General features: G+C 57.7%; 49 protein-coding genes and 1 riboswitch (2 of these 50 only partly in view). Of the genes, 38 read left to right on the top strand and 11 right to left on the bottom strand.

The genetic code is table 11. From position 1 onward, the window contains the following. Window positions 1-10: the 5' portion of a DUF5050 domain-containing protein gene (locus CDO73_RS21390; protein WP_088490557.1), read on the bottom strand. Its footprint begins 995 nt before the window's first position; only the first 10 of its 1005 coding nucleotides appear in the window; its start codon is at window positions 8-10; the stop codon falls past the left edge of the window. A gap of 228 nt (window positions 11-238) precedes the next feature. Between CDO73_RS21390 and CDO73_RS21385 the strand changes: the two genes are divergently transcribed. After that, window positions 239-1927, top strand: coding sequence for a glycoside hydrolase family 13 protein (locus tag CDO73_RS21385; protein WP_088490556.1), 1689 nt, complete (start codon window positions 239-241; stop codon window positions 1925-1927). Window positions 1928-2267: 340 nt separating this feature from the next. Here CDO73_RS21385 and CDO73_RS21380 read toward each other — a convergent pair whose 3' ends face one another. Beyond that, complete coding sequence (locus CDO73_RS21380; protein WP_088490555.1) at window positions 2268-3470, bottom strand: MGDG synthase family glycosyltransferase; 1203 nt, start codon at window positions 3468-3470, stop codon at window positions 2268-2270. Window positions 3471-4010: 540 nt separating this feature from the next. On the opposite strand from CDO73_RS21380, the gene CDO73_RS21375 reads away from it, so the two are divergent. From CDO73_RS21375 to CDO73_RS21310, 13 genes are all read left to right on the top strand, one after another. Beyond that, window positions 4011-4199, top strand: a complete 189-nt coding sequence (locus CDO73_RS21375) for a hypothetical protein (RefSeq protein WP_087798774.1) — start codon at window positions 4011-4013, stop codon at window positions 4197-4199. 289 nt (window positions 4200-4488) lie between these two features. Then, window positions 4489-5208, top strand: coding sequence for a hypothetical protein (locus CDO73_RS21370; RefSeq protein WP_088490554.1), 720 nt, complete (start codon window positions 4489-4491; stop codon window positions 5206-5208). A 33-nt stretch (window positions 5209-5241) separates the two neighbouring features. Beyond that, on the top strand, window positions 5242-5631 hold the full coding sequence (locus CDO73_RS21365; protein ID WP_088490553.1) for a GntR family transcriptional regulator: 390 nt from the start codon (window positions 5242-5244) through the stop codon (window positions 5629-5631). A 109-nt stretch (window positions 5632-5740) separates the two neighbouring features. Continuing rightward, window positions 5741-6634: an ATP-binding cassette domain-containing protein gene (locus CDO73_RS21360; protein WP_088490552.1), complete on the top strand. Its 894-nt coding sequence runs from the start codon at window positions 5741-5743 to the stop codon at window positions 6632-6634. Window positions 6635-6710: 76 nt separating this feature from the next. Beyond that, entirely contained in the window at window positions 6711-7616 is a 906-nt protein-coding gene (locus tag CDO73_RS21355; RefSeq protein ID WP_088490551.1) for an ABC transporter ATP-binding protein, read from the top strand. Then, window positions 7609-8913 (top strand): ABC transporter permease, encoded by a 1305-nt coding sequence (locus CDO73_RS21350; RefSeq protein ID WP_088490550.1) that lies wholly within the window; start codon window positions 7609-7611, stop codon window positions 8911-8913. Before CDO73_RS21355 ends, CDO73_RS21350 begins: the two co-directional genes overlap by 8 nt. 304 nt (window positions 8914-9217) lie before the next feature. After that, window positions 9218-13303 carry a glycosyl hydrolase gene (locus tag CDO73_RS21345; RefSeq protein ID WP_179218779.1) on the top strand — a complete coding sequence of 1362 codons (4086 nt, stop codon included), beginning with the start codon at window positions 9218-9220 and terminating at the stop codon, window positions 13301-13303. Next, window positions 13300-14688 (top strand): glycosyl hydrolase, encoded by a 1389-nt coding sequence (locus CDO73_RS21340; RefSeq protein WP_218821637.1) that lies wholly within the window; start codon window positions 13300-13302, stop codon window positions 14686-14688. Before CDO73_RS21345 ends, CDO73_RS21340 begins: the two co-directional genes overlap by 4 nt. Window positions 14689-14888: 200 nt before the next feature. Next, on the top strand, window positions 14889-15506 hold the full coding sequence (locus CDO73_RS21335) for an NAD(P)-dependent oxidoreductase (RefSeq protein WP_088490548.1): 618 nt from the start codon (window positions 14889-14891) through the stop codon (window positions 15504-15506). 593 nt (window positions 15507-16099) lie between these two features. Continuing rightward, entirely contained in the window at window positions 16100-16366 is a 267-nt protein-coding gene (locus CDO73_RS21325; RefSeq protein ID WP_088490546.1) for a hypothetical protein, read from the top strand. Window positions 16367-16405: 39 nt separating this feature from the next. Further along, a complete protein-coding gene (locus tag CDO73_RS21320) occupies window positions 16406-16729 on the top strand; it encodes a hypothetical protein (RefSeq protein ID WP_088490545.1) in 324 nt (107 codons plus the stop codon). Between the two features lie 190 nt (window positions 16730-16919). Beyond that, entirely contained in the window at window positions 16920-17324 is a 405-nt protein-coding gene (locus CDO73_RS21315; RefSeq protein ID WP_179218778.1) for a GNAT family N-acetyltransferase, read from the top strand. A gap of 268 nt (window positions 17325-17592) precedes the next feature. Continuing rightward, the gene (locus CDO73_RS21310; RefSeq protein WP_256972799.1) at window positions 17593-18555 is read left to right on the top strand and encodes a YitT family protein; all 963 of its coding nucleotides are present in this window, start codon (window positions 17593-17595) and stop codon (window positions 18553-18555) included. A gap of 104 nt (window positions 18556-18659) precedes the next feature. Here the strand turns inward: CDO73_RS21310 and CDO73_RS21305 are convergent, their stop codons facing one another. Further along, the gene (locus tag CDO73_RS21305; RefSeq protein WP_373446997.1) at window positions 18660-19787 is read right to left on the bottom strand and encodes a type II asparaginase; all 1128 of its coding nucleotides are present in this window, start codon (window positions 19785-19787) and stop codon (window positions 18660-18662) included. A gap of 318 nt (window positions 19788-20105) precedes the next feature. Further along, window positions 20106-21878, bottom strand: coding sequence for an adenine deaminase (gene ade, locus CDO73_RS21300; protein ID WP_088490543.1), 1773 nt, complete (start codon window positions 21876-21878; stop codon window positions 20106-20108). 112 nt (window positions 21879-21990) lie between these two features. Beyond that, a riboswitch (purine riboswitch) is annotated at window positions 21991-22090 on the bottom strand. 150 nt (window positions 22091-22240) lie between these two features. Between ade and CDO73_RS21295 the strand changes: the two genes are divergently transcribed. From CDO73_RS21295 to CDO73_RS27370, 4 genes are all read left to right on the top strand, one after another. Further along, window positions 22241-23467: a TraB/GumN family protein gene (locus tag CDO73_RS21295; RefSeq protein ID WP_088490542.1), complete on the top strand. Its 1227-nt coding sequence runs from the start codon at window positions 22241-22243 to the stop codon at window positions 23465-23467. A 237-nt stretch (window positions 23468-23704) separates the two neighbouring features. Continuing rightward, window positions 23705-24295: a M15 family metallopeptidase gene (locus tag CDO73_RS21290; RefSeq protein WP_088490541.1), complete on the top strand. Its 591-nt coding sequence runs from the start codon at window positions 23705-23707 to the stop codon at window positions 24293-24295. Between the two features lie 193 nt (window positions 24296-24488). Beyond that, window positions 24489-26549: an acyltransferase family protein gene (locus tag CDO73_RS21285; RefSeq protein ID WP_088490540.1), complete on the top strand. Its 2061-nt coding sequence runs from the start codon at window positions 24489-24491 to the stop codon at window positions 26547-26549. A 226-nt stretch (window positions 26550-26775) separates the two neighbouring features. Then, complete coding sequence (locus tag CDO73_RS27370; protein ID WP_088490539.1) at window positions 26776-27933, top strand: helix-turn-helix domain-containing protein; 1158 nt, start codon at window positions 26776-26778, stop codon at window positions 27931-27933. A 653-nt stretch (window positions 27934-28586) separates the two neighbouring features. On the opposite strand, the gene CDO73_RS21275 is transcribed toward CDO73_RS27370, so the two are convergent. Further along, window positions 28587-29981, bottom strand: coding sequence for an aminotransferase-like domain-containing protein (locus tag CDO73_RS21275; protein WP_088490538.1), 1395 nt, complete (start codon window positions 29979-29981; stop codon window positions 28587-28589). A gap of 107 nt (window positions 29982-30088) precedes the next feature. On the opposite strand from CDO73_RS21275, the gene azlC reads away from it, so the two are divergent. After that, window positions 30089-30817: an azaleucine resistance protein AzlC gene (gene azlC, locus CDO73_RS21270; protein ID WP_088490537.1), complete on the top strand. Its 729-nt coding sequence runs from the start codon at window positions 30089-30091 to the stop codon at window positions 30815-30817. 1 nt (window position 30818) lies between these two features. Next, window positions 30819-31139: a branched-chain amino acid transporter permease gene (locus CDO73_RS21265; protein ID WP_088490536.1), complete on the top strand. Its 321-nt coding sequence runs from the start codon at window positions 30819-30821 to the stop codon at window positions 31137-31139. Between the two features lie 98 nt (window positions 31140-31237). Here the strand turns inward: CDO73_RS21265 and CDO73_RS21260 are convergent, their stop codons facing one another. Continuing rightward, window positions 31238-31681 (bottom strand): GNAT family N-acetyltransferase, encoded by a 444-nt coding sequence (locus CDO73_RS21260; protein WP_088490535.1) that lies wholly within the window; start codon window positions 31679-31681, stop codon window positions 31238-31240. A 289-nt stretch (window positions 31682-31970) separates the two neighbouring features. Between CDO73_RS21260 and CDO73_RS21255 the strand changes: the two genes are divergently transcribed. The 4 genes from CDO73_RS21255 (at window position 31971) to CDO73_RS21240 (ending at window position 36311) form a co-directional block, all read left to right on the top strand. Next, the gene (locus CDO73_RS21255) at window positions 31971-32489 is read left to right on the top strand and encodes a DUF402 domain-containing protein (protein WP_088490534.1); all 519 of its coding nucleotides are present in this window, start codon (window positions 31971-31973) and stop codon (window positions 32487-32489) included. Window positions 32490-32667: 178 nt separating this feature from the next. Then, window positions 32668-33999 carry an Nramp family divalent metal transporter gene (locus tag CDO73_RS21250; protein WP_088490533.1) on the top strand — a complete coding sequence of 444 codons (1332 nt, stop codon included), beginning with the start codon at window positions 32668-32670 and terminating at the stop codon, window positions 33997-33999. A gap of 198 nt (window positions 34000-34197) precedes the next feature. Beyond that, on the top strand, window positions 34198-34923 hold the full coding sequence (locus CDO73_RS21245; RefSeq protein ID WP_256972798.1) for a phosphatase PAP2 family protein: 726 nt from the start codon (window positions 34198-34200) through the stop codon (window positions 34921-34923). 239 nt (window positions 34924-35162) lie between these two features. Further along, a complete protein-coding gene (locus CDO73_RS21240; protein ID WP_088490532.1) occupies window positions 35163-36311 on the top strand; it encodes a glycosyltransferase family 2 protein in 1149 nt (382 codons plus the stop codon). Window positions 36312-36412: 101 nt separating this feature from the next. Here CDO73_RS21240 and CDO73_RS21235 read toward each other — a convergent pair whose 3' ends face one another. Next, the gene (locus tag CDO73_RS21235; RefSeq protein WP_088490592.1) at window positions 36413-36892 is read right to left on the bottom strand and encodes a GAF domain-containing protein; all 480 of its coding nucleotides are present in this window, start codon (window positions 36890-36892) and stop codon (window positions 36413-36415) included. Window positions 36893-37155: 263 nt separating this feature from the next. On the opposite strand from CDO73_RS21235, the gene CDO73_RS21230 reads away from it, so the two are divergent. After that, window positions 37156-37458 carry a hypothetical protein gene (locus tag CDO73_RS21230; RefSeq protein WP_088490531.1) on the top strand — a complete coding sequence of 101 codons (303 nt, stop codon included), beginning with the start codon at window positions 37156-37158 and terminating at the stop codon, window positions 37456-37458. A 304-nt stretch (window positions 37459-37762) separates the two neighbouring features. Then, entirely contained in the window at window positions 37763-39190 is a 1428-nt protein-coding gene (locus CDO73_RS21225; protein ID WP_088490591.1) for an MDR family MFS transporter, read from the top strand. A gap of 201 nt (window positions 39191-39391) precedes the next feature. On the opposite strand, the gene CDO73_RS21220 is transcribed toward CDO73_RS21225, so the two are convergent. Further along, window positions 39392-39859, bottom strand: a complete 468-nt coding sequence (locus CDO73_RS21220; RefSeq protein WP_088490530.1) for a MarR family winged helix-turn-helix transcriptional regulator — start codon at window positions 39857-39859, stop codon at window positions 39392-39394. Between the two features lie 293 nt (window positions 39860-40152). On the opposite strand from CDO73_RS21220, the gene CDO73_RS21215 reads away from it, so the two are divergent. Continuing rightward, window positions 40153-40887 (top strand): ABC transporter ATP-binding protein, encoded by a 735-nt coding sequence (locus CDO73_RS21215; protein ID WP_256972797.1) that lies wholly within the window; start codon window positions 40153-40155, stop codon window positions 40885-40887. Beyond that, the gene (locus tag CDO73_RS21210; RefSeq protein WP_088490528.1) at window positions 40884-42203 is read left to right on the top strand and encodes an ABC transporter permease; all 1320 of its coding nucleotides are present in this window, start codon (window positions 40884-40886) and stop codon (window positions 42201-42203) included. The genes CDO73_RS21215 and CDO73_RS21210 overlap by 4 nt, the downstream gene beginning before the upstream one ends. Window positions 42204-42510: 307 nt before the next feature. On the opposite strand, the gene CDO73_RS21205 is transcribed toward CDO73_RS21210, so the two are convergent. Further along, on the bottom strand, window positions 42511-43785 hold the full coding sequence (locus CDO73_RS21205) for a BaiN/RdsA family NAD(P)/FAD-dependent oxidoreductase (RefSeq protein WP_088490527.1): 1275 nt from the start codon (window positions 43783-43785) through the stop codon (window positions 42511-42513). A 353-nt stretch (window positions 43786-44138) separates the two neighbouring features. Here CDO73_RS21205 and CDO73_RS21200 point away from each other — a divergent pair, with 353 nt between their 5' ends. The 3 genes from CDO73_RS21200 to nadE all read left to right on the top strand — a co-directional run bounded on the left by CDO73_RS21200 (window position 44139) and on the right by nadE (window position 47580). Next, entirely contained in the window at window positions 44139-45887 is a 1749-nt protein-coding gene (locus tag CDO73_RS21200) for an ATP-binding protein (RefSeq protein WP_088490526.1), read from the top strand. Between the two features lie 175 nt (window positions 45888-46062). Further along, a complete protein-coding gene (locus CDO73_RS21195) occupies window positions 46063-46497 on the top strand; it encodes a BrxA/BrxB family bacilliredoxin (RefSeq protein ID WP_088490525.1) in 435 nt (144 codons plus the stop codon). A 267-nt stretch (window positions 46498-46764) separates the two neighbouring features. Beyond that, window positions 46765-47580, top strand: coding sequence for an ammonia-dependent NAD(+) synthetase (gene nadE / locus CDO73_RS21190; protein ID WP_088490524.1), 816 nt, complete (start codon window positions 46765-46767; stop codon window positions 47578-47580). Window positions 47581-47730: 150 nt separating this feature from the next. On the opposite strand, the gene CDO73_RS21185 is transcribed toward nadE, so the two are convergent. Next, the gene (locus tag CDO73_RS21185) at window positions 47731-48348 is read right to left on the bottom strand and encodes a PH domain-containing protein (protein ID WP_143536162.1); all 618 of its coding nucleotides are present in this window, start codon (window positions 48346-48348) and stop codon (window positions 47731-47733) included. Window positions 48349-48557: 209 nt separating this feature from the next. Between CDO73_RS21185 and acpS the strand changes: the two genes are divergently transcribed. Both acpS and mutY read left to right on the top strand, forming a co-directional pair. Next, on the top strand, window positions 48558-48962 hold the full coding sequence (acpS, locus tag CDO73_RS21180) for a holo-ACP synthase (protein WP_088490522.1): 405 nt from the start codon (window positions 48558-48560) through the stop codon (window positions 48960-48962). Further along, entirely contained in the window at window positions 48959-50215 is a 1257-nt protein-coding gene (gene mutY, locus CDO73_RS21175) for an A/G-specific adenine glycosylase (RefSeq protein ID WP_088490521.1), read from the top strand. Before acpS ends, mutY begins: the two co-directional genes overlap by 4 nt. Window positions 50216-50364: 149 nt before the next feature. On the opposite strand, the gene CDO73_RS21170 is transcribed toward mutY, so the two are convergent. After that, window positions 50365-50976: a superoxide dismutase gene (locus CDO73_RS21170; protein WP_087798716.1), complete on the bottom strand. Its 612-nt coding sequence runs from the start codon at window positions 50974-50976 to the stop codon at window positions 50365-50367. Between the two features lie 734 nt (window positions 50977-51710). Between CDO73_RS21170 and CDO73_RS21165 the strand changes: the two genes are divergently transcribed. From CDO73_RS21165 to CDO73_RS21140, 5 genes are all read left to right on the top strand, one after another. Further along, window positions 51711-52136: a GNAT family N-acetyltransferase gene (locus tag CDO73_RS21165; protein ID WP_088490520.1), complete on the top strand. Its 426-nt coding sequence runs from the start codon at window positions 51711-51713 to the stop codon at window positions 52134-52136. Window positions 52137-53338: 1202 nt separating this feature from the next. Continuing rightward, complete coding sequence (gene queG / locus CDO73_RS21160; RefSeq protein ID WP_088490519.1) at window positions 53339-55405, top strand: tRNA epoxyqueuosine(34) reductase QueG; 2067 nt, start codon at window positions 53339-53341, stop codon at window positions 55403-55405. Between the two features lie 636 nt (window positions 55406-56041). Then, the gene (locus CDO73_RS21150) at window positions 56042-56320 is read left to right on the top strand and encodes a YneF family protein (protein WP_088490517.1); all 279 of its coding nucleotides are present in this window, start codon (window positions 56042-56044) and stop codon (window positions 56318-56320) included. A 94-nt stretch (window positions 56321-56414) separates the two neighbouring features. Beyond that, on the top strand, window positions 56415-57008 hold the full coding sequence (gene folE, locus CDO73_RS21145; RefSeq protein ID WP_088490516.1) for a GTP cyclohydrolase I FolE: 594 nt from the start codon (window positions 56415-56417) through the stop codon (window positions 57006-57008). A gap of 280 nt (window positions 57009-57288) precedes the next feature. Continuing rightward, window positions 57289-57671, top strand: partial view of a hypothetical protein gene (locus CDO73_RS21140; protein ID WP_088490515.1) — the 5' portion only. The gene runs 145 nt beyond the window's last position; only the first 383 of its 528 coding nucleotides appear in the window; the start codon lies at window positions 57289-57291; the stop codon falls past the right edge of the window.

The following is a 57671-nucleotide window of genomic DNA, read 5'->3' as shown; positions in this document are numbered from 1 at the left end:
GTTTTTCCATCGAAAGTTCTCCTTTCTTCGCTCCGATCCTCGCCGCCGCTGCCTCTTGCCTGTTGAACGCGCATGCGTTTCTCGAAGTTGGGCGAACTTGGAAATTCGCTTTTCTTTTTCTTTATCGCTGCCGCTCTCTGAATTTTTGAAAGATACTACCTCTCAAGTGGTTACTATTAAGGTAGAGAAGCAGAAAGAGCAGCACGGACAACACGACTATTCGATCCGGGGTGACTTCATGAAGAAAAAGTGGTGGAAAGAAAGCGTCATTTATCAGATCTATCCGATCAGTTTCAAAGATACGACGGGCGACGGCAAAGGCGATCTGCGCGGCATCATCGAAAAGCTCGACTATTTGCAGGAGCTGGGCGTGGACGCCGTCTGGATCTGTCCGATCTATACGTCGCCGGACTACGATAACGGATACGATATCAGCGACTATTACGGCATCGATCCCAAATACGGCACGATGGAAGACTTCGACGAACTGCTCCAGAAAGCGCACGCCCGCAATATCCGCATCATCATGGACTTGGTGCTGAATCACAGTTCGCACCTGCACGAATGGTTTATCGAAGCGTCGGCGTCCAAAGACAATCCCAAGCGGGATTATTACATCTGGCGCGAACCCAAAGAAAACGGCGGTTACCCGAACAACTGGGAATCCTATTTCAGCGGATCGGTCTGGGAGTTCGACGAACGGACGCAGGAATACTACATGCACTTGTATGCCAAAGAACAGCCGGATCTCAACTGGGAGAATCCTCAGGTCGTTCAAGAACTGCACGACATGGTGAAATGGTGGCTGGAAAAAGGCGTGGACGGGTTCCGTTTCGACGCGATCTCGCATATCGTCAAAGCGGAAGGTCTGCCCGACGCGGACAATCCGCAGAACCTTCCGGTGGTGCAGGCGTACCACTTTTTCTCCAACTTGGACAAAGTACACTATTTCCTGCGGACGCTGAACGAAGACGTGCTGGACTTCTACGACATCATGAACGTGGGCGAAGTCTCGGGTCTCGGGCCGGAGCAGGCGCTCGATTACGTCGGGGAAGGGCGCAACGAGCTGGACATGATCTTCCAGTTCGAGCATATGTTCCTCGACGCCAAGTCCGGCGGCACGGGCAAATGGGACATCAAGCCGTGGACGCTGATCGATCTCAAGAAGATCATGAGCCGCTGGCAGACCGTGCTGCACAAAAAAGGCTGGAACGCCAACTACATGTCCAACCACGACCAGCCGCGTCAAGTGTCGCGTTTCGGCAACGACGGCGATTACCGCGTGCGTTCGGCCAAGATGCTGGCGACGTTCCTGCACACGCTTCAAGGCACGCCGTACATCTATCAGGGCGAAGAGATCGGCATGACCAACGTGAGCTTCCCGTCGATCGACCAATACCGCGACGTGGAGACGCTGAACTATTACAAACAATGCATGAAGCAGGGCATGGACGAGCAAGAAGTCATGCGGCGCATCTGGAAAAAAAGCCGCGACAACGCCCGGACGCCGATGCAGTGGAGTTTCGAGGAACATGCGGGCTTCACCGACGGCCAGCCGTGGATGAACGTGAATCCGAACTATACGAAGATCAACGTGGAAGCGGCGCGCCGCGATCCCGATTCGATCTTCCATCATTACCGCAAGCTGATCGAGCTGCGCAAAAAGCACGAGGTCATCGTCTACGGCGATTACCGGTTGGTCATGCCGCTGCACGAAGAGATCTACGCGTTCGTGCGCACGTGGGAAAGCGAGAAGCTGCTGGTGATCTTGAACTTCTTCAGCGGCACGCCGACGTTCGAATGGCCGGAGGAACTGCTGGAGATGAAAACGGAGCTGCTGCTGGCGAACTACGAGCCGTTGGAAGACGAGGAGCTGGAGCATCTGACGCTGCGGCCTTACGAGAGTCGGGTGTATAAGTTGAGTTGAGCGGAAAAAGAGCCTTCCCGGGGGCGGGGAGGCTCTTTGGCTGTTTTGGAGGAAAGATCCTATTCGTTGGGAAAGCTCGGGGGCTGCGCGGAAAATTCGCTCAAACCGCTGTCTCGCCGGAAAGCCGGATTGTATCGGGCAGGGAAGCTTTCCGGACTCAAAGGCGTTTTTCACTGAATTTTCCGCTCCGCCTTTCGCTTTGCTCACCCAGAATCGAACTTTCCTCAGCGCGCCGAGCCTTCCCTAGAAAGGGGAGGCTCTTTGGGTTGGGGAGAAAGAGAGAAGAGAGAAAGATCAAAAAGCAAAACCAAGAAAAAAAGCGCAACGTCTAATTCATCGATCAGCCGGGGATTCCGGTCGAATCGGGCTGGCCGGACATATATCGGGAGATCAGGTCATCGGCGATCTCGTCGGCGGCATTAGGGCGGCCGAGGGCGGCGGCGCGGCTGCGGGCTTCCGCCAGCTTGGCGGGATCGCCGAGCAGGGACGCGATCTGCGCGGACAGTTCGTCGGCGCTGCGCGAGATGAACGCGACGCCTTGTTCTTCGAGATAGACGGCGTTATTGCGTTCCTGTCCCGGCACGGGGCGGAACAAGAAGATCGGGAGCCGGCATGCGAGCGATTCGGCGAGCGTGATGCCGCCGGGCTTGGTCACGATGCAGTCGCTCATGCGCATGAGCGAGGCGACGCGGTCGGTGAAGCCGAGCACTTGGATGCGCGGGGCTTCGGCGTACTGCTGCGCGAGCGCCGCGCGCATCTCTTCGTTGCGGCCGCAGACGACCACCACTTGGACGTCTTCCTGCGCGAGCAGCAGGTCGCAGACTCGGCGAAGGCCGAGCATGACGCCGTAGGCTCCGGCCATGAGCAGCACGGTCTTGCGCGCGGGATCGAGCGCGACGCCCGGCACGGGCGGTTCTCCGGCGCGCTGCGCCCGGGCGGCGGCATATTCGGCCGCGCCGCCGGAAGGCGCTTCGGCTTCCGCCGGGCCGAAGCCGCTTTTGATCGGAATGCCGCTGACGGTGATGCGCTGCGGATCGATGCCGATATCGGCGGCTTCGCGGCGCATCTCTTCGGTCGCCACGTAGAAGCGGTCCACGGCCGGGTGCAGCCAGCGTCCGTGCAGATCGAAATCCGTCACGACGTTGACGATCGGAATATCGAGTCCGATCTTGCGGCGCAGCTTCGGCATGACCATCTGCGGGAAGGTGTGAATGACCACGCTCGGCCGCTCGGTCTTCAGGTATTCTTCCAGTCTACGCGTGCCGAAAGCATGGAGAATATGGGCAAACGGTTTGTCCGACTTCATGTCTTTGGTCATGTTATAGACAAGCCCGTACAGGCCGGGAATGGTGCGGTAGCTCTGCATGTATACGAAACGGGTCAGATCGTTCAATTTGGGATGCGCTTCGGCCATGAGATCGAGCAATTTGATCTGACGGATGCCGCGTTCGCGCAAGCTTTTTTCCAGAGCTTTGGTCGCCTGATAATGTCCGTCGCCGTAGCTGGCATACAGGATCAGGACGTTGGGTTCGTGCGGTTGCATGGGTTCCTCCCTGGGAGCTGCAAGATAATCTCTATCATAGCATATCGGACGATCCGGATACGAAACAAACGAAGAGGAAAAAGCGTTCTTTCCTCCGCCAATCCCGCACAGCAACTTTTGCCGAAGTGCGAACGTCTAATCGTATAAGTTCGTTACGAACTTAAGCGGAGCTTCGAGTAGCATTGTTCGGGGATTTTGCGTTCTAGGCTCGCGATTCGTATCCCATTTCGTCGAAAAATGTTATACTCGTAAGTAAGCATCTTCTTGAAATCTGTTCATCAGCTTCGTTTTTCGTTTGGTAAGGAGAGTCGCATCCGGCCAAAGAGAGAGAAGAAAGGGCAAACCGGAAGTGATTCAGTAAGCATTTCGTCGGGTATGTAAGAAATCAGGTGGATGTTTGGCTTCGCGGCTGTGCGGCATGTTGTCGGGAACCAAGGCAACGGAGCGCGGCGGGCAGTGCGATAACCTTTAGGGGCGTCTGTCGGCAGCAGATTTTTTTGACATTCTCGATAACGAAATACGTTCCGGGAGGGAATTATGATGGCGACCAAAGGTCATAACGAAGTCAAGGAAAGTCTGCGGGAAATGACTCGTATTTTCCGTCCGAGCGATCCGAAAAAGTTTGTGAAGGAATACGTTCGGAAGTATCACATCATGGGCGGATACGAGGAAGAATTGACGCTGGTCGTGGAACACGAGATGGGCAAACTCAACTCGTCCGCGTCCTAGCACATGCTTGAGGCGGCTGCGGCCGTAACCGAATCGATCGTGAAGATGCCTTTGCCGTTCGGAGACTCTGAACCGGCAACCGAATGATCGGAATCGTATGCGAAACGTGAAACAATTCGACCGTCCTTTTCGGCTGACGCCGGGAGGACGGTTTTTTTGATGAAAAATGGCCGCAATTGATCGTTTTCTCTCTTGACGGGCAGGGGCGATTACGGTAAATTGTGCTTAAGAATATATACAGAAGCACAGAGAGCGGGGAAGCTCCGCGAAGCGGGAACGGAGGAAGAGAATGGGCGGAACTTGGCGTCAAGCTTGGTCGATCGTCGGTCGGGAACTCAAGATCGATCGTTATTACGTGATGGCATCGCTGCTTTTTATCGCCTACATGGGCTTTTTTACGGGAATGTTTATCGGCGAGATGCCGGAAAGAGGCAGTTTGCTGCTGATGCTCGATCTGCTGTTCTGGGCGATCGCTTCGATGGCGGGCTATTATTTTTCGAGGCGGATTACCAAATACATTACGGAAGATTCGTACACGAGCATGCTCGGTTATTACCGCACGCTGCCGATCTCGGCTTCGGTCTTGGCCGCGGCGAGAATGCTGCAGCTGCTGCTGTCGACGCTGTGCAACGGGACCATTTTGTTCGTTGTGATGTATCTCGTTCATGACGGAGTGCGTACTCAGATGAATCTCGGGGCTTACCTCGTATTCGCTTTGACGTGGACGGCGTTCGGTCTGGCGTTTAACAGCCTCTATATCTTGCTGGAACTGCTGATGCGCGGCCGGGCATACTTCTGGTACAGCTGCGTGCTGCTGGTCGTCATGGAGCTTATTGTGCTGATCGCCCATTATTCGGGTTGGTCGTTCGTAGGGTCGAGCATTCGGATCAGCGCGGAACGGGGAGCGGCTTCGCCCGCTTTATGGATTCTGTTGATACTGGCGGCATCGGCGATCGTCGTGTCGTACCGCATCATCGTGCAGCGTCTGCCGCGGCGCGATCTGGCTTAAGCCCCATCAACGGGATGATAAAGGAGGGAAGTCATGCGAATCCCGGTTCAAATTAACGAAAGCAGCGCCGAGCCGCTGTACCATCAGATCGAGACACAGCTTCGTTCGCTCATCGTCACCGGACAGATCGCCGAAGGGACGCTGCTGCCGTCGATCCGCGAGTTCTCCGCCGATCTGAAATGCAGCGTAATTACGATCAGGCGCGTCTATCAGGACTTGGAGAACGAAGGCCTGCTGCGTACGCGTCAAGGAACGGGCACGTTCGTCACGAAGGTGGATACGGACGATCGGGAAGCATATAAGAAGCAGATCGTGCAGGATGCGGTACGCGAATTGATCGATACGGCAAGATCGGTCGGTTATACGCCGGACGAACTTCGCCTGCTGCTGGATGAAACGCTGAGGGAAGAAGAGCGTAGATAGACGGGAGTACTGCCAAAAAGCCCCCTTATAAGGCGGATTTGGATAGGCGGGCTTCCGGACTGCCGAGCTCGAAGATCAGGATGTTCAAGAGCGGAAAGGAAGTGGGAAGATGGAGAAGGCAGCGCTGGAATGGCGAAACGTCGTCAAAAAGCGGGACCGGATGGAGCTCGGCCCGGTGGATCTCAAACTGTACGAAAACTATGTCACGGCGCTGATCGGGCGCAACGGCTCGGGCAAGTCGACGCTGATGAAGCTGGCCGTTCAACTGATCCATCCCGACAAAGGCGAAGTCGTCTGGTTCGGGGAACGGTATCCGAACGGACTGCCGGCCGAAGTCCGGGCGAAGATCGCTTACGTGCCGGAGAATTACATCGCGGAAGAGAACGGGCTCAAGATGGACGACGCGGCGAAGTTTCGCGCTTTCTGGTATCCCGGCTGGGATTGGCAGCGCTACGAAGAACTGCTTCATCGTTTCGAAGTGCCGGGGGACAAGAAGCTGAACAAGCTGTCCAAAGGCCAGCGGCGCAAGTTCGAGATCGCGGCCGCGCTGGCGGCCAAGCCGAAGCTGCTGCTGCTCGACGAACCGTCGTCCGGCCTGGATCCTTTTGCATGGAAAACGATGATGAACGAGATTCGCCGCTGCGTGGACGAAGACGGCGCGACGGTACTGCTCTCGACGCATATCGTGGAAGAAGTGCGGCGGATGGCGGACTATCTGATTCTGGTTGACAAAGGACGTTCGCTCGGCATGGCGGAGAAAGATTCGCTGCTCGAACGCTGCCGGGAGATCTGGATCTCGCGAGACGACGAACTGCTAGACGAACTGCCCGGCGTGATCGAATCGGCGATCGAATCGAGCGGCATGGTGCGTTTCGTGACGCTGGATTACGCGGGCGCGGCGGCGCTGCTCGACGAAGCCGGCGTTAAGCCGATTCGGGTGCGGGCGCTGGAGCTGGACGAAGTGATGGAGCATTGGATGAACGGAAGCATTCCCACGGCTTGACGGACGAACGTCCGGAGCGGCTCGCGAAGACTCGGACGAAGTCGGGAAGCGGGCATAACCGAAAGGGAGGATGAAGATGGCGGAAAGACTGGTATTGCGAGACGTAGTCAAACGTTACGGCGACAAAACGGCGGTGGACCGGATCTCGCTCGGCGTGCAGGAAGGCGAGATTTACGGTCTGCTCGGCGCGAACGGAGCGGGCAAGACCACGACGATGCGCATGGTGTTGGGCCTGATCTATCCCGACGACGGCACGATTACATACGGCGGCAAAGCATACGGAGGCGACGTGCAGCGGATCGTCGGTTATCTGCCGGAAGAACGCGGATTGTACCCGAAGGTCAAAGTCAGCGAACAGATCGTCTATCTGGCGAAACTGCGCGGCATGAACGGCAGCGAAGCGGAACAGAGCCTCAAATATTGGATGAACAAGTTCGAAGCGGAAGAGTATTACGACAAGCGCATCGAAGAACTGTCCAAAGGCAACCAGCAGAAAATGGGCTTTATCGCCGCCGTCGTGCATCGTCCGCAGATTCTGATCCTCGACGAAGCGTTCAGCGGACTCGATCCGGTCAACGTGGAACTGCTGAAGCTGGCGGTCAAAGAACTGCGCGATCAGGGCGCGAGCATTCTGTTCTCGACGCACCGGATGGAGCATGTCGAAGAGTTGTGCCGCAACATCACTATTTTGGACCGTTCCAAGACGGTGCTGCAGGGCGATATCCGCGAGATCAAGAACCGCTTCCCGCGCGAACAGATCCTGCTCAAGACGAATTCGGCGGTGACGGGGCTGGAGAGCATTCCCGGCGTGATCGGCGTGGAAGGCGATCCGGAGAGCTATCTGATCCGCATCGACGACGAAGCGGCCGCCGTGCCCGTGCTGACGGAAGCGATGCGCCAGAGCGAAGTTCGCCATTTCGAAGTCAAAGAACCGACGCTGAACCAAATCTTCATTCGATCGGTAGGTGAGCGCAATGAATAGATTGGGAACCGTAATCGGATTCACGTTCAAAAATAAAGTCCGGACCAAGTCCTTCATGATCACGACGCTGCTGTTGGCGCTGCTGATGACGATCGGGATTCATATCCCGTTCTTCATTCAGCTTTTCACGGGCGGGGATTCGGACAGCGCCAACAAGATCGGCATCGCGGCCGAAGACCATCCGGAGATCGCGCAGCAGATCGAAGATTACGTGTCGGCGCTGCCGGATAATGAGCTTCAATTCGTGCCTTTGCAAGGCGATACCGCCGCATTGAACAAGCAGGCGCAGGATCAGGATCTGGCAGGATATCTGGAGATCGCGCCGGCAGGCCCTCAAGGAACGGAGAACGACTTCCCGTCCGTGCAGTACGTCTCCAAAAGCGGTTCGATCCCGGCCGATCTGCAAGCTTCGCTTCAGCCGGCGATCGAGAACGCGAAGACCCGCTTCATCGCGGAAGGCGCGCTGAGCGACGAACAGATCAAGCAGTTGACGACGCCCGCGCAGCTCACGGCGATCAGCTACGAGAAACTGTCGGGCACCGGCACCGAAGGAACGGACGAAGGCCAAGGCGACAAGTTCAATCCGATGAACTTTATCACCGTCTACGTGCTGATGACGCTGTTCTTCTTCTCGGCCATGCTGACCGGCAACATGATCGCCTCGGAAGTCACGGCGGAGAAAAGCTCGCGCGTCATGGAGATTCTGATCACCAGCGTATCGCCGCTGACGCAGATGTTCGGCAAGGTGATCGGGGTCTTCCTCGTCGGCTTGGTGCAGATCGGCATCTTCGGCGTCACGATCGCGATCAACCTGATGCTGCCGTACAACCGCGACGTGCTGGCGGGCTTCGATCTCGACTTCTCGCAGATGCCGCTCGACGTGCTCGCGTACGGCCTGATTTTCTACATTCTGGGCTACTTCCTGTACGCGCTGCTGTACGCCGCCGTCGGTTCGATCGTGAGCCGGACGGAAGACCTCGGCCAAGCGGTCACGCCGCTGACCATGCTGTCGCTGGCCGCGTTCTATATCGGCATCTTCAGCTTGAACAACACGAACTCGCTGCTGATGAAGATCTCGTCGTTCGTGCCGTTCACGTCGCCGACGACCATGATCGCGCGAATCGGCCTCGGAGAGATCGCGTTCTGGGAGATCGCGGTATCGCTGGTGCTGCTGATCGCGGCGATTTTCTTCTTCGGCTGGCTGTCCGCGAAGATCTATCGCACGGGCGTGTTGATGTACGGCAAGCGGCCGTCGTTCAAAGAACTTCGTAAGGCGATGAAGGCATATAAGATTTAGTGAATAAGGCAAGCCAGGCTGTTCTCGACAAAAGGACCGGTCATCTGCGGATGATCGGTCCTTTTTTGGTTGAGCATCGTTAAAACGATCTGCGGGAAAGTTTCTTAAAAAGTTTCTTAAACTGTATAAGAAACTATGGATTAAAATATTTCAGAATGCTATATTAAAACCTGTAAATCGTATCCATCCTTTCGAGAGCGGGTTTAAAGTCGTTTTTGATAGCGCTTACCGAGCGAAAAGGATAGGAGTTGACGATTTTTTCGATAAACGCATGAATTCAGATCGATACGGAGGAGGGTACGGCATGAAGGAGAAAAAGATTCGACGAAGTCTTTCGGCAGGTCTGGCATTCGTTCTTGCGTTCAGTTTGCTCTTGTCGTCGGGCAGCTTGAATCGCGTTTCGGCGGCGGAGGCAGGCAATCTTGTAGCGAACGCCGGTTTCGAGAACGGGCTGGAAGGGTGGCAGGCGGGAGACAGCGGCAAGTTCGCGCGCAGTACGGAGCAGTTCCGGACGGGGGAGGCTTCGCTGAAGATCACCAGTACTTCGCAGGACTGGAACAGTTTCGCGTCCGACGCGATCCCCGTTCTTCCCGATACCGACTACACGTTGACCTTCTACGGAAAAGGCGGCGGGAATGCCGTCTATAAGGTATTGAGCGGAGATTGGTCCGAATCGCTGGCGGAAGGGACCACGAACAATACGGAGTCCGATTGGACGAAGATGACGAAGTCTTTCAATACGGGCAGCCGTTCGGCTATCGTCATCTACTTATCCGATTCGGCATCCGACGCGTTTTTCGACGACTTTTCGCTGACGAAAACGCCTGCGGTTCCGAGCAACGGGGATTTCGAATCGGGCGATCTGACGAATTGGAACGCCGGCACGAGCACCAAGTTTGCCGTTACGCGAGCGGACAAGCATTCCGGGGAATACGCGTTGAAAGTGACGAGCGCTTCGCAGGATTGGAACAGCTTGACGACCGCGCTTCCGGTTCAGGCCGACACGAACTACACCCTTAGTTTTTACGGAAAAGGATCGGGAAACGCTTGGATGAAAGTCCTGACTTCCGATTGGTCGCAGACGCTGGCGGAGAAAGGGACGGAGAATGCGCCCGCCGAGTGGACGAAACAAGAAATGAAATTCAACAGCGGCGCCAACACGAATCTCGTCTTTTATATGTCCGATACGCCTTCGGATGCTTATTACGACGATTTCGCGTTGACGAAAACCCAGACGGCGCCGAGCGCGGAGGTCGAACCGCTTAACGGCCGGCCCGCGATCGGCACGGACGGGTTCGATCTGAATCCTGTCGATCTGGTGGACGGCGGCGCGACGGCGGAGACGCGGTCGCTGTACGCTTACTTAAAAAATACGGCAGGCCGTTACATGATGTTCGGTCATCAGAACGATATCACCGAGTCGGTCGTGAAGAACGCTCCCGGCGGTTCCGATACGTACGGAGCCGTAGGCGCGTATCCTGCCGTGATCGGCCTCGGCATGTCGACCGATACCGCCCGATTGATCGAGGCGGCCCAGTCGATTCATGCGAAGAACGGCATCGTCACGATCGAAGATCATATGCCGAACTTTACGTCCGGCGGCTCGTTCGGCGATATGACGCCGACCGTCGAGCATATCCTGCCGGGCGGCAAGGACAACGCCAAGTTCCTGAAGCGTCTGGACGCGCTGGCGGAAGTGGCTAAAGGAGCGGTAGATGCGGACGGCAAACCGATTCCGATCATCTATCGTCCGTTCCACGAAAATTCCGGCATGTGGTTCTGGTGGGGAGCCTCCAACACGACCAAAAGCGAATTCGTTCATCTATGGCGGTATACCGTGGAATATCTGAGAGACGTCAAAGGCGTCGACAATCTGCTGTACGCGTATTCGCCCAACGGGCATTTTACGGACGAGACCGATTACTTGAGCCGTTATCCGGGCGACGATTACGTCGATATTCTGGGCTTCGACATGTACAACGATAACCCGCAGTACGGCAGCGGTTGGATGGAAGCGACGCTGCAAGACGCGCGAATCGCTGCCGGCCTGGCCGAAGCCCGCGGCAAAGTCGCGGCTTTCACGGAAGCCGGCCTTCGCTGGGACGGTGCGAACGGACTGAAACTCAGCGGCAATACGATGCCGGATTGGTACATGGTGCTGCATGATACCTTAACGAAAGATCCGGTCGCCAAGAAAATCGCTTATATGATGACTTGGCGAAACGAATATCCGGGCGACGGCAATGCGCCGACGCATTTCTGGGTGCCGTTCCGCGACCACCCGGTGTACGGCAATCACGAGATGCTGTTCGATTTCGTCAAATTTTACAATCTGGACGACGTGCTGTTCGCCGATCGATTGGCCGGACAATACGGGCTGCGCGTCGAAGGAACGCAGAAAAAGCCTTCGGGTTATCTGATGGCTCCCGGCACGAAAGAAACGGTAAAAGGAATCTACGGCTTGAAGACCAAAGTTCATAACTACGGGGTCGACGTGGCGAGCGTCCGATTCGAACCGGGGCAGAGCAAGAATCCGCTGACCGGAACGCTGACGCCCGACGGGTATTACACCGCGTCATGGGACACGACCAAGCAGGCGGACGGACCGGCCGCGGTCAAGACGGTCATCACGTTGGCGGACGGAACGACGATTTCCGATCAAGCGAACGTCGTCGTTCGGAATACGGATGCGACGGCCGGAGATTCGGCGCTCGTCGACGATTTCGAGAGCTACGCCGGCGACAGCGCCCTGCTTCGGGAAGCTTGGCTTCGAAACGGGAACGGCGACATGAATACCTTGACCTTAGACCCTTCGCCGTTCGGCTCCGCTCAAGGTTCCGCGATGAAGTTCGTCTACAACTTGGGAGCATCCGGCTATACGGGCGCGGCCAAGACGCTTAACGCGGATTGGAGCGGAGGTAAGGGCGTGGAACTGTGGTTCAAAGGAGACGGCTTGAAGCAGGATGTTCTATTCCAGCTCTCTTCCGGCAGCGGTTCGTTCGAAGCGCACTTGAACGATTTCGCGCCGTTCGACCGGAATTCGACCGAGCCGCAGAAACTGACTATTCCTTTCGATCGGTTCAAACCGAAAAACGGCGGAGTGCTGAATCCTGCCGATATCAAAGCGTTCGCGATCTACGTCAATGCGGTGAACGGGGCCAAAGTCTCGAACAGCGCGCTGTATCTGGACGATATTCGCAAATATGCCGATCCTGCGGTTCCGGGGAACGGAAACGGGACCGGAAGCGAAAACGGAAGCGGTAACGGAAGTGCGGCCGGGGGAACGAACGGAAATTCCGCTGCTCCGACCGAAGGGGTTAACGGTGCAGGTTCAGGGCCTGCCGTCACGCCGACGAAGCTCGAGAACGGCATGGTGATCGCCGAGCAGGGCAGCGCGCAGCAGTCCGTTGTCGTCGACCTTGCGCAGATCGAGGGCCGTCCGCTTCAAATCCGGGCGCAGCAGGTATCCGTCACGGTGCGTCCGTCGGTTATTCAGAGCCTGATCCGAGCGGCCGGCGGCGCGAAGGATGCCGTGATCATCGTGGAGACCGGTCCGGAAGCAGCCGTGCCGACATTGAGCGGCGAGCAGAAACTCGCCGGTCCTCTGCTCGATGTTACGGTGACGCTCCGGACGAAAAACGGTTCCCGGTATGCCGCCGAACAAGTAAACGGAGGCGTCGAACTCGCGATGTCTTATGAACAGTCAGCGGATCCGGAACTTCTCGGCATCTACGGCTACGATCGAAAATCCGGAGAGTGGGAATATATCGGAGGTACGGCAGACGCGGCGTCCCGTACGATCTCGGCTGCGCTTAACCATCTGAGTCCGTACGCCGTACTGCAATACGATAAAACTTTCCGCGACGTACCGGAAAATCACTGGTCGTCCCGCGCGCTGAAAGTGCTGGCCGCGAAGCATGCGATTTCCGGGATCGACGAAGACCGGTTCGTGCCGTCGGAAGCGATCACGCGGGCGGAATTCGTGGCGATGCTGGCGAGAACGTTCAAGCTGCCGGCGGTCGAAGCGGCAGAAGTTTCGTACGAGGACTTCGATCCCGATGCTTGGTACGCCGAAGTCATGACGGCCGCGGCCGGAGCCGGTTGGATCGTCGGCGATCCCGGCAAGCGATTGCAGCCGAACAAAGTCATCACGCGCGCGGAAATGGCGGTCATTCTGGGCCGAGCGTTGAAGCTCGGGGCAGAGAGAGAAGGAACCTCGGCAGCCTTTACGGATGCGGCGAAAATCCCTCGGTGGGCGATTCCGTCTGCTGCTGCCGCGCAAGCCGCAGGATTGATGCAGGGAACGGGCGAAGGCCGGTTTGCGCCGGAACGTTCTGCCACAAGATCGGAGGCGGCGATGGTGGTATACCATGCGCTGACGCGCCGATGAGAAAAACCATACTCTGCGCATTAGTGTTGTTCCTCGCCGTTTCCTGTACTTCGATGTCCGAAACGGGCTATGCGGCATCGCCCGTTAACGGCAGCCTGTCCGCTCAAGCCAGACAAGTGCTCGATTACGTCGACAGGATCTCGGGAACGTCCACGCTGACCGGTCAGCACGACAAGCCCGGCGCGCCGACCGCAAGCTTCAACCAAGCGAAAACCATTACCGGGCAGTATCCGGCGCTGTGGGGGAGCGACCTCGGCTTCGCTTCATCCGGATTGGACACGATGTACAACCGGCAGGGCATCGTGAACGAAGCGAAAAACAAGTGGGCGGCGAAGTCGCTCGTCACGCTCACTTGGCATATGTGCCGACCGGATCGGGCGGCGCCGTGCAGTTGGGACGGGAATGTCTACAACGCGCCGCTGAGCAGCCAACAATGGAACGACATCGTGACGCCCGGGACGGCCTTGTACAATCAGTTCATCGCGAGAATCGACGAAGCCGTGCCTTATCTCCAGCAGCTTCGGGACGCGAACGTTCCTGTGTTATGGCGGCCTTTTCACGAGATGAACGGCAGTTGGTTCTGGTGGGGAGGCAATGCCGCCAATTCCAAAAAGCTGTACCGGATCATGTACGACCGTTATGTCTACACGCACGGACTGTCGAACCTCATCTGGGTATGGAACGTGGATCGTCCGGGCAACGGCGCGCCCGCGGACTATTATCCGGGCAGCGGTTACGTCGACATCTTGTCGATGGATATCTACAACGGCGATTTCAACGCGTCCTATTACAATACGATGCTGAATCTGGCGGCCGGAAAACCGATCGCTCTAGGCGAAGTCGGCGATCTGCCGACGCCGGCGCAGCTTAATTCGCAGCCGAAATGGGCGTATTTCATGGCATGGACGGAACATCTGACCGGCTCGAATACGAATGCCGAGATCCAGGCGACATACTGGGACCCTCGGATGATCACCCAGAACGAGGTGAACTTGAGCCGCGAGAATATCGCGTACAACAAGCCGGCTTACGCAAGCTCGTCCGAGAGCGCTTCTTATCCCGCCTCCGCGGCGTTCGACGCGAACGGAGGCACGCGCTGGGCGTCGGCTTGGAATCCGCAGGAATGGATCTACGTCGACCTCGGATCGGTCCGTTCCGTATCCGGCGTAAGACTCGCGTGGGAATCCGCATACGCCAAAAAATATCAGATCCAGGTATCCGGCGATCAGGTCAATTGGACGACCGTCTATACCGACGAAACGGGTACGGGAGGCGAGAAAGCGATCACGTTCCCGACCGCGACGGCCCGGTACGTCAAAATGTTCGCTTACGAACGGGCCACGACGTACGGGTACTCGTTATGGGAGTTCGAAGTATACCCGTAGCGGCGAATATCATCGGCAGCCTTGTCACTTGCAAACGGTTGACTTACAATGCGATGAAACGGGTATCGGTTTGGCCCCGGCGATGACGATCGGCGCGTATGCCGCTTGGTATCGGCTCGGCGGCACTGCCGTACCCGATATTCTGATTACGTTCGTTCGGGGAATACGGGCCCCGAGCGATACTCACGGAGGAATCAATCATGCGCATCGCCGTATTGGGAGCAACCGGACGCGTCGGCGGGCATATCGTCGAATATGCGCTGCGAGGCGGACACGAAGTGTCGGCCTTGGTGCGCGATCGCGGTAAGATCGACCCTCGCGAAGGGTTAACGGTCATTGAAGGGAACGTATTGAACGAAAAGGACGTGAAGCGCGTGTTGGAAAAAGCGGACGCCGTGATCAGCGCGCTGAACACGGACGGCACGACGACGCTGAGCGACAGCATGCCGATCATCCTCGATGTCATGCATGAGTTCGGGATTCGGCGCATCGTGACGATCGGCACGGCCGGCATCCTGCAAAGCCGCACCGAACCGGATCGGCTGCGTTACGAGTCGAACGAATCCAGACGCCGATCCACCCGCGCTGCCGAAGAACATCGCCGAGTATACGAACTGTTGAGCGCGACCGATCTGGAGTGGACGATCGTCTGCCCGACCTATTTGCCGGACGGCGAATACACAGGACAGTACCGCGTCGAAAAAGATTATCTGCCCGAAGGCGGCAAAGAGATTTCGGTTGCGGATACGGCGGAGTTCGCTTATCGGCAGATCGAGGATCGGAGTTATGTAGGGGCTCGGGTGGGGATTGCTTATTGAATGAGGTTCTATAGGAAAGGCCATTCACAGGGGTGAATGGCCTTTTTCATTAATAGGAGGGATATGAATTGGAAGAGGGAGTCATTAAAATAATAAATAACTGGAACCCCATAGGAATCTATCCTCTTTTAAAAGAGGAATATGACATCGAAATCGAGAAAATTTATGGAAGTGCTTTATGAAAACAGATCGGCGCAAGAATTGGCTGAGAAGATTTTTGAGATTTTCGCAGCATTCTTCGGAAAAGAGTTCGATAAAACGCTGGAAGAATGTGAGCGTGTGGCAAATGAGATTATAGGACTGCGAACATCATTCATACATATCGAAGCTAGATTGCATCGCGAAAGTACACAACTATTCAAACGAACAGAAAGAGACTACTAATGACACCGACTAATAAAGTACCCCGACACGGTTTCGTTCATCAAAAGCATCTGTCTTGCATCATTCCGCCGAACGAGCAAGAATCTTTGACGCTTGTACAGGTTTTTTTGGGGGCGTCCGAGCAATCTGGTTAGTCACTTGAACGCTTTTGTTTCTATGTAGATGAGTCAGTCTATAACAGCCGATTACGATCAGGAGAGGGATCTACAATGATCTGGACATTCCCGGTAAGCGCTAAAGCTCGATCCTTTTGCGAAGACATCGCGGAGGAAATGCAGAACCATTTCGGAATCTCGGAAAAAGAAGCGGTGGATCGGATTAATAGTTTTTGGAGCCGCAACGATCTGACTGACGATCTGGATATCGTGTACCATGAAAGCACGGAGTTTTGGGCATATGAGATGTATTCCGATAATCAAAGCTGGTGGACGATCAGCAAAGAAGAAATCATTCCGAGGAAGTATAAGGCAACTTAGCGCGGATTTGACGGCTGCTGCCAAACAGGAGGTTAAACGTTGTTCGACGCCAAGCAAGTGCAAGAATGGTTACTGAAGCATGATGCCGAGAAGCGCTGCTATGAAGGGTTTTGGGAGAATCTCGAAACGTACAGAATGGAGTACCCGGAAGAATACGAAGAATATTTTCCGGATTTCGATAAGTCAAAGGTTCATGTTGAAGTCGAGTCTATTCGGATTAGCTACATGAATTATCCCGAATTGAGTTACAATCATGTGCGCGTGTATATGCCGATCCAGTATGAAGGCGAGAAGATCGGCTACTATGAACTATGGTTGGATTTTGACGGCGAGGTAGCGGACGATTATTTTGTTATAGATTAGGCAAGGGGCCGCAAACTGAACTTTTCGCATTCTTCCAGCCTGTTTCCTCGTACCCCTCTCATCCCGCTCCCAAAAGTGGTACAATCGACTGTGAAACCGAAGCGCCTTCTGACCCGTAAGGGAAAGAGACCGGCGCGGGTCGGTTCGTTCGACAAAACGTATAACGCAGAATGAGAGGTTACGATCAGGTGTGGAAGTTAAATTAATTACCAAGGAACAGGTCTGGGAGCTTAGGCATCAAGTGATGTGGCCGACGGAGGAATTCGATTACATCAAACTTCCGGACGACGACGAAGGGCTGCATTACGGGCTGTTCGACGGAGGAGAATTGGTATCCGGGGTATCTCTGTTCGTTCAGGGCAAGGAAGCGCAGTTCCGCAAGTTCGCGACGCTGACCGAGCGGCAGAACTGCGGATACGGCAGCAAGCTGCTGACCTATGTGCTGAAGGAAGCGAAGCGCCGCGGCGTCAAGCAGATCTATTGCAACGCCAGAGTGAACAAAGTGCCGTTCTATGAACGGTTCGGGCTGTCGAAGACGGATGTCGTGTTCAACAAAGGCGGCAAGGACTACGTGGTCATGGAACGAAGCTGCTAACTATTAAATGAAGATCGACATGCGGCATTTGCGAATGCGGCAGGCCGCCTTTTCGGTGATCGACGCCGAAGGGCGGTCTTTTTTTGTTCGGTTGTAACGGAAGGAGCTTCCGTTTCGTAGTCATTTTAGTTGCTCGTTGATTTGCTAAAATCGGGGCTGTTCCGGTAAACTAGAAGTTAGGGCTTTTATCCGTGATTCATGCAGAGACGCGTCTGTTTCTCGACGATTGATCCGGCGGGCATTCGCGCGCCAAGAAGGGGGAAATGCAATGAAGCCGAACAAAGCAACTAAAGCAAGCAAAGCAAACAAGTCGACCAAAGGGCCGCTTCCGCCCAAAGGCAAGTTGAATCTGGAAGACAAGGCGGCTAAACCGGGCAAGTCGAACAAAATACTGAAGATCTTCTCCAGAGTGCTGTTGATCGTGATCGGGGCCGTGATTACGGCGTACGGACTGGAAGCCGTCCTGATTCCCAATAGCGTTTCGGACGGCGGAGTGACAGGCCTGAGCATCGTGGGTTCCAAATTGTTCGGCATGCCGCTCGGCCTTCTGATTGCGGTCCTCAATATTCCGTTCGTCTGGCTCGGGTACAAACAGATCGGCAAAAGCTTCGCGCTCTACTCGGTGATCGGGATCGCTTCGCTGGCGGTCAGCGCCACGCTGATGCACCACGTCCATACGATCATCGATGGCGATACGCTGCTCGTGACGGTCGTCGGCGGGATCATCATCGGTACCGGCATGGGTATCGCGCTCCGCAACGGCGGCGCGCTCGACGGCATCGACATGTTGGCCGTGCTGCTGTCGCGTAAGCTGCCGTTCGGGACCAGCGACTTGATCTTGTTCTTGAATACCTTCGTCTTCATCGTCGTTTCGACCGTGTTCGGTCTGCAAGGGGCGATCTTGTCGGCGCTGGCGTACTTTATCGCTTCCAAAGTCATTCATATCGTCGAAGAAGGTCTCAGCGGCTCCAAGACGTTCAAGATCATCACCAACCAACCGGAAGTCATGGTCGAGACGATCCGCGACCGGTTGGGCCGGGGCGCTACGTATTCCGACGCTTACGGCGGTTACAGCAACGAGCAGTTCAAAGAAATCACCTGCGTCATCAACCGGATGGAAGAAAGCAAGATCAAAGAAATCATCCATCAGATCGATCCGGGCGCTTTCGTCGTCGTATACGACGTGGCGGAAGTGCGCGGCGGCAACTTCAAGAAAAAAGACATTCACTGATCGGACCGAACACGGTTCTTATCACGCAAAACGACCCGCGACGAGAAGTTCTCGTTACGGGTCGTTTTTTTTCGTTCGCTTCGATCAGGAAAGACCGGCGCGAATCAATATTGATCGAAGTACGTTTGGATCTCGCTCGGGCTGCTGGTCTTGGTCAGCGCCAGCATCAGGAGGATGCGGGCTTTTTGCGGATTCAAGGAATCGGACGAGACCATGCCCGCTTTGTCGTCGCTGGACGAGTGAGTGACTACGCCGCTGCCGGTACGCGTGGAGCGTACGACTACGACGCCTTTGCCGGCGGCTTCGGCTGCGCCTTTGGACGAAGCGGAAGACATCGAACCGTTGCCGCTGCCTGCGACCACGATGCCTTTGGCTCCCGCCGCGACCGCCGCGTTATAGAAGTAGCTGCCGTTGTTCTGGTATTCGTACAAGATGTCGACCTGCGGCAGCGAAGTCAGATTCGTGACGTCGAACACGCTCTCCGTCGTGTGCTTGCGCGTGCTCTCGTTGTAGAAGAAGACATTGCCGCCGGACACTACGCCCAGATAACCTTGTTCCACCGATTTGAACGTATCCGTTCCGGTCGTGTTGGTCTTCGTGATGTAACGGGCAGATCCGATGCGGTCGTTCAGCTCGATCATGACGCCTTTGCCGCGGGCTTTCGGGCTGCCGGCGATCTTGACCGCGTTGTACAAGTTGAACGAACCGTCCGCGCTGATCGCCGTCGCCGGACGCATCGCGCCTACCACGACGACCGGTTTATCGCTTTTGACGACGAGGTTGAGGAAATAAGCCGTTTCTTCCAGCGTATCCGTGCCGTGCGTGATGACGATGCCGTCCACGTCGTCGGAAGCGAGCAGTTCGTTGATGCGTTTGGCGAGCTTCAGCAGGACCGCGTTGTCGATGTCGGGGCTGCCGACGTTGGCGATCTGTTCGCCGCTGACATTGGCCAGCTGCTTCATCTCCGGTACGGCGTTAATCAGGGTGTCGATCGTGAGCGCGCCTGCTTTGTAACCCGTCACGTCGGTGTTGGAAGCCGAAGATCCGGCGATGGTGCCGCCCGTCGCCAGAATCTTGACGTTAGGCAGAGCCGCGGTGACCGGAGTCGTAGCGGCGGCTGCCGCAGTAGTCTTCGCCGGAGCGGGAGTCGACGATACGACCGTTCCTTGCACGACCGGATCGGCGGCGTACGCGCTGCTTACGGCCATCGGCATCATCAGAGCGGCAGACATCAGAACGATTCCCATTTTTTTCTTCGCATTCGTTTGTACCTTCAAGTCAGCCATCCCCTTTGTGTGGTTCATTTTTGTGTTACTTTATGTAACATTAATATTACTCTTGCGGCTTATTATAGGGATCGCTAGATAGCTTGTCAACGGATTTAGCGAACGAAATCTTTTATCATGTAAGGTAAAGTGACTTTATTGTTGAAAAAGCGAACGATAGACCTCGGGATTCGCGGTTCGATCGGCTGTCGGAGAAAACGCAAAAAGCCCCGAATCCGCCGGAGCGCGAATCCGAAGCTTGTTCGAAAGAGGCCGATCCCGTCTTCAAGCAAGCGCGACATCGATATAAGAGCCGGAAGAGAATTCGAACAGCCCTTGATCGGTCAGCTTCAATTCCGGAATGACCGTAAGCGTCAAGAACGACAGCATCAGGAACAGATTGAAGTCTTCGGAAGCTCCTAATCGAAGAAGGCTGCGGTTCAAGATCTTAAGCTCCTCGTAGACTTCGGCGTAACTGCGGTTCGACATCAGGCCGGCTACCGGGAGCGGCAGGGAAGCGATCAACTCGCCGTCTTCGATGACCACCAGACCGCCGTTCAGAGCGACGACATGGTCGATCGCCGCCAGAATATCCCGGTCGGAGACCCCGACCGCGACGATATTATGCGAGTCGTGAGCGACGGTGGTAGCGATCGCGCCGCGTTTCAAGCCGAAACCTTGCACGATGGCCGCTCCGACGTTTCCGGTCGCCCGATGCCGTTCGACGACCGCCATCTTGAGCAGATCGCGCTCCGTCGAAGCGGCGAAGAAGCCGTCTTCGGCGTCGACGGTCTGCACGCTGCGCCCGGTGATCAGGCTGCCCGGCACGACTTCGATAATATGGCATTCGCGGGAATCGCCGCGCAGCGGAATCGCCAGATCCGCCGCCGTCACGGGCTTGGCGTTCAGGTCGGGAAGCCGGATCGAGTGCGAAGAACGCGGGCCCGGCAGGGCGGAACCGGTATGCGGCGCGCTGTTCGATTCCGACTCCGGCCGCTGTTCGAACACGCACCGGCCTTTTTTGTACACCCGATGAATCGAGACGTCGTTCAAATCGTCGAGCAGCAGGAAATCCGCCTGATAACCCGGAGCGACCGCGCCGAGACGGCGCAGCCCGAAACATTCCGCCGCGTTCAGCGTCGCCATCTGCACCGCGATGATCGGGTCCAGGCCTTCGGCGATCGCCAGCCGAACGGCATGGTCGATGCTGCCGAGTTCGATCAGGTCGTCGAGCAGCACGTCGTCGGTCACGAACAGACAGCGGCGGGAGTTGCGTTCGGTGATGACGGGCAGCAGCGCCTTCAAGTCTTTGGCGACCGTGCCTTCCCGAACCATCAGGTACATGCCCAGTTCCAACCGGTCGAGCGCTTCTTGCGCGTTGACGGCTTCGTGATCGGTGCGAATATCCGCGGCCCTATAGATGTTCAAGTCTTCGCGCCCGATCCCCGCCGCATGGCCGTCGATATGACCGCCTGCGGAGCGGACCGCGTCCAGCTTGGCCAACATGCCGGGGCTGGCATTGGCTACGGAAGGAAAATCCATGACTTCGGCCAGACCGAGCACGCGCGGATCGGACAAGAACGGAGACAGTTTGTCGGCGGTCAGATTCGCGCCGTTATTCTCCGTCGGCGTAGCGGGCACGCAGGACGGCAGCATCACGAACAGATCCAGCGGGACTTCTTCGGCATCGCCCAGCAGGTAGCGGATGCCGTCTTCGCCCGCGACGTTGGCGATCTCGTGCGGATCGGTGACGACGGTCGTGACCCCGTGGCGCAGCGAGACTTTGGCGAATTCGGACGGCAGCAGCATGGTGCTCTCGATATGCACATGCCCGTCGATAAAGCCGGGGACGACGACGCGGCCTTCGGCATCGACCGTCTCGCGGCCTTCGTACTCGCCGATCCCGACGATCATGCCGTCGGTGACGGCGATGTCGCCGCGCATCCAACCGCCGGTAAAGACGTTGAGAATCCGACCGTTCGCGATGACGAGATCCGCCGGGACGCGTTTGCCCGCCGCCGCGATTACGCGGTTCAGATTCGATAGATTCGTGGACATAAGACTCGCTCCTTTGGAAGGAAGTATCCGAATAACGCAAAAAATCCCGACTACAAATCAAATGCGAATGCCGATGGGCCGAGGCCGTTCTCGAACGCGCCGGATCGCAGCGATTCGGCGTTCATTTGTTTGTAATCGGGATTTTACGGTTCCCGGTAGAGACCTCCGTACCGTATCTACGGAGTTATACAGAAGTATGCGGTTTTGCTCGAACGCAAGATCGATTAGGAAGAATTATATCAACCCCGACCGAGCGGCTCAAGCAGAAATATATGTCTTTGAACCCTTCTATTCCTTTTCTGCGTAAATGGGTAAATGACTTAGGAACCCCAAATCCACTCGACACAAGGAGACTCTTATTGATGAAATCTTGGAAAAAGATGCTGTTATCCCTGACGGCCGCCGCCGGACTCGTGGCTTATTCCGTTCCGACGTACGCGGCGCAGCCTGCGGCAAAAGCACCTTCCGCCCAGACCCAGATCACCGTTAACGGCAAAGCGCTGGATTACGCGTACGGCGAAGTACTGGCGCGCAAAGGCACCATGCTCGTTCCCGTCAGACTGACCGCTCAGGCGCTCGGCGCCAAGCTTCAGGACGTCAAGGACGGAACGGTGCGCATCGTTCTCGGCGGCAAAACGCTGACGCTGAAAGACAAAGCGACCTTGATCGGCGGCGTGTCTTTCGTTCCGGTCCGTTCGATCGCGGAAGCGACCGGGTATGACGTCCGTTGGGACGGCGCGACCCGCACGGTCATGCTCGTGTCGGCCAAGACCGGCGAAGCGGCGCGCGGATTTATGTGGGAAGTGAAGAACGGCCCGACGACGGTCTATCTGGTCGGCTCGATGCATATCGCGGACAATACGTTCTACCCGCTGCGGGCAGAATTCGAGAAAGCGTTCGCCGAAGCCGATTATCTGGGCGTCGAGATCAACATCAGTCAGGAAGCGACGAAAGCGCAGCAGGAGAAAGTGTTGAAACTCGGCAGCTATCAAGACGGCACGACGCTGAAGGATCATATCTCCGCGGACACGTACAAACAGCTCGGCAAACTGCTGGAAGCCAACGGCATCAAAGCGAACGCGTTCGATTCGTTGAAACCGTGGGTGGTCGAAACGACGCTCGGCAGCCTCAAATCCAGCGACGCCGGGTACGAAGCGAGCGAAGGCGTCGATCTGCATTTCATTCAGCAGGCGATCGATCGCAAGCTGCCTATTCTGGAACTGGAATCGTACGACTCGCAATTGAGCATGTTCAACGGCTTGTCGGACGATCTTCAAGAGCGCAATCTCAAAGCGGCGATCGAGAACTTCGACACCATCGCGGACAGCACGGACGATCTGGCGAAGATGTGGAAAAGCGGCGACGAGAAATCGCTGCTTGCCATGACTCAGAGCCTTGCGGAAGATCCGGAGTACTATAAAGCGCTGATCGTGGATCGGAACGTCGGCATGGCGAACAAGATCGAAGGTTACCTGAAAAGCGGCAAAGCCGAAGAATACTTCATCGTCGTGGGCGCGGCGCATTATCTGGGCCAAGACGGCGTGCTGAAGCTGCTCGAAAACAAAGGATACAAAGTCGTGCGCAAATAACGAGAGTTCGGACAGGACCGAAAAAAGACGCGTTTTCCGATACGCCCGCATCCGTCGGGGAGTCGGAACGCGTCTTTTTTTGTTTGCGATTACTATTCTTGCAGGGTTCGCGCCTTTTGCGGCGTCTGGCCTCAAGCAAGAAGGAAAAGGCCGCGGCTTGCGCCGACGGGATTTTTTTGCGGTAATGGAAAAGGCGGCTGCGAGTTCGGGCCGGACCGAGAGAAAGGAGATTCGGGAATGCGGGAAAAGAAACCATCGGCTGGTCGAGGACGGAAAAGGAGCGTAAAGCGTCTGCTGACGACCGCTGCGCTGCTGATTCTGCTGCTCGTCGCTTGGAAATCGTTGGCCTTCTACGGATTCGCGCCGGACGTGCCGCGAAGCGACAAACGCGTCGTATCGCTGCATCCCGACGTGCGGGCGGCCGCCGATCGGCTCGTGCGGCAGGCGGCGGACCGAGGGATCGATATCGCGATCACGTCGGGTTTTCGCAGCGGCGAAGAGCAGGATCGGCTGTACCGGCAGGGCCGTCAGGATGCGGGGAATATCGTGACCAACGCGCGAGGCGGGCAGTCGTATCATAATTACGGTCTGGCGATCGATTTCGCGCTGCGCGACGGCTCCGATATCGTCTGGGACATGGAGCGGGACGGCAACGGAAACGGGCGCTCCGATTGGATGGAAGTCGTCGAATTGGCCAAAGCTTTAGGTTTCGACTGGGGCGGAGATTGGGAGAACTTCCCGGACTATCCGCATTTGCAGATGGATTTCGGGCATACGCTGCGCCAGCTTCGGCACGGCAAATTTCCGAAGGGTTCCGTAACCGAGTAGCTTTGTCCGATGCGCTTTGACGCCGGGAGACAAGCGATAAACGAAGCGAAAAGAGGCTCGGCCTTGAGCCGAAGAGCGCTTAAGCGTACAATAGAAGATACTGTTTTCGGAGATCGGGTGCGGAATGAGCCCTTTTGACGATAGGCGACGAGAACAGTTCGACTCGCAATTCAGTATGAAAGGTGCAGCAGCAATGCCCAAAAAAACAATCGATTCACCCCATATAAACGTTCGGCCTCGACCGACGATTTCTTCGAATTCCGTACGTCCGGCCGGCAGCGCCGAAGCGCGCGGAGCCAAAAGGCATATTCGCGGATTGGACGGTCTTCGCGCCGTCGCCGTGCTTGCCGTGATCGCGTATCATTTCAATCTGGACTTTCTCCCCGGGGGATTGTTCGGGGTAGGACTCTTTTTCGTATTGTCGGGTTATCTGATTACGGATATTTTGTTGTCGCAGCGGCAGGAACAGGGTTCCGTCCGCTTCGTCGATTTCTATATACGCCGAGCGCGGCGGCTGCTTCCGGGCATGTTCGCGGTCATGGCGACCGTCATGGTCTGGCTGCTCTTCGCCGATCCGGCCCGGCTGGCAAGCCTTCGCGGCGATATCGTCGCGGGTACGTTATACATAAGCAACTGGTGGTACATTTTCCGGCATGTCTCTTATTTCGAAAGTTTCGGTCCGCCGTCTCCGTTCGGGCATTTCTGGTCGCTCGCGGTGGAAGAACAATTCTATATCGTCTGGCCGCTGCTGTTGGTCGGCTTGATCGCGCTGCTGAAGCGCAGAAGGCTGTTGACCGTCTATATTCTGACATTGGCGGTCGTCTCGGCGGCCGCGATGGCGATTCTGTATAACCCGGATCTCGACCCGAGCCGCGTCTATTACGGAACCGATACGCGCGCTTTCGCGCTGCTGGCGGGAGCGGCATTGGCCGTGGTCTGGCCGAGCCGGAGCTTGTCCGCCGCGATCGGACCGGCGGCCCGCTTCGCGCTCGAAGCGGTCGGCCTTGCGGCGCTGGCGTACTTGGCTTATGCGATGCTGACGGGGAGCGAATACGATTCTTCGCTCTACGGCGGCGGAATGGCGCTGCAAGCGATCGCGGCCGCGCTGTTGATCGGCGCGCTGGCGCATCCCGCTTCGCTGCTGTCCCGCGTCTTCGGGATCGCGCCGCTGCGCTGGATCGGCCGCCATTCGTACGGGCTGTATCTCTGGCATTATCCGGTGATCGCGCTGACGACGCCGAGCGTGGACACGGACGGCGTCGATTGGCTGCGCATCGCGCTTCAGTTGACCGCGACTTTCGTATTGGCGGCGCTGTCGCTGAAATATATCGAAGACCCGATCCGGCTGCGCGGATTCCGGGCGTTCTTCGCTTCCGCATGGAGCACGCGTCGGCGTCCGCGCAGGGTTCTGCTTCTTCGTACCGCGCTGCTGACAAGCGCCGTGCTGGTGACGGCCGCGGCGCTGCGCTTGACCGGCGCGCCGCCTGCGACGACCGTTTCGGCGGTGCCGAACAAAGCGGCGGCTTCTTACGCCGCCTCCGCCGCGCCGAAGCCTACGACGCTTGCGGCGAACACGGCCAACCGGCCGACCGCGCCGAATAAGCTGACGTATTCGTCCGGCGGAGAAGACGGGCAGGAGCAGACCGGCGATTCGGGTTCGCCGAAGAATGCGGAGCCTTCGACGGAAGCCTCGCAGGGTTCGGCGGATTCGCGGCAGGCTTCGCAAGAAGAAACGGATTCGAACCCGGAGGCCGTCCCTCCGGCGTCCGGCCGAGTGAAGTACACGGTCGTAGGCGATTCGGTCATTCTCGACGCGAAGCCGTATCTGGAACAGAATATCGCCGACGTCTACGTCAGCGGCAAGATCGGACGCCAAATGCGGGAAGCTTCCGATCTGCTCGCGCAGTTCCGCGCGCAGGGGCAGTTGGGCGGACGCGTCGTGATCGAATTGGGCACGAACGGTTCGTTCAACTCGAAGAACCTGACGGCCGTGCTCGATTCGCTCCGCGACAAAGAAAAAGTCTATCTCGTCACCGTCCGCGTGCCGCGCTCGTGGGAGCGCACGGTAAACCGAGCCTTGAACAAAGCGGCGAGCGAATATCCCAACGTCTCGTTGATCGATTGGCACGGCGCAAGCGCGGGCCGCGACGATTATTTCGCCGCGGACGGGGTGCATCTGACGCCCGAAGGTTCGGAAGCGTTCGCCGATCTGATCAAGCGGACGATCGTGAAGAAAGAATTGAGCATGAGATGAACAGGCGGCTAAGCGGCGATCATCGTCGATCGTCGGCCGCGAACCGAAGAGCGCGAAGAAGCGGGAAGAGCGGGAATCGCCGCCGATCCTTGCGGCTTCGCGCTTTTCGGCGCGGATACAACCGTCGCTTGAGTCGCGTATCGGGAAGCGGCTCAAGCACCGTTTGATATACAAAAAGCCTGACGAGGGCTACACTACAGTCATTTCAACCGAAGGGGTGACAGACATGTTCGACATGACGAAGATCGGCCTCAATATCGCAAGACTGCGCAAAGAAAGCGGAATGACCCAGATGGAATTGGCGGACCGATTGGGGATCAGTTATCAGGCGGTCAGCAGTTGGGAACGCGGGACGACGATGCCGGATATATCGAAACTTCCGCTGCTCGCGGACAGCTTCGGCGTCAGCATCGACGAGATCTTAAACGGAGGACGCGGCTCCGAACTGGTCCGCAAGATCGTGGCCGGACCGGTCGAAGAAACGTTAAAAGAAGGCGAAGTATCGGTCGAAGAGTTCCAAGAGCTGGCGCCGCTGCTTCCCGCCAAGCAGGCCGATGCGGTATTCGGCCGGACGGAGCAGCCGGTCAGCTTGAGCGAATTGGTGGCGCTGGCGCCTTTCGTCAGCGAAAAGGTACTCGGAGAATGCGCGCTGAAGGCATTCGGACAAGTCGATCTGTCCGAACTGGTCTCGCTGGCGCCTTTCTTGGAAGAGGCGGCGGTCGACGAACTGGCGCTTCGCGGTTATAGCGATTCGGGCGTCTCCGGCATGACGGCGCTCGCGCCGTTCATGAGCCGCAAAGGCTTGGATACGATCGTGGCTCGCTTGAGCGGAGGTTCGGCTTCGCCCGCGGAACTGATGTCTCTGGCTCCGTTCATGAGCCGAGAGAACTTGAACTCGCTGGCGCTTCGCACGGAGGGCGAGCCGTTGTCCACCGGCGAACTGATGTCTCTGGCTCCGTTCCTCGACTCGGACGTCGTCGGCCGATTGGCAAGCCGGGCGCTGGAGAACTCCGACCTCAAAGGTCTGGCCGCGCTTGCGCCGTTCATGGACGGCGGCCGGCTGGATTCGCTCGCCCGGAGCATGGTCGCCGGGCGCAAGACCCCACCGGCCGCGCCCGAGCCGGCGGCCGAACCGCAGGAGCACCCCGCCTCCGAAGCGGCGGCCGAAGTCCCGTCCGCCGCAGAAGAACGCGACGGCTTCGCGGCTCCGGCGGCTCCGCCGGCACGTCCGGCCACGCCTTTCGCGCCGGTCGCTCCGAGCCCGTCCGCGCCGGTCGCGCCGCCCTATGCGGACGAAGACCGCGCTCCGGACGCGGAGCGCTTCGGCGAACCCGCCGCGCCGCGCGGCGACGGCCATTCGTCGTTCGCCGATCCGCGCCGCTGACCGCTCGCGGCCGCGCGCCTCTGCACCGCGCCTGACCCGCGCGCAACCGCGCTGACCGTTTAAGATGTTAGGTTTCGCACTTCGAGATTTCGTACCTAACCCGTGTACGAAGTCTCCGACGGAAAATCCGCTTGAACCGTGCGTGTTTCTGAAAGGCTCAACCCTTAGATTCTATGCGGTCGACTCACTAGGCTGCTTTTTCGACCGCATGACTCGCGGATGGTATTCGACGTTGTGTCCTACATTGCCTTTTCGTCAACGTAGAACATGCTTTTTCGCTTACCAGCTATCCTGCATTGCTTAAAAAGCAACGTAGAAACGCTGCATCGCCAAATTAGGCTCGTTTTCCGCGTCTACGTTGCTTTTTCGTCAATGAAGCTATCGCAGGGTAGTCGATCATGTGTTCTACGTTGCCTTTTTGTCAATGTAGCTATCGGAAGGCCGGCGGTTGCGTGTTCTACGCTGCCGAATTGCCGACGCGACCTTCTAGTAGCTTGACCGCTTAAAATGTTAGTTTACGTTCATTGAGATTTCGTACCTAACCCGTGTACGAAGTCTCCTACGGAAAGCCCGCTTGAACCGTGCGTGTTTCCAATGAACGTAAACCTTAAATTCAATGCGGTCAAGGTACTAGATCTATTCTCCCGCGCCTCTTAATTCAGGCTCCCGCGCAGAATCTCGAGCCCCGTTCGCAGTTCCTCCAGCGAACCGGTCGAAGACAGCGCGATCCGCAGATGATCGTCCCGCGAACCGCTTCCGACCAGAAAGCGGTCGGAATGGAATACCCGCACGCCCCGCGCGAGCAGATCGCTTTCGAACCGGGAAGCGTGCACCGGCTCCGGCAGGCGCAGCCAGCGGAAGAAGCTGAGCGGATGTCCCGGATCGTCCGGCTGCGGGAAATATTCGGCAAACAAATCGTTGGCGGATTTCGCCAGCGATTTTTTGTATGCGACGATGTCTTTCGCCGCGCCCGAGTCGATCGTCTCGATCACGATCTCGGCGTCGAGCGACGACGTTTTGACGTTCACGTGATAGATCGCCCGCAGCATCCGTTCGCGCATCGTTTCGGGGAACACGACAAAAGCGACGCGAAGTCCCGAACAGATCGATTTGGTCGTGCTGCAAATGTAGACCGTCTGCTCCGGCAGCAGCTCGCGCATCGGGATGCCGTCTTCGGACGTCGTGCCCAGCAGCAGCGCGGCATGAATATCGTCTTCGATCACGATCAGGCGATGGGCCTCGATGACCGCCGCCAGTTCCCGCCTGCGCTCGTTCGGAACGAAGATCGCGGTCGGATTGCAGCAGGACGGCATCAAGAACACGCCGTGCAGTTCCGAAGCGCGGCAGCAGGCATCCAGTTCGCCGGGCAGCATCCCCGAACGATCGCCCGGAACGGGAATCAACTTGATCCGCAGCGACTTCGCCAGCTCGATAAAGTTGGAATACGTGTATTCGTCCACGGCGATGCGGCTCCCGGGTTCGAACAAAGCGAGCAGCGCGATCGTCAGCGCGTTCTGCGCGCCGGACACCACCGCTACCTGATCGGGATCGGACGCCGTGATGCCGAGCGAGCGCATCCAGCGCAGCGCGATCTTCCGCTGCCGGGGAATCCCGGCCGGGTCGTCGTAGTTCAGCAGACGTTCCAGCCCCGAGCGTTCGATCACGCGGCGGGTCGCTTCCGCCACCATGAAGTTGCTCTGCTCGAACGAAGCGACCAACCCGAAATCGATGCATTCCAGCGGGACCCGGTCCCGCGAGATGGTGACCGAACGCGCCGCCGTGGCGGAGACGAACGTGCCGCTGCCCGTGACGGCATGCAGCAGTCCTTTGAGTTCGCAGGTCTTGTATGCCCGAGTGACGGTAGTGAAATTGATATCGAGAAAATCGGCCAATTCCCGCTGCGGCGGCAGCTTGGTTCCCGGCGGCAGGAAGCCGCGGGCGATATCGCGTTCCAGCATGCGGGCGAGCGAGAGGTAGATCGGACGTTCCAGTTCCCGGCGGTCGGGCCGCCACGACATCGGATAATCGACGAACGAATTGATCGGCATAAGTCACCTCGCAAAATTGTAATCCATACAATTATAACATTGATTGTATGGATTTACGCCGCTACAATAAACGAAAAAGTTTACATGCGGAGAGAGGGTTAGAAACCATGAACCACAAGCTTAATCGAGCGGCTGCTTTTCGTGCCGCTTTTCCCGTAACCGTTCCGATTCTGGCCGGATTTCTGTTTCTGGGCATCGCTTACGGGGTGTTCATGAACCTGTCGGGATTCGGCGCGGGTTGGGCGTTTCTGATGAGCCTGCTGATCTTCGCCGGTTCGATGGAATTCGTGACGGTCGGCCTGCTTCTCGGCAGTTTCAATCCGCTGGGCGCGCTGCTGCTCACCTTGATGGTCAACGCCCGGCATCTGTTTTACGGCATTTCCATGCTGGAGAAATACAAAGGCACCGGCTGGAAAAAGCCTTATCTGATCTTCGGAATGTGCGACGAATCGTTCTCCATCAACTACTCGGCGAAGATTCCGGAAGGCGTCGACCGAAGCTGGTTCATGTTTTTCGTGACGCTGCTGAATCATGTGTATTGGGTAGCCGGCGCAACGATCGGAGGACTGCTCGGTTCGTTCGTGAACTTCGATATGAAAGGTCTGGAATTCGTGATGACCGCCTTGTTCGTCGTGATCTTCGTGGAACAGTGGATGAAAGAGAAGGTGCATGACAGCGCGATTCTGGGCGTCGGCGTCTCGGTCGTCAGCTTGATCGCGTTCGGCGCGGACCGCTTTATCGTTCCCGCGATGATCGCGATTCTGGCCGTGCTGACGCTGACGCGCAAAGCGATGGAACGCAAAACGGCCGCGGCCAAAGAAGGGGGATGCGCGTAAGATGACGGTAATCCAACAAGTCATGATCGTCGCGATCGTCGTGCTGGGTACGATGGCGACGCGGTTCCTGCCGTTTCTGGTCTTTCCGCCGGGCAAACCGACGCCGGACTACGTGCGTTATCTGGGACGCGTGCTGCCCGCCGCCGCGATCGGCCTGCTCGTCGTATACAGCCTTAAAGACGTGAACGTGTTGGCCGGAAGCCGCGGACTGCCCGAACTCGTGTCGGTAGCGGTGGTCGTCTGGCTGCATTTGTGGAAAAAGAACATGTTTCTGTCGATCGCGGCGGGAACGGTTCTGTACATGATTCTGATTCGGTTGTAGCCGCAAAGCGCTTCTATAGAAAGAAAGCAAAGCCCGAAGACCTCTCCGTGCGGGAGCGGATCTTCGGGCTTTTCGCTTTTTTCTGCATCACTCGACAATCAGCGGCTCAGCAGCATATCCACATGCGGAATCCCGTCTTCCGGGTACACGTCCGAGATCGGACGGAAACCGAACGTGCCGTAGAACTTTTCCAGATAATGCTGCGCTTGAATCTTGACCGCGTGCTCGCCGAATTCTTCGGCCAGAAAAGCGGTCGCGCGCCGCATCAGCTCCTGCGCCAGTCCTTGCCCGCGATAGCCGCTGCCGACCAATACGCGTCCGATCGACGCTTGTTCGTACGCGACGCCGGGCGGCAGCAGTCGGCAGTAAGCCGCGATCTCCCCGTCTTTTTCCGCAAACAGATGCATGCACCGAGGGTCTTTGCCGTCCACTTCCGGATAGAGGCATGCCTGCTCCAACACGAACACGTCCACCCGTGCCCGAAGAATCCGGTAGACCTCGTCCCCGGTCAGCTGTTCAAACGATTTGAGATGCCACTGCATAAGTTAAAGTCTCCTCGATCTGAAGTTTAGGCCGTGTTTGAAAACTCAGGCGACGTGCATCTTTCACCGCCTTTTCGCCCTCCACTGCGTCACTTTCTCTTGACGTGCCCCGGCACGCCTGCGAAAAAGTTCCTTGTTGAGAACGAAAATTCGTCGAAATCTGCCTCCTTCGGAGTTTTCAAACACGCCCTAGTTTTAATTTGAATTATAAAAGTCGAAGGCGGGTTATGTAAATCCAAGTCGCGGTGTTATATTGAAAAACAAAAAGAGAGTCGGAAAGGAAGGAAACATGATCCTGCATCTGCATGCCCTCAAATACGGCAATATCGCGCATTACGATTGGGAGATGACGCTGCTCGGCGAACGGGAAGGCTGCTTGATCGCCGAAGGGGCGGCCGGGAGGAAGCTCAAACATCATACCAAAGGGCAGACGTTCCGCATTCCTCATGCTTCGCTTGAAGTCTACGCGCTGCACGAAGGATATACCGTCAGTTTCGATATCGCCGAAGGGCGAATGATCTCGATCTACTGCAACGTCTCGCGGCCCTGCGTGCGGGAAGGCGACCATGTAAGCTTCGTCGATCTCGATCTGGACCTGCTCTGGAACGAAACGCAAGGTTGGCATGTGGTGGACGAAGACGAGTTCGAGAGCAATCGGATTCGGCTGCGATACCCGGAAGAACTGTCGCAGTACGCCAGAGATTCGCTGAAGTCTCTGCAAGAACGAGTCGAGAAGAAACGCTTTCCGTTCGACGGAAGCCTGAACGACTACATTCGTCATATCGCGAGCAAGACGGCGGAGCTATAATCGCAGCTTCGCTTTTTCCTGTGAGATTTTTTATAGAAGTGTTTACATATAGAAAGAAAAGGATTATAATCAACTCAAAAAGTTGCACTCGGGAAACATTCGTGTGTACGGGTAACAAATGTAGCTTGAGGAAAGTAGATAGAGCAGACAGAGAAAGAGATGGAGAGGTGAAAGAAAGATGGAGAGAGAGATCGAACGCGCGAAAGCGCGGCATAGAGAAAAAGCGCCGAACGAACTTGTCGGTCATCAAGCGGAAGGCAGAAGCCGCACCGAGCAGGCTGCGCAGGCCGTTCTGAACGGAGAAACCAAAGGACTGAAACGCCTGCTGCCTTTCCTCGGCCCGGCCTTTATCGCGGCGGTTGCTTATATCGACCCGGGCAACTTCGCGACCAACATTACGGCAGGTTCGAAGTACGGGTACATGCTGCTGTGGGTCATCTTCGCTTCGAACTTGATGGCGGTATTGATCCAATCGCTGTCGGCGAAGCTCGGGATCGCGACCGGCCGCAATCTGCCGGAAGTCGCGCGCGACCGCTTCCCCAAAGGCGTCTCCGTCTTTCTCTGGATTCAGAGCGAACTGGTGATCATCGCGACGGACCTGGCCGAGTTTATCGGGGCGGCGCTCGGCTTGTACCTGATCTTCGGGATTCCGATGCTGCCGGCCGCGCTGATTACGGCCGTCGCGTCGTTCGCGATCTTGGAGCTTCAGCGCCGCGGATTCCGCGCGCTGGAGACGGGAATCGCGGGCATGGTCGTCGCCGTCGTGCTGGCGTTCGCGTTTCAGGTGTTCATGGCGAAGCCCGATATGGGCGCGGTCGCCATGGGAATCTTCACGCCGAACTTCGCGGGTACCGAGAGCATCATGCTGGCCGCCGGGATTCTGGGCGCGACCGTGATGCCGCACGCGATCTATCTGCATTCCTCGCTGACGCAGAACCGGATCGTCGGCCGGAACGAAGAAGAGAAGAAGAAGATTTTCAAGCTGGAATTCATGGATATCCTGTTCGCGATGTTCGTGGCCGGCGCGGTCAATATGGCGATGCTGATCATCGCGGCGGCGCTGTTCTTCAAGAACGGCCTTCAAGTCAGCGAACTGGATCAAGCCTTCAACCATTTCCGCGAGTTGGCCGGACCCGCGACCGCGATCTCGTTCGGCCTCGGGCTGCTGATCGCCGGTTTGTCCAGTTCGTCGGTCGGCACGATGTCCGGCGACGTGGTCATGCAGGGCTTCATCAACAAGCGGATCAACCTCTATCTGCGCCGGGCGATCACGATGACGCCGCCGCTGGCGCTGATCATCTCCGGCATCAACGCGACGGAAGCGCTGGTATACAGCCAAGTGATTCTCTCGTTCGGCATCGCGTTCGCTCTGGTGCCGCTGATGCTGTTCACGGGCGACCGCAAACTGATGGGCGGATTGGTCAATCGCCCGATCACGCAGGTGCTCGGCTGGATCATCGTGGCTTTGGTCGTGGCATTGAACGTATTTCTGGTCGTCGAGAGCTTCTGAACGGCGTTCGCCGTTGCAGGTCGGTCGGGACGATTGGCACAAAAAACGAACCTTTCGCATAAAGCGAAAGGTTTTTTTTGTTCGACTTGGCATCCGATTGTTTAATTCGATGGCGAGAAACGTAAATTGAATGTAAAGCTTTCGCGATGGTATGATAAGAAATCGATAAAATTCAAGATGAACTTCGGAGGAAAAGAAATGCCGCAATGGAAAACCAAAGCCTCGATGAGGCATACGGCTTTATGCTTCATAGGCTTCGGCGTGTTGGCCGTCACGTTCGTGCTGATCGCCATGCTGGTCGGCTCGGATAATCAGTCCGTCATCAATTTCGACCACAGATGGATCGGACGGGTGCAAGCGCAGGAAGCGCCGGGATGGACGAAGACGGCCGAGACGTTGTCTTGGATCGGTTCCACCAAAGTCGTGATCGTGATGGAAGTCGTCCTGCTGTTGTTTCTGCTGATCGTTCCGAAGCTGCGCTGGGAACCGCTGCTCGTGCTGATCGCTACCGGCGGCAGCGCGCTGCTGAATATCCTGCTCAAAAATCTGTTCCGCCGCGACCGTCCGGATATTCACCGTCTGGCCGAAGAATATTCGTACAGTTTTCCGAGCGGCCATTCGATGGGCGCGTTCGCGCTGTACGGCATATTGGCGTATTTGTTATGGCGCATGATCCGTCCGATGGGCTGGCGGATTGCGGCTCTGGCGCTCTGCGTCCTGCTGACGCTCTCGATCGGTCTCAGCCGCGTCTATCTCGGCGTGCATTACCCGAGCGACGTTCTCGGCGGTTATATCGCCAGCGGCGCTTGGCTCGCGCTGACGATCGGATCGTTCGAATACTGGCGCCATCGGCGGCAGCGCCGTCTGGGCGGGATGTCCGAAGCGGATCGTCAGGAGCGCGTAAGCGGAAAAGCGAGTCTGTAAGAGGCGCTTGCGAGATCGGCCTTTGTCCGGCCGCCGTTTTGACGGCGAGCCGGTTTTTTTATGCGAAGAAAAGCAGAAAATCGAAGTAGGAGGCGGACTGGACAGCCCGAAAGCTTTTTGTTATATTCGGTTTAGAACGTTCGTTCAAAATTTAGGGAAATCCCCGTATCCGGACCCGTCTGTCTAAAATCTTCCCAACATTAGAACGATCGTACTAAAAATTCGAATCGAGGTGCAGAATGTTCTGGATGATCCTGTTTACGGTATCAGGCGCGCTGGCTTTGTTGATGTACGGAGGAAGCGCAATTCCGTTCTTCCTTAACGTCAATAAGATCGGACTGCTCAAGAACGAATCGGAAAACGAAAACGAAGGGACCGTACCGTCCGAACGGATCACGGTCGTCGTGGCGGCGCGCAACGAACAAAAAGCGATCGTCCGCTGCGTGGAGTCGCTGCTTGCGCAAACATACCCACAGCTTGAAGTCGTAGTCGTCGACGATCGTTCTCACGACGATACGCCTCGGCTGCTCGAAGAGCTGGAACGCCGGCATGATCGGCTGCGGGTGCTGAACGTCCGCGAACTGCCGGCAGGCTGGCTCGGGAAAAGTCATGCCCTGGCTCTCGGAGCCGCGCAAACGGAAGGAGAATGGCTGCTGTTTACGGATGCCGATATTCTGTTCGATCCGCGCGCGATCTCCGAAGCTCTCGGTTATGTTCGGCGAAACCGATTGGATCATCTGACGCTGATTCCGGAATTCGGAGGTCCGAAGTTCGTTTGCAAACCGTATGCGGCTTTTATTTTCCAAAGCGCGGTCGCGTTCGGCCAACTCTGGAAAATGAAAGATCCCGCAGCCAAACAGACGCTCGGCGTAGGCGCGTTCAATTTGATCCGGCGCGAAGCTTACGTCGGGATCGGCACGCACGAAGCTTTTAAAATGCATACGACCGACGACAACGAGCTGGCACGGCAGGTACAGCAAAAAGGGCTGCGGCAGGACGTGCTGTTCGGACGGGACCGGGTGACGGTGTGGAACTGGTACGAAACGGCCGGACAGTTGATTCGAAGCATGGAAAAATCGGTGTTCCGTTTCAGTCAGGCGATCATAGCCAGCTTGATGTGCCTGCTGACCATGATCCTGCCGTTCGTCGGCGTCTGGACCGGACCGTGGTGGCAAAGGCTGCTGTGCGGACTCGCGATTGCCGCCATCGTAAGCGTGCAGGCGGTGTATTCCCGCCGCTCGGGCAGCGGCTTCTGGTACGGGCTTCTGTATCCGCTCGTCGGCGCTCTGCTGATTGCCGGTTCGATTCGCGGGGCGGCGGGCGCGGCGATCCGGGGCGGCGTGTTCTGGCGCGGAACTCGTTACGAGCGCGGCGAAGTGACTTCCTGAACCTATTTCGACCTGTATGCGAGCAAACGGAAAAAGGAACGCGAAGAACCGCCGCAGCGGCCTGCGGCGGTTCTTCTTATGCGCTGATCTGTCTCGCGAACTTACAGCTGCGCGACGAGAATCCGGGAGAATTCTTCCAAGAACTCTTGATCCGTTTGATCGAAACGGGCATGTTCCGGGCTGTCGATGTCCAAGACGCCGATCAGCTCGCCGCCTTTGACCAACGGAACCACGATTTCGCTGTTCGTGGCGGCGTCGCAGGCGATATGGCCCGGGAAAGCATGCACGTCTTCGACGAGTTGCGTTTCGCGCGTCTGCGCGGCCGTGCCGCAAACGCCTTTGCCCATCGGGATGCGGATGCAGGCCGGAAGGCCTTGGAACGGACCGAGCACCAGCTCTTTGCCGTCGTACAGGTAGAAGCCGGACCAGTTGGTATCGGGCAGGCACTGGGCGAGCAGCGCCGAAGCGTTCGCGAGATTGGCGATGCGGTCGGGCTCGCCGTCGATCAGGGCTTTCAATTGGGACAAAGCGGTCGCGTACGTTTCTTCGCGCGTGCCGCCGTAATTTTGCGTTTCGAACATGTGCGGTAAGCCTCCTATTCGCGGACGGATTTCTTGACGGATCATAGAAGTCGGCGGCTTTCTGCGAAAGAAAGCGCCGACTTCTTCCATTAAGGCGCTTTCCGCGGAAATTGTCAATGCGCAGAGAGGCGCGCCGCGCATGTTTCCTGTCCGAATATGCAGGGTAAGTACTGGGTAACTCATACGCTGTCCATGTCGCCGGATCGGAATCGAAGACTTCCGCGCGAGTGCGACAGCGGTTCACAGAATGGAGGAGAGGCGATATGCAGGCCGCAACACAGAATTTATTCATCCGGATTCACCTGCTGCACTACGCGGAAGAGCAAGACATTTCGATCCGCGAAGCGCTGCCCAGACTGGAGCAGGCCGGTTACCGGGTTGCCGACCGAGAGGTCAAGCAGGAACTTGAGAACTTGGCTGCCGAAAATCTGCTTACCGCCCACGGGGAAGAGTATACCTTGACCGGAGCAGGGATCAACGAACTTCGGAAAGTTCGCGATTCGCTCGGCAGCATGTGTTCGGAAGTGCTGTCCGCGGAACGTCCGCGCCGGGCTGCCCGCGTATAACAAGCGAAGTTTCGTTCAATCGGACCATGCGGCGATTCGCCGACGAGTCTCCCCGATTCGGCCTTTCGAGGCGGATCGGGGTTTTTATTGCGCAAACGAGGAGCGACGCGTCGGAAGCCGGCCGATTTCGACGAATCCCTGCCTTTTGCCGCAACCGTCGGCGTTTCGCCGTGGTAAGATAGGAGAAGCGCGGCCCGAATCGTTTTTCGCAAAGAAAGATCGGGCGGCCGGAGCAAGAAGAACGGAGGCTTAAGCAAAAGTGAAATCCAAGCAAGACAAACGCAATTACGTGTTGGCCGGCCTGATGCTGTCGACTTTTCTGGCGGCGGTAGAAGGAACGGTCATCAGCCCGGCGACTCCGTCGATCGTGGGCGAATTCGAAGCGGCTTCGCTGATGAGCTGGGTGTTCGCGGCTTATCTGCTGACGATGGCCGTCACGACGCCGATCTTCGGCAAACTGAGCGACCTCTTCGGCCGCAAGCCGATCTTTCTGATCGGCTGCCTTCTGTTTATCGTCGGTTCGGCGCTGTGCGGATTCGCGGGCGGCATGGAGCAGTTGATCGCGTTCCGCGCTTTGCAGGGGATCGGGGCGGGCGCGGTGATTCCGGTGACGTTCACGATCGTCGGCGACCTGTATAAGATGGAAGAACGCGGCCGCGTTCAGGGCATGATCAGTTCGGTCTGGGGCATCGCGTCGCTGGTCGGCCCGCTGCTCGGCGGTTATCTGGTCGATACCTTCTCGTGGCGCTGGATCTTCGGCATCAACGTGCCGTTCGGTCTGTTGGCCGTCCTGTTCATCATGGTCTTCCTGAAAGAAGAACGCAGCCGTAAAAAAGCGAAGATCGACTGGGCGGGAGCGGCGACGTTCACGATCGGCATGACCGCGCTGCTGCTGGCTCTGACTTCCGGCGGAGAGAACGCTTCTTGGCTTTCGCCGTCGATCCTCGCGCTGCTGGCCGGTTCGGTGGTCATGCTGATCGCGTTCGTATGGATCGAAAGCCGCGCGGCGGAACCGTTGGTACCGCTTAAGCTGTTCCGTATCCGCGATATCACGTTCTCCAGCATCGCGGCGATCTTCGTCAGCACGCTGCTGATCGGCCTGACGACGTATGTACCGCTCTGGGTGCAGGGCGTGCAGCAGGGAAGCGCGGTACTGTCGGGCATGCTGCTCGCGCCCATGTCGTTCAGTTGGATCGCCGGCTCGTTCGTGGGCGGGCGCATGATCGCCAAGAACGGCGCGCGCGGCGCGGCGGTGATCGGGCTGGTCGCGCTCGTGGCCGGCATCGCCGGGGTGACGCTGATCGACGGCGATTCGCCGGTCTACGTGCTGCCGCTGCTCATGTTGGTGCTGGGCGTGGGCTTCGGCATGTCGCTCACCGTATTCACGATCGTGGCTCAATCTTCGGTCGGCTATTCGATGCGCGGCGCTTCGACGGCGCTCAACACGTTTCTGCGCACGCTCGGCCAGACGCTCGGCGTCGCCTTTTTCGGCACGCTGCTGAACGCGTCGCTGCTGTCCGGCGGAAGCGGCGCGGGCGTCAGCGAGAGCGATATCAATGCGCTGCTGTCGGAGCATACCCGCGCGGAGATGTCGCCGGAGAAGCTCGGCAGTCTGTCGGGCGTGCTCGAGAGCGGGCTGCATTCTTTGTTCGTCATCATGTTGATTCTGACGGTGCTCGGTCTGTTGGCCGTGCTTCCGTTAAGCAAACGTCCGCCGGCTCCGCGCGAATAAGCGTCCGTCGTTCGGGCGAAGAATGAGATCCGTTTTCCGGCAAAAAAAGACGATCTCCCGTGTCTCGAAACGGGAATCGTCTTTTGCTGCGGGATATCGCGCTTGATGTTAGTCTTTCTTAATCAAACTCAACATTGAGAAAAATTTCACTTACAAGAACGTCATTCGACCCGAAAAACTCCCGCCGATCGGGCGACGCATTTATTTGCGCGCCGACGGGGACAGTCTTTCGGCTTCCATTCCCATTTTCTTCAGCAGGGAAATCAATTGGAGCTTCTCGTCTTCTTCCAGTCCGCTGAGCGCGTTCGTGAGGCGCTCGGCATAATGCGGATAAGCTTCGTCCATCAAGGCTCTGCCTTTATCGGTGAGTTCCGCATAGATCACGCGGCGGTCGGTCGGGCAAGGATGGCGAACCAGCATGCCGTGGCGTTCGAGCTTGTCGATGACGTAGGTGACATTGCCGCTCTGCAGCAGGAGCTTCGCTCCGATCTGCTGGATCGGCTGTTGTCCTTTGAAGTAGAGCACTTCCAACACGGCAAACGCCGTCGGATTGAATCCTTGAATCTTGCTGCCGCTCACGGCATGTTCGCTGACGCTTTTAAACGACTTGGCAAATACGCGGTATAGATGCAGCGACAATTCGGTATCGCGCGCTTGGCTATGAATCATTACGTCTCCGCCCTTTCAAATTTTGGTAGATGGATTATGTTTATCTTAGTTCAGCAGTAATGCATCGGAACATGTCATTTGTCACAGTTTTTCATTTTAATTATTAAAATTTCGCCTTTTCACGAAAACTTCAAATTTGAAGTGACGGCGCACACAGGAGAAAATTGGCGAAAAAAGAAACGGCAGTCTGAAAAAGACGTATTATGGCGAAGAAAAGTACGTTGGCCGGCCTAAAAAGCTTCTCAGCATCATTGGCCGACTTTGGCAATCGCGTGCGGGAAAGGAGCAAGACGGTGGAGACGGAAGAAGCGAAGGACGAACAAGGCAAACCGTCCGTATTGGACGTGCGGATCGAAGAGGCGGGATATTCGCCGGGCGATTCGCGGGTAAGGGACGTGGAATTCCGCGTACGTAGCGGCGAATTGGTCGGCCTGATCGGCCCCAACGGCGCAGGCAAGAGCACGACGATCAAAGCGATCTTGAAGCTGATTCCCCATGTGAAAGGCGAGATCGCGCTCGGCGGATCGGGAACTTACGCCTATGTGCCGGAACAGCCTCTCTATTACGACACGCTGACGCTGTGGGAACATCTGGCGCTTGCGGGAGCGGCTTACGGCATGGAGGAGCAAGCATTCGAACAAAGCGCGGGCGAACTGCTGGAACGGTTCCGAATGACCGATGCCCGCGACAAATTGCCCGGCGGCATGTCGAAAGGCATGAAGCAGAAAATGATGCTAATGCTCGGCTTCCTGCTGAAACCGGATGTCTATATCGTCGACGAGCCTTTCATCGGACTTGACCCGAGAGCGACGCGGGACTTTCTGCGGCTGCTCGAAGAAGAGCGCCGACGGGGCGCGGGCGTGCTGATGTGCACGCACGTCCTCGATACCGCGGAGAAGATCTGCGACTACTTCGTGCTGCTGTCGGAAGGCGAGACGGCGGCTCAAGGCGATCTGCAGGAGATACGCCGGGCAAGCGGGCAGCCGGAAGGCGATCTGTTCGATTGCTTCGAGGCGTTGACCGTATGAGCGGGGGGAATGCGGAGAACGAAGGTTCGCTTCCGCCGGGCCGGACGGAAAGCGCTTCGGCGCGGAGCGGCTTCGCGGGATTGGCCGCCCCGAAATCCCTGTTCCGGCGGCGGCTGCGCGATTATCTGGCTTGGGAAGGGCGCAATCTGCGGACGGTCACGGATTGGATCGTGGCGCTGTATATCCTGATCCCGTTCGGGCTGCTCGGCGCCCGCTATTATTACGGGTTCTGGCACGGAGAGACGCCGCCTCTGCTGGCGGCTCTGCCTACGGCCGCTCTGATGGCCGTGCCGGTCGTCGCGGCGATGGCCTCGCGGCCGATCCTGCTACTCGAGCAGGCGGATGCCGTGTTCCTGCGGCAGCGGCCGGGCTGGCTGCGGAGCGTGGTCTCGCGCGCGATGATTCTCTTCGCGGCGGTTCAAGGGGCGAAGGCGGCGCTGATTCTCGCGCTGCTGCTTCCCCTGCTGCGCGAAGCGCGGGGGCTCTCTTGGGGCGAGATCGCCGCGTTGTATCCGGCGGCGTGGGCGCTGCATCTGGCAGCGGGGCTCTTGGCGCATAACGCCGTCGTGTACCGGCAGGAACGCCTGAGACCGTATGCCGCTTTCGCGGGCATGCTCGCGGCTTCGGCGCTGTTCTTGTGGGCGGCCGCCTCCGGCGCGGCCGCGTGTCTGGCCGCCGCCGCGGGACTCGGCGCGGCGGCAGGGTTCCTGATGCGGAGGCGCGCGGCGCTGTCGCATCATTTCGAAGAAAGCGCCGCCGCCGATTTGGCGGCGCGAATGCGGTTCGCCGCGCTGCTGCTGGCGCAGGCGCTGGACAAGCCGAGCCTGCCGAAGCGCTCGACCCGGCTGTGGCGCAGCTCGCGGCCGCTTCTGCCGGGCTTCGTCGGCAGCTGGCGGACCCGCCGGATCGCGGAGGCCGCGATCAAATCCGCGCTGCGCGGCAGCGGGTACGCGCGCATGTACCTGCAGTTCGCCGGAATCAGCTTGGCGGCGACCGCGATCGGGCCGGTCTGGGTCGGCTGGATCGTCGTGCCGCTGATGCTGCTGCTGTTCGCCATGTGGCTGCGAGGCCTCTGGCTGCGCTTCCTGAACCATGCGTTCCCGCCGGTCGCCGCGATGGACGGCGTGCTGGCGTCCTCGGCCTGTGGGCCTGCGGTCGGCGCGCAGATGCTGCCGCTGGCTTTCGTTTTGACGGCCTGTCTGGGCGTCAAAGTCTTCGCGTCTTGGTGGGGGGCGCTTGCGCTCGGCCTTCCGGGAGCGGCCTGCGGCCTGCTGCTGGCGTATCTGCTGGCGGCCTTCTCGCAGAGGAAAGAATAGAGGGCGGGGGGCCAAGCTCGTCCGATGAGCAGTCTTCCGATCGGAATTCGGCGGTCGAGCGCCGAGACCGGCCTCCGGCGGCGGCTCGGACAAACAAAAGACGCCGTAACGGAACGTATATCCGTTACGGCGTCTTTTTGCGCTGACGATTGCTATTTCCGACAGAAAGCCTCGATCGAATTTCGACCGAACGTCAACATTTCCTGCGAGTCTGCAAACCGGCACCGATCGAAGAAGGATTCGGCCGAATCCAATTTAAGGGTTGCGTTCCGATAGGGCGGAACCGGCCCGTTCATGCTCTTGCCTGTTATCCCCGCAGCGCCGCCGCGCGTTCCGCCGCATGGGTGCCGGCCGCGTGCCCGGTCGAGAAAGCCGCCGTGATATTGTAGCCTCCGGTGTAACCGTGAATGTCGAGCAGCTCGCCGCAGAAATACAGTCCGCCCGTCAGTTTGGACTCCAGCGTGGACGGATCGACTTCTTTGAGATGCACGCCGCCGCCCGTGACGAACGCGTCTTCGATCGACAGCGTTCCGTTGACCGGGATCGGGAACGCTTTGATCAGCTTCGCGAGTTCGGTCCATTTGGCTTTCGGAATATTGTCGTGCGTCAGCATCTCGTCAAGCTCCGCGCGGATCAGCAGCAGCGGGATCAATTTTTCCGGCACGGCGTTTTTCAGCACGTTTTTGATCGCCTTTTTCGGCTCGGCCGCCGTTAGGTTCATCGTCTCCCGATACACGTCGTCGGCGCTGCGGCCCGGCATCAGGTCCACCGTCACGCGAACCGTGCCGCCGGCCTGTTTATCGAGTTCTTTGACGACGTATTGGCTGCACCGCAGCGCGGCGGGGCCGGACAAACCGAAGTGCGTGAACAGCATGTCGCCGGTATGGGTGACCAACTTCTTGCTTTTGGCGTTCCAGACGGTCAGTTCGATATCGCGCAGCGACAAGCCTTGAAGCTCTTTGCTCTGGATAAAAGCAGCCCCCGACGTCAGCGGCACTTCGGTCGGGAACAGCTTGGTGATCGTATGTCCGGCCGCTTCCGCCCACGGATAACCGTCGCCGGTCGAACCGGTCTTCGGCACCGATTTGCCGCCGACCGCCGCGATCACGCAGGGGGCCGTAATTTCTTGTCCCCCGCGCAGCCGCACGCCCGCCGCTTGTCCGTCTTCATATAAAAGGCGTTCGACCGGCGCGTTGATGCGCACCTCGACGCCGAGCGAACGCACCCGTCCGACGAGCGCGTCGACGACCGTTTTGGCTTTGTCGCTCACCGGGAACATGCGTCCGTTGTCTTCTTCTTTCAACGCGATGCCCAAGTTTTCGAAAAAAGCGATAATCTCGCGGCTGCCGAACTGCGACAGCGCGCTGTACAAAAACCGGCCGTTGCCGGGAATCCATTTGATCAGTTCGTCGAATTCCTTATTGTTCGTAACGTTGCAGCGCCCGCCGCCCGATATGCCGAGCTTGCGTCCCAATTTGTCTCCTTTGTCGAGCAGCAGTACCTTCGCTCCGCGCTCTCCGGCCGCCGCGGCGGCCATCAATCCCGCCGAACCTCCGCCGACGACGATGACTTCGTAATCCAACGTGCATCTTCCTTTTCCTATTGATCGATTTTCTTCATCATAGCATAAAAAGCGAAAGCGGACGGTCGAGAACGATAGGAATCCCCCGCCGATCGTACCTTTGGACTCAAGCGAGATAAGTCCATAACGCCTTATCTCGAATAGAGGCGAGGATACGGTCGCCGAAAACGCCCTTAAAGCGTGCGCGTTTCCGTCGACCGTATCCTTTGATTCAAGCGAGATAAGTCTATTGTATCGGAAGAATGGGTATGTTTTAATCAAAGCATAGGCGCTTTCCTTGAAATTGGAAATCGGTCGACGCGGCTGATTTTCGGCACCGAGATGCTGCATACCCGATAAGGAGGTACGGCCGGTTGGAACTCTTCAAAGTCTTCATCATCCAAGTCCTGTTCGCTTCGCTCCCCGTTCTTCTGGTTCCTTCTCTCGAGACGTTCGTTCGTAAGCGCACTCCTCGTCTTCTGCTCAGACATCAAGGAGATTCCGTAGGGATCGCTTTCACGTGGGCCAGCGCGCTGTCGGTGCTGCTGTGTTGGTTGTTGGATGCGGGCAGCCCGCGAATCGACGGCCATTTGTCCCTTTTGCCGGCCGGAATGGGCATTTTGTACGGGGTGTCCAAAGGAGCGCTGCCGATCGTCGCCTTCTATGCGCTTGTCGGTTACCTGTTTTCTTCTTCGCTCGAAATCTTCTACATCGTGCTCGAGGTCGCCGCTTTGCTGGTTCTGGCGCTTGCCCGTTCGCGAATGATCGGCATGACGCGCAGGAAACGGGGAACCCTGTTCGTGTTATGGATGCTGGTCGCGTACCTGCCCCATGCGGCTTTCCATATTCGGGAAACGTCCCTGCAGGGCGCCGAAGCGTGGAGCGTGTTTCCCAAGATCGCCGTCGAAGTCGTTGCCGCCGTCGCCGCCGGTCTGATGCTGCTGTATTCCCGGCGCGACGTGCAGGACCGCCATTCCTTGAGCGAACAAGCCGGCTTCATGCGAGAGCGGATGATCGAAGAAGAGACGAAGCTCCAGGCGTTCATGCGGACGCTGCCCGGCTTCGCCTTGACGCTTGATCGCTCGGCGCGCGTCACGGGCATCAATGACCAAGCATTCAGCGCGCTGGACAAACGGATGCCGGGCATTGCCCGCGAGCAGATCGTGGGACAGACGTTCTCGGACTTGATGAGCGCCGCCGGCTCCCGGGCCGATCCTCTGTTCCTGCAAGCGTTGGATGTCGCGATCCGCGAGAATCGGAACGTCGAGCAGCCGCTGGAATTTCAAGGACGCAAATTCAATCTCTATCTGTCGCCCAGTTACGGAAAAACCGGGGAAGTCAACGGCGCGGTATGCAGCATCTACGAAGTTACGGAAATGGAACGCATGCGCACCGAGTTGGAAAGCATGAACCGTTTGAGTCTGATCGGACAGATGGCGGCCAGCGTGACTCACGAAGTGCGCAATCCGATGGCCGTCGTGCGCGGATATTTGCAGATCCTTCAAGGCAAATCGCCGCCCGAATACGGACATTATTACAAGATCGTGCTGGAAGAGCTGGACCGAGCCGGCGGCATTATCGACGATTTCTTGTCGCTCGCGCGCACGAAAACGGAGATGAACGAGCAGCGCACGCTGCGTTCGGTCGTCGAAGAGCTGTGGCCGCTGCTGCAGGCGGACGCGAATCTGCGCGGCTTGTCGATCCGGTTCGAAGACGGAGCGGACGGCGAACGGATGCCGATGCATCCGGGCGAGATGAAGCAGTTGGTGCTGAATCTGGCGCGCAACGCGCTGGAAGCGATGGACGACAAGGGCGAGCTGGTCATCTCGACCGAAGAGACCGAACATACGCTGCGGCTGAAGGTCAAAGACAACGGGCCGGGCATTTCCGAAGAAACGCTGGAGCGGATCAAGCAGCCTTTTTTCACGACCAAAAAAACGGGCACGGGACTGGGGCTTGCGCTCTGCGCGGGCATCGCCGAACGTCACGGAGGCCGTCTGAACATCGAATCGACGGTAGGCGAAGGAACCGAGGTCACGATCGAGTTCGGCAAAGCCGAAAAAGCGAAGAATGACGAAGCGGCGGATACGGTCGGGAGTTCCTCCAAGGAATCGTCCGTTTGACGGCCGGACAAAACCGGCAGCCGAGCGGCTTCGCTGTTCTTTTCCGACTTCGTAACAAGACTGCGCAATAGAGGAAACGGCTTTCCTTTCGTTAGGAGGCACGTTATAATGAAGGCAGCATAGGCCGAAGAACGAACGGGTTTATGTCATCAACGTTTCTGGAGGAGTGAATACCATGGCTATGTCTTTCGACCAATACATGCGTGATATGATTCAACCGATGCGGGACGAGCTGACATCGCTGGGCATCCGCGAGCTTCGTACGCCGGAGGAAGTGGAAGAGAACCTGCCGAACGCGGAAGGAACGACGCTTGTCGTCATCAACTCCGTCTGCGGCTGCGCGGCCGGCCAATGCCGTCCGGGCGTCGCTCAAGCGCTTCAGCACGAGAAAAAGCCGAACAATCTGTTCACCGTATTCGCGGGACAGGATAAGGAAGCAACGGCTCAGGCTCGCGAATATTTCGCGCCGTACCCGCCTTCGTCCCCTTCGATCGCGCTGTTCAAAGACGGCGAACTCGTGCACTTCATCGAGCGTCACAGCATCGAAGACCGCTCCGCCGGCGAGATCGCCGACGATCTGACGCGCGCTTTCGACGAATTCTGCGGCTAAGCTTTCCGTCAGGAATTTTTTCCGCCGCGCAATGCGAAGCCGGATCTTCCGGACTTTTGCGGGCGATGCCCCGGCAGACACTTGGGTCGTGCCGGGGTTTTTGCCGTGCGTTTAACCGCCGCGGAGCGCCTTTTACATACAGCGACATGAGCAAAAAAACACAAAGTCAGTTCGATGTCAGCTTCTTCCGGGTATAATTGAGGGTATAGGCAGCATCCATTTTGTCCGGGAGCAGCAAGTCCGGATATTCAAAGGAGAGATTGTACGATGAGTTTGCAGCAAGAGATTATCGCCGATCTGGGCGTTCAGCCTTCGATCGATCCGGAAGCCGAGATCCGCAAGCGGGTCGACTTTCTGAAAAAGTACGTGCTCGATTCGGGAACGAACGGCCTGTTGATCGCGATCAGCGGCGGCGTGGACAGCGCGGTGGCGACTGGCCTCTGCAAGCGCGCGACGGACGAACTGACGCAGGAGAAAGGCAAGGAATATATCACGCTGGGCGTATTCCAGCCTTACGGCGAGCAAACGGATATCGAGCACAGCTACGCGACCGCCAAAGCGTTCGGCTTGACGCATACGATCGAGACGAATATCCAAGACGCCGTCGACCATGTGGCTTCGACCGTCGAGAAGAGCTTCGAGAAGCTCGATATCGATAATCCGCGCAAGATGACGGACAAAGGCAAAGGCAACATCAAAGCCAGAACGCGCATGGTCGTGCAGTACGCGCTGTCGTTCGAGATGAATCTGCTCGTCGTCGGCACGGACCACGCTTCGGAAGCGATCACCGGTTTCTATACGAAATGGGGCGACGGAGCGGTCGATATCACGCCGCTGTCCACGCTGAACAAACGTCAGGTCCGTCAAGTGGCGAGCGCGCTCGGCGTGCCGGCGGAGATCGTGACCAAAGCGCCGACGGCCGGACTGTGGGTCGGACAGACCGACGAGACCGAACTCGGCATCACGTACGACGAGAACAGCGATTATCTGGAAGGCAAAGAAGTATCGCCGCAAGCGCAGGAGCTGCTGGAGAGTTTCTATAAGAGAACCGCGCACAAGCGCAATCCGATTCCGGGCATCTGATCGGCCGGAAGCCGATTCGCTCGGGGCGCGAGTTCCTGTTCGGAAGAAGCTGAATATGCGCGTGCTTAAAAGGACCCGGGCGGTAAGCTCGGGTCCTTTTTCGAGTACGATCGGTACGTCTGCAACCGACGGCTTCGAATCTGCCTGCGATCAGGAAAGATACAGTTCGAACGCCGCGTCGTATTCTTGCGGATGGTATTTTTCGTAAGCGGCCAGCAGTTCGGTCTGCGCGTGCTGAAGGATGGCGCGGTATTCCGAACTTGCGCTGCCCGTGCCCGAGAGGCGGCCTACGGCGTCTCGGCTGTGCTCGAAGCTGCGTTCGACCAGAGCCCAATGGCGCGCGTATTCGTGTTTGGTCATGCCGATCAAGGTCAGGATCTTGTAGAGGACGGTCAGCTGTTCCAGATGCGCCTTGACCACGTCGATCGAGAAATTCTGTCCCAACGTGAACTTGATCTCGACGTCGAGATCGACCGTGCCCGCCGTTTCCAAGATCACGTTCGTCGGCGTATGTTCGAAATAGTTGTAGCGCAGAATCTGCCGCTTGCTGCTGATCGCTTTCTCCCCGTCGACATGGATCATGCCGATATTGGTGAACGCGTATTCGTCTTTGGTAGATTTGAGCACGAAATAGAGTTTCTCGTTCATTTCGGTGAACACGTAAGACTGAGCCTGACAATTCTTGAATTCGGACGGAGGGATGACCTTGCAATTGTCGGACATTCCGGTAAGGTCGGAGGTCATGCGCGAGAAAATGTTACGGGACAAGAAAATCCACCTTTCGTTATGAGGTCTGGATCGTGCAGGCCTTCCTGCTGCATTTATTCTAACCGATGCCGGCGAATAATCCTACAGAATCGAAAACGCGAAGAGGAACTGGAGTTCGATTGTTTCTCCTGATACAATAAAAATTGGTCCGATCGCCAGGCCGAACAATGGATCGGAAACAAGAAGGCGGGAAGCGGAGGAACGACGGAATGATTTACGGAATCGGTCATGACCTATTGGAGATCGAGCGGGTTGCCAAAGTACTGGACGGACGGCAGGGCGAGCGGTTCTTGCGCCGAATATTGACTCCGGCCGAGATCGAGATCGCGAGAGAACGAGGGCCGAGATTGTCCGAGTTCGTGTCGGGCCGTTTTGCCGCCAAAGAAGCCGTGGTCAAAGCGCTGGGCACCGGAATCGGCGCTCAGGTCGGATTCGAAGACATACAGATCGTGCCGGATGCGCTGGGCAAACCCGGCGTCACGTTATCGGAAGAAGCTTGGAACCGATTGAACCTGCCGAACGGGAACGGTTATATCATACATCTGAGCATTACGCATCAACCGGGGATGGCTTCGGCTTTCGCCGTAGTAGAAAGGACGGAAACGACGTCATGAACGCCGATAACCATAACGACGAGCAAACAAGAACCCTCGCGGAACGCGCCGCGCAGGAGAAGATCGACGCGGTCGAAGCCGAGGAGAGCCGCGCTTATTTCAGCCGCGAGCTGTTGATCTGGTACGATCGGAGCAAAAGGGACCTGCCGTGGCGCCGCCATCGCGATCCGTATTTTATCTGGGTCTCGGAGATCATGCTGCAGCAGACGCGGGTGGATACGGTCATTCCGTACTTCAACCGTTTTATCGAACGTTTTCCGACGATCCGCGATCTGGCGGAAGCGCCGCAAGAAGACGTCGTGAAGATGTGGGAAGGGCTGGGCTATTATTCGCGCGCCCGTAATCTGCAAGCGGCCGCCCAGCAGATCGTCGAGCGGCACGGCGGGCAGATGCCGTCGGAACGCGAGCATGTCTTCGCGCTCAAAGGCGTAGGGCCGTATACGGCCGGCGCGATTCTGAGCATCGCGTTCAACCAGCCGGAGCCGGCCGTCGACGGAAACGTCATGCGGGTCTTTTCGCGATACTTCCTCATCGAAGACGATATCGCCAAGCCGAAGACCCGCATCGCGATGGAGAAGATGATTCCCGCCTTGATCCCCGAAGGCCGGGCGTCCGATTTCAATCAGGCGCTGATGGAACTCGGCGCGTTGATCTGTACGCCGAAATCGCCGCACTGTCTGATCTGCCCCGTGATGGAGCACTGCCGGGGACGGATCGAAGGCATGGAACGCGAACTGCCGGTCAAAACGAAAGCCAAAAAGCCGCGTCCCGAGCAGCGTCTGGCCGTACTGCTGGAAGGCGCGGGCGAACGCGAAGGCCGCGTGCTGGTACGCCGCCGCCCGAAAACCGGACTGCTCGCGGGCATGTGGGAACTGCCGCATATCGCGGTCGCAGGCGAAGAGCTGGGCTTGGAAGTCTCGCAGCTCGAAGAACTGCTCGAAGACCGCGGCCTGACGTGGTCGCCGATGTCCCCTTATATGACGGCGGAGCATACGTTCAGCCATATTCATTGGACGATGCGGGTATTGATCGCGCATGAAGAACCGGAGACGTTGGCGCTCTTGGCCGCCGAGAGCGGCGTGCCTTACGAGACGGCCGTGCCGGAAGCGACCGGGCCGGACGGCTCAGAGTCGGAGGAAGAAGAGAGCGGCGAAGAATGGCGCTGGATCTCGCGGGAAGACATGCAAACGATCGCGTTCCCGAACCTCTTCTCGAACATCCTGAACCGGTATTTCGACGGGGAACAGGAATAAAGCCGGTTCGCGCGGTCTCGTACGCGCTTCGAAACGGAAAATACGAAAACGGAAAATAAGGAAAACGCAAAAAAGCCGATCCCCGAGGGATCGGCTTTTTCCGATTGCGGCGTGCCGCGATGCAAGATGCGGCAAGGCCGGAAACGGATTTATTTTGCGGCCGCGTAACGTTTAGCCACTTCGTCCCAGTTCACGACGTTCCAGAACGTCGCGATGTAATCCGGGCGTTTGTTTTGGAATTTCAGGTAGTAAGCATGCTCCCATACGTCCAGACCGAGGATCGGCGTTTGGCCTTCCATGATCGGGCTGTCTTGGTTAGGCGTGCTGGTTACGGCCAGTTTGCCGTCTTTGCCTACGACGAGCCAAGCCCAGCCGCTGCCGAAACGAGTCGTAGCCGCTTTGGCGAAGTCTTCTTTGAATTTATCGAATCCGCCGAGTTCGCTGTCGATCGCCGCAGCCAGATCGCCCGAAGGAGCGCCGCCGCCGTTCGGTCCGATTACGGTCCAGAACAGGCTGTGGTTGTGGTGGCCGCCGCCGTTGTTGCGAACGGCAGTACGGATGCTTTCCGGAACGCTGTCCAGATCGCCGATCAGCTCTTCGAGGCTCTTGCTTTGCAGTTCAGGAGCGCTCTCCAGGGCGTTGTTGAGGTTAGTCACATATGTGTTGTGATGGCGATCGTGGTGGATTTCCATCGTTTGTGCATCGATATGGGGTTCAAGCGCATCGTTCGAATACGGCAGTGCCGGCAGTTCAAAAGCCATGATAAGATTACCTCCTGCTTAAGTTGGATTTAACGACGTTGCCCGCGTTAAGGATGATGCTGTGAACATAGGATGTACATAGGGACGTCCTTACCTCCTTATTAAACAGGAACACTTTCTTTAAATCAATAGGTCAATTTTTCTCCGTAGCTTGCCTGTCTGTACGAAAAATCATAAGAACTCAAGCGGGGCGAAGGTTTGCGGGCGATTAATGAAGGAACGTAAGCGAAGATGAAGAATGAGTGAAGGTTTTCGGGGCGCTGCGCGGCGTCGGAACAGGGAGCGAAAAAGGTGCGCGAGCGGCGATTCGTCCTGTCCGGAAACCCGAGAAGATTGTTAAAAATATCATACCGTTGTAAAAAGAACTTCGTTTATGATGGAGCGGCAGCCATGACTTAAACACCTGAAAAATAGGTCGATCGACGGACGAAAAAGCGGAAAGCGAAAGGCTCGCAAAAGAAAAGTAATGTTTTTTTGCGTAACTTATGGTTTAATAATCGTGTGTGGAAAGTAAAACCGCTGTAATCCACGTTTTTTTTCTGCCTTTTTTGTAAACCCACGTCTTTCTTTCTGTAAAAACCTGATTCAAGTAAGCGTTTGCGAAAAACTCCGGACGATGATTTTCATGGTACGGGCCGGACGGAAAGCGCAAAAGTCCGATTTTCCGCCGCGAAAAGCCTCGCCTATCGTGTTTCGCATTAGCTGCCATTTCCGAAGAAGAAGGGGATTCAAGCATGAACGTTCGTTCTTTTCAGTTGAGTGATTCCGGCCGCATCACGGAACTTCTACAGGTTGCTTTATCCGAAGAATGTTATGAAAAGACGATCGGGCCGTTCTCCAGACAGCTGTCTTGGGATTCGGAACTGATCCTGGTGGCCGAAGACGGGGATGAATTGGTGGGCGTGCTGATCGGCACGATCGAACGCAATATGGGTTGTTACTACCGTATCGCCGTACATCCGGATTACCGTCGTCAAGGAATCGGCAAAGCGCTGGTCGCCAAGTTGGAAGGACGTTTCCAACAGCGCAAAGTCAGCCACATCTTCGTGTCGGGCGACGAACACAATTCGCCGGCGTTCCCGCTCTATGAAGCGATGGGATACGGCGCGAATCGAATTCTGAACGCGTTCCAGAAGCTCAGCATTCTGGCGGTCAACTAAGACCCGCACGCGCGTCGAGCACGGGAGTTCGCGGGGAGCGGACGACCGGTAGAGAAGACAAGCTTCGGTTCCCCGGAAAGGAACCGTTTTACGTTGCATAGCATGCCCGAGTCCTCGGGCTTCCGTACGGCTTCACAGCCGCTTCGGAGGTCGGAGAGCGCGGGCGTGCTTTTTATTTTGATCCGGATCAGGCGCCAAGGAATCGTCGGTTAGCCGCTCGATTCCGTTTGTTTTTGAGGTACAATAGAGAGCGCGCCAAGCGCCGGTACGAGCACCGGGGCGCGCTCGTCCGTGAGATGCGAGAGGACTGCGGGCGCATGCTGCATAGGCGGGCTGCGTTGCTTTTTCGGCAACGTATAGCATCGAAGCAGCGTGTTTTCGCCGAATTCCAGTTTCTACGTTGCTTTTTTGGCAACGTAGAGCGGATAACTGCGCGTTTTCGCTGGCTACGTTGCCTTTTATGCAACGTAGAGCACCGAAGCAGCGCGTTTGCGTCGAATTCCGGCTTCTACGTTGCTTTTTAGGCAATGTAGAGCGGATAAAAGCGCGTTTGCGCCGGCTACGTTGCTTTTTGTGCAACGTAGAGCATCCAAGCAGCGCGTTTGCGCCGAATTCCGGTTTCTACGTTGCTTTTTCGGCAATGTAGCGGGAATAAATGCGCGTTTTCGCGGGCTACGTTGCTTTTTTTGCAACGTAGAGCATCCAAGCAGCGCGTTTGCGCCGAATTCCGGTTTCTACGTTGCTTTTTCGGCAACGTAGAGGGGATAAAAGCACGTTTTCGCGGGCTACGTTGCCTTTTATGTAACTTAGAGCATTCAAGCAGCGCGTTTTCGCTGAATTCTGACTTCCACGTTGCCTTTTCGGCAACGTAGAGGGGATAAAAGCGCGTTTGCGCCGGCTACGTTGCTTTTTGTGCAACGTAGAGCATCGAAGCAGCGTGCTTTCTTCGAATTCCGGCTTCTACGTTGCTTTTTTGGCAATGTAGAGCGGATAACTGCGCGTTTGCGCCGGCTACGTTGCTTTTTGTGCAACGTAACTGCTCCGGCCGGCAGAACCTCGCTAAGAAAGGCTGCTGCCGATAACGATCATGAACAAGACTGCCGGGCGGCCCGAAGGCTGATCCGAAGCAGGCGTCTTTTGACGAGATAGAAGGATGGAAGATCTGAATCGCATCATGCGGGAAAAGGAGGGAACTCGACGACATGGAAAAAAGAACAAGCAGTGCAGGAACGAATCGGGCTTCATGGGAAACGCTGAAGCGGGAAATTATCGAAGCGGCGCCTTCGCTGGGCATCGACGATATCGGATTCGCCGCGGCCGATCCTTTTCTGTCGCTGCGGGTACGCTTGGAACAGCATCGCGCGAAAGGGTACGAATCGGGCTTCGAAGAGCCGGATCTGGACAAACGGACGTATCCCGCGCTGAGTCACGAAGATCCGCAGTCGCTGATCGCGATCGCGGTGGCTTATCCGTCGAAGCTGGAGAACGCGCCGAAATCGGAACCGGGACGCACCCGGGGCATGATGGCGCGCTCGGCTTGGGGCCGGGATTATCATCATGTGCTGCGCGAAGCGATGAAGCGGCTGATCGCTTTTATCCAAGAACGCGTGCCGTGGGCGAACGTGGTCGACATGGTCGATACCGGCGTGCTGTCGGACCGCGCGGTCGCGCATCGGGCGGGCATCGGGTTTCAAGGGAAAAACTGCATGATCATCTCGCCCAAATACGGCTCGTGGATCTATCTCGGCGAGCTGATCACCAATATTCCGTTCTCGCCGGACGAAGAAGTGCAGGAAGACTGCGGCGACTGCACGCGCTGCATCGACGCTTGCCCGACGGGCGCGTTGGTCGGCCCCGGCGAGCTGAACGCGCAGCGCTGCGTATCGTTCCTTACGCAGACCAAGGGGCTGCTGAGCGAAGAATTCATGATGAAGATCGGCAATCGGCTGTACGGCTGCGACACCTGCCAGATCGTCTGTCCGAAAAATAAAGGCAAGCATTGGCCGCATCACGATCAATTGCAGCCCGATCCGGAGAAAGCCAAGCCGCTGCTGCTGCCTCTGCTCGATCTGAGCAACCGGCAGTTCAAAGAGCAGTTCGGCGAGACGGCCGCCGCTTGGCGCGGCCGGGGACCGATCCAGCGCAACGCGGTCATCGCGCTGGGGAACTTCAAGGACGAGACGGCGCTGCCGAAGCTGGCCGAAGTGCTCGGCAGCGATCCGCGTCCGGTCATGCGCGGCACCGCCGCGTGGTCGATCGGCCGGATCGGCGGCTCCGCGGCCGAAGAAGCCCTGCTCGCCGCGCAGGCGCTGGAGCAGGATGCGGAAGTGCTCGAGCGCATCTCGCTCGCGCTGAGCGAAGCGCGCGAAGGCCGCAAGCCTCGTCCCGCGAAAGGCGATCCTTCGCGGCGAGGCCGGGTTTCCGAGCCGGATGTTCGGCTCGGCGGGGGCGGAGCGGATAGCGGCGCGGACATAGTCGCGCAGAGCGGAGCGCATAGCGGCGCGGACGTGGTCGCGCAGGGCGGAGCGGATGGAGCGGATAGCGGCGCGGACGCAGTCGCGCAGGGCGAAGCGTATAGCAGTGCGGACGCAGTCGCGCCGCCGCAAGGCGAAGCCGCGATTTTCGCGGCGGAGTCGACCGCGCGGACCGCTCAGGCAGGCGGAGCCGCGCTCGCCGTGGAAGTTCCGGCGCAGCAGGCCGGAGCTTCGCCGGCCCCGGTTACGGCCGAGCATCTCGTCTACGACGAGATGCAGTCGCCGATCGGGCCGTTGGTGCTGACAAAGAGCGGCAGCGGGCTCTGCCGGATCGACTTCGGCACGTTCGAAGCCGTCTCGGCGAAGCTGGCGCCGTGGGCGAAGCGCTGGTTCGAATCGGCGGAGATCGTCCGCCGTCCGGAGGCCATCAAGCCGTACAAGAAGCAGTTGTTCGAATATTTGACCGGCCGCCGGGAGACGTTCGATCTGCCGCTCGATCTGCGCGGCACGCCGTTCCAAGTCGAAGTCTGGCGCGCGCTGGAGAAGATCGGCTACGGCGAGACCGCCTCGTACAAACGAATCGCCGAAGCGGTCGGGCGTCCCGCCGCCGTGCGCGCGGTAGGCGGCGCCAACAACCGCAATCCGCTGCCGCTGATCCTGCCCTGCCACCGAGTCGTCGGCGCGGACGGGAAGCTGGTCGGTTACGCCGGAGGCGTGGAGGTCAAAGAGAAGCTGCTCGCGATCGAAGCCCGCGTACTGGGGAATCGCACTCTAACGGAACGAGACGACGCTTAGAAGCGTTTTTCAGCCTGATCGAAAAGCTAACGGAACGAGCGGGCGCTTAGAACGGAAAAAAGAGCCTTTTGCGTCCGATTTTCTCCTTTTTTTCGCGGCTAACGAATCGTGGTTCCGTTAGCGTCGAAAAGAGAGCCGAAACAGACGTCTAACGAATCGCCGTTCCGTTGCGGCGGCAGCGATTCCCGGCGAACGATTGCGGTTGAACGATTCCGCTCCGAAACTCATCCGAAATCGCAATCGTTCAGGCGCGGGGCAGCGCGAATCGCCGAATTCGACCTACCGGGCAGCGCAGCGCGGAGCATCGGCTCGGGCGGAGGTCACGACCGGCATATATCTTGTATCTTCATGCCGCGCGTCGACGGGAACGGATCGAACGGTCCGACGCGCCTTCGATCGGCCGCTCCGAGCACCTCGTTTCGCGCGCGTTTTTCGCCGGAATTATAAATTGCGGCAGCCGCCGCCTCGTGCTACACTTGATACGTGCGTCTTTGCGTTTTCTTATTCCGGCTTTACTTGAACGATGCGGCGGCGTTTCGTACGGCTCGCCCGTACAAGCGGCTTATTCGTTTCGGACGGTCGAAGCGGCGCAGTCGACGCGCATACACAGCAAAAAAACGTGGGGTGACATCAACGATGTGGTGGAATTACGTGATACCGATCGTCACATTGATCGTCGGTTTGGTCGGCGGGTTCTTTATCGGCGTGTATTATCTGCGCCGTCAGCTTACGAACATGCAGAACGACCCGGAAATGCTGCAAAAAATGGCCAAGCAGATGGGATATAACCTGAATGGCAAACAGATGCAGCAGGCGCAGCAAATGATGAAGAAAAACGGCGGCATGCCGGGCGGAATGCCCGGAGGCAAAGCGCCTAAAGGCAATGCGTATCCTCCCAACAAGCGGAGAAGATAAGCGCTCTCCGGGTTCTCGGATGAGCCCGGCACATGCGCCGAACGGATTCGGTTAACCGAAACTGTTCGGCGCATCAGGTAAGGAGGAACGGAACATGTCCGGCGTTAACGACTATACGAATAAGCAGGTTGGCGACAACCGCGAGCAGATCGAGCACCATATCGCCAAGATTTTGGAACTGATCGGCGAGGACCCGCAGCGGGAAGGGCTGTTGGAGACTCCGGCTCGCGTGACGCGGATGTACGAAGAGATCTTTGCCGGATACGGCGTCGATCCTCGGGAAGCGCTCGGCGTCACGTTCGACGAGCACCACGAAGAACTGGTTATCGTCAAAGATATCGTCTACTACAGCCAATGCGAACATCATATGGCTCCGTTCTTCGGCAAGATTCATATCGGATATATTCCGAACGGCCGGATCGCGGGCTTGAGCAAATTCGCGCGATTGGCCGAAGCGGTGACGCGGCGCTTGCAGGTGCAAGAACGCATCACGACGCAGATCGCCGATCTTTTGGTCGAAGTTCTCCAGCCCAAAGGCGTGATGGTCGTCGTCGAAGGCGAGCATCTGTGCATGTGCGCCCGCGGCGTCAAGAAGCCGGGCAGCAAGACCGTGACGACGGCGGTACGCGGCGTGCTCCGCAACGATGCCGCGCAGCGGGCGGAATGCCTCGCGCTGATCAAGAACTAAGAAGCTGACCGCCAATAAGTAGAGGCATCTCGGATTGGATTCGGTCAACTCGCTAGGACGTATACGCAATCTCCGAAAGGGGCGAGTCCGTTCGGACTCCCTTCGGGGAGACTGCGTACGCGGCCCTACGGCATACACCAGCAAGACGAACCTGTTCGGCCGTGAGCCGCTTTTTCGAGACGTTCCGTTCGCAAGACGGAGCGCTCGAAGACGCGTCTCGGCTCGGCGGGTTCTTTTTTCAGGCCTATAGATTTCGAAGAACCGGGAGGAGTGGATACCGATGAGAAAAACGACGATCGTTCTGGCTTTGATTCTGCTGCTCGCGCTCACGGCCTGCGGCAAGCCGGCATGGATCGGCCATCAGGAAGCAGCGCCGCTGGAAGGAACGGAGAACCTTTTCGATCTCAAAGCTTACGACGCGAACGAAAAGGTGACGCTGAACTGGAACGGCGAACAAGTGCCGGGCAAGTTCGAACGTCATCCGGAACTGCCGATCGGCGCTTATCTGCCCGAAGGGGCGAAGACGTTCAAGATGGGTAACGATACGGCATGGGGGTTCCAAGATCAGCAGATCTTTATGACGGTGACGACGAACTCGCTGATCGACGCTTCGTTGATGAGAGACCGTACCGAAGAATTGATGGGCTACCGGGAATATCGCGG

The organism is Saccharibacillus sp. O23 (assembly GCF_002205895.1).
Classification (GTDB): Bacteria; Bacillota; Bacilli; order Paenibacillales; family Paenibacillaceae; genus Saccharibacillus.
This window is presented reverse-complemented; position numbering and strand designations above follow the sequence as displayed.

Excerpts from the sequence above, each read along its gene's own strand:
- CDO73_RS21385 (WP_088490556.1), top strand. The coding sequence starts at position 239 with ATGAAGAAAAAGTGGTGGAAAGAAAGCGTCATTTATCAGATCTATCCG.
- CDO73_RS21380 (WP_088490555.1), bottom strand. The coding sequence starts at position 3,470 with ATGCAACCGCACGAACCCAACGTCCTGATCCTGTATGCCAGCTACGGC.
- CDO73_RS21375 (WP_087798774.1), top strand. The coding sequence starts at position 4,011 with ATGGCGACCAAAGGTCATAACGAAGTCAAGGAAAGTCTGCGGGAAATG.
- CDO73_RS21370 (WP_088490554.1), top strand. The coding sequence starts at position 4,489 with ATGGGCGGAACTTGGCGTCAAGCTTGGTCGATCGTCGGTCGGGAACTC.
- CDO73_RS21365 (WP_088490553.1), top strand. The coding sequence starts at position 5,242 with ATGCGAATCCCGGTTCAAATTAACGAAAGCAGCGCCGAGCCGCTGTAC.
- CDO73_RS21360 (WP_088490552.1), top strand. The coding sequence starts at position 5,741 with ATGGAGAAGGCAGCGCTGGAATGGCGAAACGTCGTCAAAAAGCGGGAC.
- CDO73_RS21355 (WP_088490551.1), top strand. The coding sequence starts at position 6,711 with ATGGCGGAAAGACTGGTATTGCGAGACGTAGTCAAACGTTACGGCGAC.
- CDO73_RS21350 (WP_088490550.1), top strand. The coding sequence starts at position 7,609 with ATGAATAGATTGGGAACCGTAATCGGATTCACGTTCAAAAATAAAGTC.
- CDO73_RS21345 (WP_179218779.1), top strand. The coding sequence starts at position 9,218 with ATGAAGGAGAAAAAGATTCGACGAAGTCTTTCGGCAGGTCTGGCATTC.
- CDO73_RS21340 (WP_218821637.1), top strand. The coding sequence starts at position 13,300 with ATGAGAAAAACCATACTCTGCGCATTAGTGTTGTTCCTCGCCGTTTCC.
- CDO73_RS21335 (WP_088490548.1), top strand. The coding sequence starts at position 14,889 with ATGCGCATCGCCGTATTGGGAGCAACCGGACGCGTCGGCGGGCATATC.
- CDO73_RS21325 (WP_088490546.1), top strand. The coding sequence starts at position 16,100 with ATGATCTGGACATTCCCGGTAAGCGCTAAAGCTCGATCCTTTTGCGAA.
- CDO73_RS21310 (WP_256972799.1), top strand. The coding sequence starts at position 17,593 with ATGAAGCCGAACAAAGCAACTAAAGCAAGCAAAGCAAACAAGTCGACC.
- CDO73_RS21305 (WP_373446997.1), bottom strand. The coding sequence starts at position 19,787 with ATGTCTGCCGCTCTGATGATGCCGATGGCCGTAAGCAGCGCGTACGCC.
- ade (WP_088490543.1), bottom strand. The coding sequence starts at position 21,878 with ATGTCCACGAATCTATCGAATCTGAACCGCGTAATCGCGGCGGCGGGC.
- CDO73_RS21295 (WP_088490542.1), top strand. The coding sequence starts at position 22,241 with ATGAAATCTTGGAAAAAGATGCTGTTATCCCTGACGGCCGCCGCCGGA.
- CDO73_RS21290 (WP_088490541.1), top strand. The coding sequence starts at position 23,705 with ATGCGGGAAAAGAAACCATCGGCTGGTCGAGGACGGAAAAGGAGCGTA.
- CDO73_RS21285 (WP_088490540.1), top strand. The coding sequence starts at position 24,489 with ATGCCCAAAAAAACAATCGATTCACCCCATATAAACGTTCGGCCTCGA.
- CDO73_RS27370 (WP_088490539.1), top strand. The coding sequence starts at position 26,776 with ATGTTCGACATGACGAAGATCGGCCTCAATATCGCAAGACTGCGCAAA.
- CDO73_RS21275 (WP_088490538.1), bottom strand. The coding sequence starts at position 29,981 with ATGCCGATCAATTCGTTCGTCGATTATCCGATGTCGTGGCGGCCCGAC.
- azlC (WP_088490537.1), top strand. The coding sequence starts at position 30,089 with ATGAACCACAAGCTTAATCGAGCGGCTGCTTTTCGTGCCGCTTTTCCC.
- CDO73_RS21265 (WP_088490536.1), top strand. The coding sequence starts at position 30,819 with ATGACGGTAATCCAACAAGTCATGATCGTCGCGATCGTCGTGCTGGGT.
- CDO73_RS21260 (WP_088490535.1), bottom strand. The coding sequence starts at position 31,681 with ATGCAGTGGCATCTCAAATCGTTTGAACAGCTGACCGGGGACGAGGTC.
- CDO73_RS21255 (WP_088490534.1), top strand. The coding sequence starts at position 31,971 with ATGATCCTGCATCTGCATGCCCTCAAATACGGCAATATCGCGCATTAC.
- CDO73_RS21250 (WP_088490533.1), top strand. The coding sequence starts at position 32,668 with ATGGAGAGAGAGATCGAACGCGCGAAAGCGCGGCATAGAGAAAAAGCG.
- CDO73_RS21245 (WP_256972798.1), top strand. The coding sequence starts at position 34,198 with ATGCCGCAATGGAAAACCAAAGCCTCGATGAGGCATACGGCTTTATGC.
- CDO73_RS21240 (WP_088490532.1), top strand. The coding sequence starts at position 35,163 with ATGTTCTGGATGATCCTGTTTACGGTATCAGGCGCGCTGGCTTTGTTG.
- CDO73_RS21235 (WP_088490592.1), bottom strand. The coding sequence starts at position 36,892 with ATGTTCGAAACGCAAAATTACGGCGGCACGCGCGAAGAAACGTACGCG.
- CDO73_RS21230 (WP_088490531.1), top strand. The coding sequence starts at position 37,156 with ATGCAGGCCGCAACACAGAATTTATTCATCCGGATTCACCTGCTGCAC.
- CDO73_RS21225 (WP_088490591.1), top strand. The coding sequence starts at position 37,763 with ATGCTGTCGACTTTTCTGGCGGCGGTAGAAGGAACGGTCATCAGCCCG.
- CDO73_RS21220 (WP_088490530.1), bottom strand. The coding sequence starts at position 39,859 with ATGATTCATAGCCAAGCGCGCGATACCGAATTGTCGCTGCATCTATAC.
- CDO73_RS21210 (WP_088490528.1), top strand. The coding sequence starts at position 40,884 with ATGAGCGGGGGGAATGCGGAGAACGAAGGTTCGCTTCCGCCGGGCCGG.
- CDO73_RS21195 (WP_088490525.1), top strand. The coding sequence starts at position 46,063 with ATGGCTATGTCTTTCGACCAATACATGCGTGATATGATTCAACCGATG.
- nadE (WP_088490524.1), top strand. The coding sequence starts at position 46,765 with ATGAGTTTGCAGCAAGAGATTATCGCCGATCTGGGCGTTCAGCCTTCG.
- acpS (WP_088490522.1), top strand. The coding sequence starts at position 48,558 with ATGATTTACGGAATCGGTCATGACCTATTGGAGATCGAGCGGGTTGCC.
- mutY (WP_088490521.1), top strand. The coding sequence starts at position 48,959 with ATGAACGCCGATAACCATAACGACGAGCAAACAAGAACCCTCGCGGAA.
- CDO73_RS21170 (WP_087798716.1), bottom strand. The coding sequence starts at position 50,976 with ATGGCTTTTGAACTGCCGGCACTGCCGTATTCGAACGATGCGCTTGAA.
- CDO73_RS21165 (WP_088490520.1), top strand. The coding sequence starts at position 51,711 with ATGAACGTTCGTTCTTTTCAGTTGAGTGATTCCGGCCGCATCACGGAA.
- queG (WP_088490519.1), top strand. The coding sequence starts at position 53,339 with ATGGAAAAAAGAACAAGCAGTGCAGGAACGAATCGGGCTTCATGGGAA.
- CDO73_RS21150 (WP_088490517.1), top strand. The coding sequence starts at position 56,042 with ATGTGGTGGAATTACGTGATACCGATCGTCACATTGATCGTCGGTTTG.
- folE (WP_088490516.1), top strand. The coding sequence starts at position 56,415 with ATGTCCGGCGTTAACGACTATACGAATAAGCAGGTTGGCGACAACCGC.